Here is a 48,756-nt window from a genome sequence, read left to right on the forward strand (position 1 = left end):
CGCTCCTGAAGGGGACTTGACGCCACGCTCACGTGAGCTAGATCAAATTCTTCGTTTAGCCGCCTAGACCACCAGTTGCAACTTTTTGATACTTAGCTCAGGAATTTAATTTCTGGGTCAATTTCTGCAAAAGTATAGGAACTTACCAAAGTTTCCCTTACTTTCAGCGCCTCAAACCCAGTGCCGATAAACTTTCCCAAAAATGGCAAGCACCTTTTTTCTTGTCTCAATTACCATATCCCTTACCGTGTAAACCTTCCCGCCATTCTTTAATCCTAAACTCCCTTTCCCATAAGAGATACTTGTCAAATTGGAGATTGAATCATCGTCCACGCCAAATCAGGAGGTGTTGAGCTTGGCATTTTCTCAATCCGATACCTCAAAAATCGGGTATTTCTTGACCCCACATGGTCAACCCAATAGGGTAAGGTTAACCTGCCTCGATTATCTCTAATCGCCCACTGTCTCACTCCCTCTAGATAATCTTCCGAGACAAGTTTGATCGTTTTAATCAACTGGTCACTTTCTCCCAAAAATAAACAACCAAACCGTCTTACTAGCTCAGGATGGTCAAACGCTAACTGTATCCTCTCCCTTAAACTTGGTTGTATCTTTTCCTCGTCAGAACGAACCCAAATCAAGCACTTCAGATTAGACAAAATTTCTTGATAACAGGGAATAAGATTCTCTGGATGGCTAAAATCAGGATTTTTAAACCGTCTCATTTGACGCAAAATTTGTGACTTTTTGGGGCTAGATAACATTGCGATCGCCAATTCTACCCCACAGTGGCGATAGACATTCGTTTCCCCTACCAAAGACAACAACATTCCATACACTGTCGCTGGAGGAGGGACAGGATAGGTTTTTCCCATTTCCCTTGCGTGGGACTCCCGAAAAGTCGTAAATGGAACATCCAAATAGAGAATTAATGGTGCAATCATTTTGATTCTTCTAAGCCCAAATCTCTTTTAATGACTGTTTTCAAGGCTTCAATCAGTTCATTTCGATTACGATAAAGATGCGCCTTCTTAAAAGGGGAATTATCAAAATTATCTAATTGCTGTAACTCCTTAACAATTGTTCCCCCAATCCACAATTGACTAGGGTCAATCTGTCCGCATTCCACTTCATCTATAAACTCTGTTGTAAATTTCGCTTCCTTACTTTGAATATCGCAATATTCAAAGCAATAGGAAATATATGAAGCAAAATGATTTGTCCATTGTAATACCAAACTATCGGGACAGAAAGAATAATTAAAAATATTACTACTTCCTCCTACCTTTGGCAAATTCATAATCCCATCTATCAGAGGTAAAATCCGCGAAAAGTCTTTGAGATGAGTGGCATTAATTCCAAAATAATATTGATATCGAGTTGCATGATATTCTGTAAAATGAAGCGATGTGCTATCCTTTTCTCTGCCACTTTTTGCCCCTAACTTGACTGCACCATCATAAGGCGTTAGCGAAACAGCCATATTCATCCCTAAAGCACCCATTCGCTGATTAGGAGTACTGACTTTTGTTTGTTTCTTTTTTCTCTTTGTTGTTGAAGTCTCCTCCTCTGTTTCAGCAGACTCTAATAAAGCAAATCCAAAAATATCATCATCATAAAATTGTTCGGGATCGAAATTTTCACTTGTTAACCGATTAATATGTTCGTCTTCATCCCAAACTCGATTAACTAAATAACCTTGCTTTTGAAGATAAAAACGTAACGCCCAACGAATTGCACTTGAACCTACAAAAGAATGAATTTTACCATTCCAATAGCCTTTTTGCAAAATAGTCTTATTTCCTCGTCTAATGTCATGATTTAAGGACGCTAAACCATAACGAGTGAGGACTGTTCCGTATAGATAATAATTTGGGATATTATTGTCATTCTTCTTCTGACTCATCATTCACTTCTTCTAGGTTTTGATTGTTTGGGAATGGACTATCATCCCTGTTGGTGGGTTTATCTTTGGGTTTATAACTGGCGATCGCTAACAATGACCAAATTCTTAGTTCTTGCCAAGGTGTTTTTTTAATTAGTAGTGAAATTTCTTCTTGATGCTCATTAAAATACTTATTTAATCCCCCTCTTACTAAAAAGTCGGACAAATATTCCTGAAATGATAATTCATCATAACAATAGTTTAGCTCTGCCCTTAATCGTTCAACTTTCTTCTTAATTGGAGGATCTTTTCCTTCCTCTGCTTTGGCATACATTTTAGCAAAGTTGCCCTTCATAGCTTGTTGAAATACCTTAATAAAAATAAGATACTGCTTGTCTTCTTCACTATTCTCTGCCATTATTATGAATCCTTTTCGATTGGGAAATAACTGGTTAAATAAATATTCTTTTGAATCCTCTATCACCAATTTTTCCCAAAAATTAGACCACCAATGGATTCCTTTCACTAAATTATCAGCAATCAGGGAGCGAATCGGATTGACCTTAATAAAAATTTGCTTATATTTAATTATCTGATAATTAGTTTTAAAGTATTTTTGCACCTGTTGATAAGTGATTAAAATATTCTTGTCAATTTTAATTTCTTCTATACTCATCAATGTCCGTTGACGAGAGGCTTTATTTGTTTTTTCATATAACCAAACTTGACAAGCTTGATAGTAGCCCACTTCCGGCTGAATATCGTCTAAGCTGTAATAAAGTAATCCTGCTTCCCCAAGGCTACTAACATGAAACTGTTTAGTTTCTAATTGCTGTAATCCCCATCTCCTTTGAGAAGCGTCTTCAAAATCCTTTATTTCTGGAATCACCACCAAGTAGCGATGGGGTTTCCTTTCTTTTAAGTCTTCTGATGGTATATGAAGTAAGCAATAATGACAAACTACTGGTACAAATAATAATGCTAAGGCGTATTCAGGTTTTTCTTCTATTTTTGTAGCGCTCTGCGTCCGAGCATGACGAACAATTCCCCCTAAATACAACCAACTGGTTATTTGAATATAATCCTGTCTGAGTTCTTGGGTATCTGCCTCGCATAACTTTTCTGCAAAGGTTTGATGTGCGTACCAAGTTAGAGATTTATATTGATACTCGACTTTTGTTTCTTCAACAGTTAGTTCAGTGTTAATTATCTCTCCTGCTTGATAAAATTGATTATGACGCAAAAAAACAGCACACATTCCCTCATGAATATAAATTTTCTGACTTAAATCTATTGCATCATTGTCTAATCCTGCTAAATGAATTAAACCCATATTATCTAATTTAAAAGACTCATTAATTAGCCAAGATAGGGCAACGAAATCACTTCCTTCCCAAAATAATTCAATAGTATCAGCAGTCAGAACCCATGATATATGTCCTCCCCGTTGACGAGATGAGGGATATTGCTTTTCTAATCGCTTTAACGTCATGTAAAGTCCGGTCATTCCGGCGCGATGCATTATTGTCGTATCCGCAGCATCGAGAGATAGGGAAATTTTGGGTTGGGTAGCAACCATGATCAGGTTTCCTCTTCTTCCTTGCTGCGAGTCGCTGGGACAAATATTCCACACATCATCTTTCGTTTCCCGCCAATCCCCTGTTCTTGCAGGATTAAGGAATCTTCTGGGTTGAGTTCGCTGATTTTTACCCCAAATCCTCTAACTTTAAACTGTTTCCCTTCTTTATTGATGGTTAATTGTCTTCGTTGAGGTGTTCCATCTTGTCGGGTAAGAAGTTCAATTTTTCCTTGTATTCCTAAATTATCCAGTTGCCGTTGAACAGCTTCAATAAAATTATTAGAGTCTTGGAACCCTTTAATTATCACTAATCTGGAATAGACACTTTCTGAAGAAATTAACGGTTTGTAGTCGGGAATATCTAGTTGATAAAAATTTTGACCTATATGAAAGGCTTGACCCGCTAAATAAGGATAAATTAAAGGGATTTGCTCATGATAAATCCGAATTTTTAGACGAGATTGAGCAGTGAGTTCAAGCAAATTGTTCCTGGTCGGTATTCCAGCAATCGGATGAATCCCAATAGACTTTAGTTCGTGAAGGCTAGGACAAATACTGGACAAAGCACTATAGATGACATAACCATTATCAAGAGGAATCGATGCGCCTCTCAGCTTAAACGTTAAGTCTACATATTCCTCACTTTGAATTAATATGGCTGTCATAGATGGATAGCCGAAAGTTTCTATCCCATACCAGCATAAACCGCTTCTGCTCCATTCTAAAAAAATTCGGTGCTTTCCTGCTTTCTATGCTTGATTGGACTCACGGCAAGCTTATCCTTCTAATTTGAACTAACGGCAAAGTTATGGTTCCAAACTATCAACTTCATCCAAAATTAGCTGACGCAAGAATGAGGGTTATAGTGTTATTGACGGCAAAGTTATGGTTTCAGTCGCGGCAAAGTTATGGGTAAAGTCACACAGGGCAAAAACCTTTTCTTGTACTTGATTTCTAATCACAGAAACCAATTTGTCAAGGTTGAATGGTTTAAGTAAATATTCTTCAAACTCTACATCTGGAACTTGGTCATTAGTACCTGTGGTAGATGTTGAAGTTACAATAATTGGAATATGCTTGCCGTTGTCTGCCTCCATAGCATTCAAAGTATTTAGCAACGTATAAATACTTTCACCTAAGAATCTAATTTCACAGACCAGTATATTGGGTATGAACCAACTCAAGGTTTCTAAAGCTTCTTTTACGGAACTAGCTGTCACCACATCTGCGCCCAGGTCTTTAAGTAAAAATGCGTACAAATCTCTACTATCGCGATCGTTGTCTACAACCAGTACTCGTACACCTTTGAGTATGCCAACTGTCAAACAAAAGCTATTGATTAAATTCATAACAAGACTGCAATTAGGACTTCAAGTGCAAAGTGGGCTGAAAAATCCGTAGTAGAGATGAGAAATTCTGCATCTCTACTGTATTAGGTCAAAAGGCGCATTCATTAGAAACGTTTCGGACTACTCACAGCAAGCTACGCGCAGCGTCTGGCTTAGAAGAAAAAAGAATAGTTATAAAGAAGAGTACCGAAAGAAGAATTTTTGCTATAAGTTAAATCAAAGATTTTCTTTCTATAATCTGGCAAAGCGTTGTTTGATTTCCTGAATTACTTGATTGATTACAACACAAAACGTAATAAAGGCTAATTTAACATAAGTTCGACGAACTTCTCCCTGCCTTGAACTAAGGTTTAAATCTGTGCCTCTGCAAGAAGTGGGCGAGGGATGGTTTTGCCTAGTATAAACCTCTTAGAGGATGTTTTAAAAGTCATCTTATCGCTAGCAAAACGTTCTAGAGCCAACTACTTATCGCCATTCCCTGTCTTCAAGTTCCTTCTGAGGCAACAATAAAGTGGCTTCAATTTCCTTTCGGATAGCAGGTGTCACTTCAGAATTGCTACGCAGGCAATCGAGTAGTAGCTGATTGGCATCGTAGTAGCGTTGCAGCACTTGCTCTTGTTCAGGGCTAAACTGCCACTGGTGGTTAATATTGCGATAATTACCAATCGTCGTCTTTAACTGCTGATCCCAAGCTGAATAGTTCGTCTGCCACCATAGCTGAAACCGTTCTTCACTTTGACCAAAATTCGGAAATTGGTCAGAAAGTTGTTGCAGTGATTTATGAAGTCCAACATCCAGAACAATGCCCAGAATGTTGCTTAGAGCTTCTCCACAGATGTGCATGTGGGCAAAGTCCTGGTTCCCCTCAATTGCACATTCCAGCAGTAGGTTATCTAATAGCGCATCCAGAAACATTCCCTGGTCAAGGCTGCTGGTTAAGGCAAACTGAGAAGCTAGGCGAGGGTCACGACTCAAGGCAAGGTAAAATGCTCGAACTGTCGCATCTTTTGATTTAGTTGGAATAGTGCGAGATTTTTGACTAGCCCAGGTCAAAAATTCTTGTAAATAAGCGTCTTCGGCAACCAGTGCATCAATTTGTTGCTTCATCAACTGTACAAGAGAGTCTGCGCTTCGGAGCATGGTAGCTGTCAACAAGAAGATTTCGCGCCAGTGCGGGTCAGTGATGTGACTCACCAAACCTCCCAGGGCTTGCTCTAATGCCTGTAGGTTATGGCTAGCAACGATTTTTTTCGCCGTGAAGTATTCTTGAAACGCTAGATAGGAGAAGGAGAAAATTCCCCGTGCCCGTTCTGCGAGTATCCCATGTTGGGCTTCCATTGCCTTCAGCGCTGCTTCACTTTCTATTTGCACTTCTTCTGCATCCATCGGCTCGTTGGTCAGATTCTGAATATAGTCACCAATGTATTGCTCAACGACACGTTGCTCAAAAAAGTACTGACCCTTCTCAAATGTCGCCGCTGCAATTTGACTCAATAATTTGAGCTTTTGTGGTAATAAAAACCCTCGGTAAATGTCGTCTCGTTCAATGCCTTTAGCTTCATCCCATTTGCCCAACAGCAGGTCTAAACCCTGCTTATAAAAGTCAGTCCGCTTAATCGGAAATTTTTCTTGTCCGTGGAACACCCAGCAGGCAATATGCAGAAACAGGGGTTTGACGACGAGTTGGCGAAATTGCCAGTTTTCATCTAACTCCAACTTCTGAATAAACTGAACGTACTGCGCCTCACCATCTTGAGCGTTGGTCTTGGTAAACGTCACAAACCATTTTTGAGCGAAGGCTCGGATTTGTTCTGAGGTAAATGGGGCAATCTCAACATCGGTAAAGCCTCGGATGCTGAGTTTTTGAGACGCTGACCGACAAGTTGCTACCAAAAGATTTTTGTGATACTTCTCTGAAAATCTGCGAATTTCACTTAAGACAGCATTGATTTGTGGGTTAAGAATTTCATCCATACCATCAAGCAATAGTAATACTCTGCCTGCACTAAGCAAGGTTTCGATGACTGAAGGATCTAAAATTCTAGATGTGAGAAACTCTTGGCGGATGTAGTTTAATAAGCTGAACTCGTTGGTAATCTTAGACTCTTGGGCAAAATTTCTCAGTGTGATGAAGATCGGAATCTGATTCGCCGCAAATGCGCCTTTGTTACACTGAATGGCGAGATATTGCAAAAAGGTAGTTTTACCCACCCCCGGTTTGCCCAGTACCCGGAGTTTGGAATATGTTTCAACTGCTCGCATACCGGGTATTTGTTTCTGGTCAACCTCACCTAAGCCAAAACGGTCAAATTCTTTTGGATCAAGCTTTTGCAGTTCAGCAATCTCAAAGTATTGTTGACTGGCAATTTGCTCCAAAATATTCACATCTATATATATATCATCGATCGCAACGGGATGACCGATATCCAATAACTGCAAAATACCACACTGGTCTTGAATTTTATCGAAGCGATGCGATCGCACTTTCTGCACCAATGTATCAATATCCGAAACAGAACACTGAGAGGATTCTTTTAATTCCAAGGATTCTGCTGGAGGATTGGTAGCAATCTCCCGCCAATTCAGTGACAACACGTTACAAATTTCAATAAAGGTATGACGTTCAACCGGACGACCACTGAAAAACCGCCAAATCGGTTGTCTAGTCTTGAGATTAACTTCCTCTGCCAGATAGTCTTGTGTCCACCCCTTGCGAGCAAATTCTCTTTTAGCCTCTTGAATCCCAGTGAGTGTTAACTGTAGCGACCTCTTGACCATAGGATAAAAACTTTGCTCTTCTAAATCAGGAACTTAAACTTTTATTAATATTTGCAATTTTCTAGCTTTTTCTGTGATCCTACGATTCTACTCGATTAATCTTATACAAAATCCCAGATAATACCTCAATTTTTTAACTATTGTCACAAACTTAAACATCAGACGTTTATCTTATACATCTCAAACGTTGACAAGATTTGAACTCAAACATTGAACTGTAATACTTAAGTATACTGAGCAGTTCGGCAAGCTCACCGTAACACTTGCCGAAGTATTGATTCTGATTCCTGAATTCTGATTTCTTTTTCAAGAGTCAAGGGAATCTGGCAGAACAAACCAGAAACATTTATAGATAATTAAATTCCCGACTTCTTGAAGAAATCGGGAATCTTATTGTTCACGAATGATTTAGTATTGCTATATTATCGAAAAAGCCCTTTTAGCAAAATATCTGCGAGACTTACTTCAAAAACTAAATATTTGGACTTTTGCTTCTGCTTCCTCCTGAAAAATCGTTAGGACATCAGGCTGACATTGTTTGATTAGTGCAACGATGTCTCTGGCTCCTTCCTAATATAAGTCTTCGACGTAGCCACTTGTAGAAAGCTGTGCTTCTTTTTCACTATCAAAAGGGCCAAAGTAATAAGTACAGCGCGGAACAGCCGTGTTAATTTCTACCCACCAGAAAAACTCTGACTGATTAGATTGAAATAAATTCATGAGTGATATCAATGATTAATTAAACTTGATTTAAGATAGCTTTGGTTTCTAGGTGACTCTCCAATCTCAACCTTGCTAATGTAATTGATTTAGCAAACAAGAATTAAATTAGCACAATCAGCAGATGGCAAATCCAGCATTTGATTGGAGCGCAGATTTAAAGAATAGTCCGATATAGAGCAATACGGTTCAGTTAAGGAAAATTGTAGGTTGGGTTGAGGCTTTGCGAAACCCAACAAACCTGCCCAAATGTTGGGTTTCGTTCCTCAAACGCCATATGCTTCTCCTTACCGGAGACGCTGCGCGTAGCTTGCTTCCCCGGAGGGGTACAAGTCGGGAAACCGCAAGGGCGCAGTGGCTCTCCAACCTACGCAGCTTCAGGTTTTTTGCGCTAACTGAAGCGTATTGCGATATAGAGACATTCTTTATTTTTCTTGGTTTGTTTGCTAAACTGGCATTTCCTGACAGCAGTAGCTACAACGCCAGTAAACTCCTCCCGAACCTATGTGACGGAGTAAAGCATTTGAACAGCAAATACAAGTATGTTTCTCCTCCATATACTGACTAATTTTTGGAGATATATGATATTGGCTGTAACTAATAATCAAATTAGTTTTGTTTGTTAATAAATGTTTCATTTTCTAAGCCTAATTTGTTAAATGAATATGACTGAGGTTGTCTTTATTTGTCAGGTAATTTTGAAGATAAAGTATTTACTAAAATATATCTAGATAGTAATGGGGTAAAAAATATTTATAGTTTTTACCTTACATAACACTCATAAGACATTTATGAAATCTTGCCTTTATTTTCTTTTCTTCTTTACGAGAGGCTCCTATGGGTAGTTTGCTTAGAGCTAATATCACGCTAGTTTATCGCTACTATGCGTTTAGGTTAATTTTCAAAACTCACATAGGATTGCTATAGATGTTATTCGCTATTTATAAATTTGTTGACTGAGGAATCAACAATGATGTAGATGACACCGTTATCATCAACATCGGGTGTTCAGTCTGTGACTTATAATCTACGTTAACACTATTAAACAAACTTGAACCTTCAATCGGTTTTATCGGTATCACTTTCCCAGAAACGATGTGATACGTTAGGAGTTTTTGGAGATGATTAATATTGTTAAGTAATATCTCCATAGTGCTTGCTGGAAGCTTTGCAAAATCTCTATCTGTGGATGCACAGGGGATGAACGAATCAATATTTTCGAGGGTATCTATCAGATTGGCGGCTTTAATTGCAGCAACCAAATTACTAAAAGAATCAGAGCTAACGGCAGTATTCAAAATATTAGCCACTTGTTTCATTTTGGTTTTGTATAGTTTTATAAGATTATTCCTAGTATGACATCATAGTGTTAGATATCATGTTCGAGCAAACGGTTGAATAGCGTATAAGTTCTATGATATGTGCGTAAATTATTTAAATAATTACAATATCTTCCAAAGGTTGTATATCAAAAGGAGGAGAGTCTTAAAAGTTTCCGAAACTCTTTATCATGAAGCTTTTTCGTTAACTACCTCTGAGGATTCCTGAAAAATTATCTGCATTTTTTCACGATCGCAGTTGTATCCTCTAATTTTTTGATAAATGTGTAATTCTTGCACTAATGGAATCAAATGCTACTTTAAGCAATCATACTTTAGCATTTAATCATCAGTAATCTTTAAAAAATTCCGAAAACCTATGTTAAGTATTCCTGTTAACTTAACTTTACCTCGTACACCGCGCTTAATAACGTCCTTACCTGGGCCTCGCGCTCAAGCAATTGTACAACGCGATCGCGCCGTAACTTCCCCTTCTTATACCCGCGATTACCCATTAGTTGTAGCCCGCGGCCAGGGCTGTATGGTAGAAGATGTAGATGGCAATGTGTTTTTAGATATGACCGCAGGTATTGCTGTCACCGCCACCGGACACGCTCACCCGGAAGTCGTCAAAGCAATTCAAGAACAGTCGGCGCGTCTACTACATATGTCAGGAACGGATTTTTATTATGAGCCGATGGTGGAACTAGCGGAACAATTAGCGATTCGCGCTCCCTTTCCCCAACCACATCATGCTGCTTTTCCCGCAAAGGTATTTTTCACCAATTCGGGAGCAGAATCCAACGAAGGAGCGATCAAACTAACTCGATATTACACCAAGCGATCGCTAATCATTGCTTTTTTAGGCGCATTCCACGGACGCACCTATGGAGCAATGTCTCTAACTGGCTCCAAAACAGTGCAACGAGCTAACTTTGGGCCTTTAGTTCCTGGTGTGACTCATATTCCCTACGGCACTCACGCTAGCTTAGATTACCTGGAAAAACAACTATTTGGCACAATTTTACCACCGCAAGAAGTAGCGGCAATTATAGTCGAACCGATTCAGGGAGAAGGTGGGTATATCGTCCCCGAAGATGGTTTCTTGCAGAGGATTCGGGATATTTGCGATCGCTACGGTATTCTGATGGTAGTAGATGAAGTGCAATCGGGGATGGGGCGAACTGGTCGCTTATTTGCGATCGAGCATTGGGATGTGATGCCTGATATTATTACTACAGCCAAAGGTATCGCCAGTGGTTTGCCTTTAGGAGCGATACTTGCTAAACCAGAGTTAATGACTTGGCCTCCTGGTTCTCACGCTACCACATTCGGCGGTAATCCCGTAGCTTGTGCCGCCGGTATTGCTACTCTGCGACTGCTAGAAAGTGATTTGATGACCAACGCTACCCAAATGGGAGAATTATTACAAGCTAGTTTGACTCAGTTGCATCAAAGATTTCCTAGAGTATCCTTGCCACGAGGTAAAGGTTTGATGGTTGCGGTGGACTTATTGGATGAACAGGGCAATCTTGATTATATATTGCGCGATCGCATTATCCAAGAAGCCTTCTTAAACGGTTTATTGTTGCTAGGTTGCGGTAAAGCAGCAATTCGTTTCTGTCCACCTCTAGTTATCGACAGCGACCAAATTCAAATTGCCCTCCAGATTCTCTCAGACATATTGTAACCCCACCCAAAAACACTCCGCGCCTCTGCGCCTCTGCGTGAGAAAAATTAACCCATGAAACCCGAAATACCCCTTCATCTATGGAAACTACTTTGGCAAGAATACAGCACCAGAGTAAGTCATGCCCGCACCTACCAGCAAATGATTACATCTGCGGGTGGAACTCTCGCCAACGACCACATCGCTTTTCGGTCTTTGCGTTTATTAGTGGATACTCCACAGGGTAAAGTTAATTTGGGAATTGACTACCTTGGACAACTTGCAGAAGCTTTAGGTTACGTCGCTGCCGGAGAGTATAATTTTGCTCAAACCCATTTATATGCCCGTTATTATCGTCATCCACAGCAAGAGGAATTTAACTTACCCAAACTGTTTATCAGCGAGTTGATTGTCGATGAATTGCCTACTAATATTGCTCAACTCATCTCTAAAACAATATCTTCAATCCCAGAGGAGCTGACCTTACCCCTGACTCTTCTACAAAAAGACGGGAATATTGAAACCATTGCCAAACAACTCCAGCAAGTTTTTACCCGCCCTTGGCTACCTCCCCAGCGTTCTGTTGTCGAAGAGGTTAATCAAGTTACTCAGTATGGGGCTTGGGTGTTGCTGCATGGATATGCTGTCAACCATTTTACCGGCTATGTCAACGAACAGAATACTCCAGAATATCCAGACATTGAGACTACCGCCGCTGGTTTGACTAACCTGGGTGTACCGATGAAAGCAGAGATAGAGGGAAATGTTGCCTGTGGTTTGCGGCAAACTGCAACTCAAGCAGTAAGGTCAATGGTGACAGTATTAGATGATAACAGTGGCGCAGAAATTCAGATCCCTTGGACTTACGCCTATTATGAAATTGCCCAGCGCTATTTAGTAGAGGTGGAACCTGGAAAGCAAATACTTTTCGATGCTTTTTTAGGAAGTAATGCCCAGCAATTGTTTGAAATGACTCGTTTATCTAAATAACCGAGAGTAAATGATATTAGGTTCGACAATTCTAGAACTTATACCATTTCACTTTAATAATGATACGAATACGTTGGCAGGGGCAATTCATGAATTGCCCCTGCGAGAAATCTATATGTATCGGGGTTTGTGTGAAATGGTATTATGCCTACGGTGTACACACAAACCTTTTAAAGTTACTGCGTAACGTAGGGTAAATTAATTTTTGCAGGTCGATGCAATAAAGGTGCAGGTTGATGCAACAAAGATGCAGGTTGATGCAACAAAGGTGCAGGTTGATTCAACAAAGGTGCAGGTCGATGCAATAAAGATGCAAGTCGATGCAATAAAGATGTAGGTCGATGCAATAAAGATGTAGGTCGATGCAACAAAGGTGCAGGTCAAAAGACTTGTGTCTACACCGTAGCTACTAGGGGAAGCGTTGGAGGAGAGGTCACGCAGTAAGGGATTTCCAATTAAAAAAGTATCCCATTGTCGGGGCGTAGTGCAATACGCCCCGACAAATGTACAAATAATTTTGGATGATTTATTTTTTAGAAGTCCCTGACACAAGTAATTTACTAAACATAATAAAAGCTTCAAGGTTTCCAACTCAATGTTTCGTATTCTAAGCTTGGCCTTCCATGTTTTGAGCAAACTACCCTTGCAACACAAAATCTGATGCGGCGAGAGTGGGCGCACCAGTGAGAGTTGCAAATAAACCGCCACTGCCAAAACCAGCCGCACTGCCGTTAGAGTTGTAGAACAGCTGCCCACTCACAGCATCGTAGATAATCACACCACTGCTAGCTCCCCCTAAAGAAGTTATTTTAAAATCACTGGCGTTACTAAAACCAGTTCCCGCAGTAGAAGCGATCGCATTAAAGGTAGTTTTATCCAGTACAATCTTGTCACCTTGAGAACTGTTAAAGTCGCTAATGGTATCTACACCAACAGCAGCACTAGCAAAGGGAGCATTAGTATCATAAAGGAATTTGTCAGCACCCGCGCCACCGACAAGGGTATCATTACCAGCCCCACCGATAAGAGTATCATTACCAGCACCGCCCCGCAGCAGGTCGTTGCCACTCAAGCCATCGATAATGTCGTTACCTCCTTGACCATTAATTACATCGTTGGATTTATCTAAACCCGCGATGTTATTGTTTAAGTCATTGAAGAAGGTGACAGTGTTTTTGTTGAAAATGCTAGTTTGAGTGGAGTTGGCATTAATCACATCAAAGCTGTCGCTGATGCTGGTTTGCCCATTAAACAAAATATTGCCGAGTGCAGGTCTGAAATAAAATGCTGGCAGGTTATCCAGGTTTTCTAGTTTGAAGTTTTGCAGAGTGACTTTGGTGTTAGCTACATTTTCAAAGGTGACTTCTAAGTTGTTGCCACTTTGAGTTAATTGCAGATTTCGGGCAGTTAAGCCATTACCTGTAAATTGCAGCGTGTCCACTTTAGCAATCACCGTTGCCGATGGGTTTGAGCCTTTACCAACGCCACCAAAATCGGTGATAATGTCATTGCCATCCCCCAAGAGAAACACAAATTTATCTTGACCACCTTTACCTGTAAGGGTATCATTACCAGCTTTGCCGTCGATGATGTTGTCGCTGGCTGTGCCTACAAGGGTATCTGTGCCAGGAGTTCCCGTCAGGTTAATGGTGCTGCCACTGCCTATATTCTTACCGCCAAACACCACATAGCTCTGCCCTGAGTTGTAGGAGCCGTTGGGGTCGACATTGACACCCGGTGCCCCGATAATCAGGTCGTCGATGCCGTCGCCGTTGATGTCTCCCGCACTGCTCACAGGGGTCTTGTTTAGGAAAGGTGCATTAATGCTGCCGTTGATGGCAAAGCCATTAGTGCCGTTGAGGGTAGAGAGGTTGAATTGGGCTTCAATTCCCCCCTTGCTGCCAAACACCACGTAGCTCTGCCCTGAGTTGTAGGTGCCGTTGGGGTCGGCACCTCGTGCCCCGATAATCAGGTCGTCCATGCCGTCGCCGTTGATGTCTCCTGCACTGCTCACAAATGAGCCTGAATTGTCACCTGCATTAATGCCGTTGATGGCAAAGCCATTAGTTCCGTTGAGGGTAGAGAGGTTGAATTGGGCTTCAATTCCCCCCTTGCCGCCAAACACCACGTAGCTCTGCCCTGAATACTTGCCGTTGGGGTCGGCATTTGCTGCCCCAATAATCAGGTCGTCGATGCCGTCACCGTTAATGTCTCCCGCACTGCTAACAGAGAAGCCTGAAATGTCAAGTGCATTGATGCCGTTGATGGCAAAGCCATTAGTGCCGTTGAGGGTAGAAAGGTTGAGTTGGGCTTCAATTCTCCCCTTGCTACCAAACACCACGTAGCTCTGCCCTGAGTCGTAGGAGCCGTTGGGGGAGGCACCTGGTGCCCCGATAATCAGGTCGTCGATGCCGTCGCCGTTGATGTCTCCCGCACTGCTCACAGAGATGGTTAATAGGGTACGTGCATTAATGCCGTTGATGGCAAAGCCATTAGTGCCGTTGAGGGTGGAGAGGTTGAATTGGGCTTCAATTCCCCCCTTGCTGCCAAACACTACGTAGCTCTGCCCGGAGTTGGCGATGCTGTTGGGGGAGGCACCCGATGCCGCGATAATCAGGTCGTCGATGCCGTCGCCGTTGATGTCTCCCGCACTGCTCACAGATGCGCCTGAAAAGTCATCTGTATTGATGCCGTTGATGGCAAAGCCATTAGTGCCGTTGAGGGTGGAGAGGTTGAGTTGGGCTTCAATTCTCCCCTTGCTACCAAACACCACGTAGCTCTGTCCTGAATACTTGCCGTTGGGGGAGGCCAGAAATGCCCCGATAATCAGGTCATCGATACCATCGCCGTTGATGTCTCCCGCACTGCTGACGGAACTGCCTGATTCGTCACCTGCATTGATGCCGTTGATGGCAAAGCCGTTAGTGCCGTTGAGATCGGAAACGTTAAAAGTTGAATTTGCCATCACTTCTCCAGTGTTAGTTTTTATTCACGAATTACAAAGCTGACAATCAATTACGAATTGTATTGATAGCGGTTTTTTGGTGTCAGCTAGTTAACCGATTTTACTTTGTAAACAAAAATTACTTTGATAGCCGTTAAATCACTTAAATACTCTTATGAAGCTCTAAACCTTGTTAATAGGCTGGGCGTTATTTTAGCAAAGACCTCTCCGTAATTTTACCACGCAAAACCTTCCCTCTCTAAATTGGAGAGAGACAGACTTTAACTTTAGTTTAAGGCAGGAAGAGATTTGTCGAACTCACGCTCAACCATAGAGTTAGTAAGAAAAATTGCAACTTTGTCATAAAAAGGGTGATATTTATAATCAAAATTGCAACTTTGCCACAAAAATCGTGATGTTTATTACCAAAATCGTGCTTTTGTCATAAAAATTGCGATGTTTATTACCAAAATCGTGATGTTTATCACAAAATTTAGGTAGATGTTTAGAAAGTGTCGCGTTTTGCCAAATATTGATACATCTGCCAACGTGCATCGACTTCGGCTTGCGCTTGTTCTAACAACTGCTTTGCTAATTCGGGTTTGCTCCTGGTGAGCATCTTGAAGCGATTTTCTTGATACATCGAATGTTTTACAGGTTGCGTAGGCGATCGCATATCCAATTGCAAAGGATTTTTACCCTGTTTAAGCAACTCTGGATTATGCCGATATAGCAACCAACGACCTGATTCTACCAGAGTTTTCTGATGATTCATTCCTGTAGTCATGTTAATGCCGTGGGCGATGCAATGGCTGTAAGCAATAATCAATGATGGGCCATCATAAGCCTCTGCTTCTAGAAATGCTTTGAGGGTATGTTCATCTCTAGCACCAAGGGCTACACTCGCTACATAAACATTTCCGTAGGTCATGGCAATCAAACCTAAGTCTTTTTTAGGCGCAGGCTTGCCACTGGCGGCATATTTAGCAACTGCTGCTCGTGGCGTAGCTTTAGAAGATTGTCCGCCTGTGTTGGAATACACTTCTGTATCCATCACTAGGATATTGACATTTCGACCACTAGCAATCACATGATCGATGCCGCCAAAGTCGATATCATAAGCCCAACCGTCACCGCCAACAATCCAGACGCTTTTTTTCACTAAGTAATCAGCAAGGGATTTTAGATTTTGGATTTTGGATTTGAGATTGGGGTTGAGAGTTAGGATTTCATCTAACTTCTGATGCAATAGTTCTATTCTTTCGCGCTGTTCCCAAATATCAGCCTCAGACTTCTGTTCAGCTTTGAGAATGGAATGAACAAGGTTCTCATCTATTTCACTCCCCAACTTTTGCAATAGTTCCGCCGCAAACTCGGCTTGTTTATCTAAGGAAAGGCGGAAGCCAAAACCAAATTCGGCGTTATCTTCAAATAAATTATTAGACCACGCGGGGCCGCGTCCTTGGGCGTTTGTTGTCCAAGGAGTGGTGGGGAGATTGCCACCATAAATTGAAGAGCAACCTGTAGCATTGGCGATGACGGCGCGATCGCCAAACAATTGTGTTAATAATTTTAAATAAGGTGTTTCACCACAACCTGCACAAGCACCAGAGAATTCAAATAAAGGTTCTTGCAGTTGTTGTTGGCGAATCTGATTTAATTTTAGCGATCGTCTATCAGGATTGGGCAAACTTAAGAAAAAATCCCAGTTTTTCCGTTCATCCTCGCGCAATGGCAACTGTTGTGCCATATTAATCGCTTTAAATAATGGCTCAGATTTATTTTTGGCAGGGCAAATATCTACACAGATGGCGCATCCTGTGCAATCTTCTGGGGCAACTTGAATGGTAAATTTTTGATTAGCAAAGTCTTTATCTTTGGCATTAGTTGACTTGAAAGTTCCTGGTGCATTGACTAACTCATCTAATTGATAAGCTTTTGCACGGATGGCGCTGTGGGGACAAACCATCACGCACTTACCACATTGAACGCAGACATTCGGCTCCCACACAGGTATCTCTTCGGCAACGTTACGTTTTTCCCACTTGGCACTACCTACGGGAAATATGCCGTCAGCTGGTAGTGTGCTAACAGGTAAGTCATCTCCTTCCCACACCATGATTTTGCCCAGAACATCCCGCACAAATTCGGGGGCGGAGTCTAGCAATTTTGGATTTTGGACTTCAACTTCACTCAGTCGAACGATTTTAGATTTTGGATTGTTGATTGTCTGTGGTACAGCTACCTTATGCAAGTTTTCTAAGGTGTTGTCTACAGCTTGCAAGTTCATGCGGACAACTTCTGCGCCTTTTTTCCCGTAAGTCTTGTCAATCGCTTGTTTGATTTTAGCGATGGCTTCTTCTTGTGGCAATACACCCGCTAAAGCAAAGAAACATACCTGCATAATAGTATTAATTCTTCCGCCCATGCCACTTTCACGGGCGACCTGACTAGCATTAATCACATATAACTTCAACTGCTTGTCAATAATTTGCTGCTGCACCTTCAGAGGCAGATTTTCCCAGACGGTATCTGCATCATGAGGACTGTTAAGCAGTAAAGTCGCCCCAAGAATAGCAGCCTTCAAAATATCTATGCGTTCCAAAAATCCCCAGTGATGACAGCCAATAAAGTTGGCTTGGTTAATTAGATAAGTAGAGCGAATTGGCTCTTTACCGAAACGCAGATGAGAAACGGTCATCGAGCCAGATTTCTTAGAATCATAGACAAAGTAACCTTGGGCGTAATTGTCGGTTTCTTCACCAATAATCTTGATAGAGTTTTTGTTAGCCCCAACAGTGCCATCAGCACCCAACCCATAGAACATTGCCCGAAGGACATGATCCGATTCTGTAGAGAAATTGGGGTCAAAGTTTAGAGAAGTGTAAGTAACGTCGTCATTAATCCCAATAGTAAAGTGATTTTTCGGCTTAACTTGAGCAAGGTTGTCAAAAATGCCTTTCACCATCGCCGGAGTAAATTCTTTAGAAGAAAGACCGTAACGACCACCAATAATTTTAGGCAGAGGGGCAGGGGGCAGGGTGAAGAGGGGAAGTTTCGCCCCCTGCTCCCTGCCCCCTGCTCTCTTATCTCCCCACGCTTCATGGATAGCAGCCACGACATCTAAATACAACGGTTCCCCAGCGCTACCTGGTTCTTTGGTGCGGTCAAGAACAGCGATCGCTTGTACACTAGTTGGCAATACTGCAACAAACTTTTGGACATCAAAGGGGCGGTAAAGTCGCACTTTCACCACACCAACTTTTTCACCACGGGCATTAAGATAATCTACCGTTTCATGAACGGTTTCGCAGCCTGAACCCATAAGAACGATAACGCGCGAGGCATCGCTGGCTCCGTAATATTCATAGATTTGGTAATGCCTTCCCGTGCGTTCTCCAAATTGATCCATGATGTGCTGGACAATTTCAGGACAGGCGTTGTAGTAAGGGTTAGCGCCTTCACGTCCTTGAAAGTAGACATCAGGGTTTTGGGCAGTACCGCGCAATACTGGACGATCTGGGGTAAGGGCACGGCTGCGGTGAGCGAGTATTAGGTTATCGTGGATAAGCGATCGCAAATCGTCATCTGAAAGCAGTTTGACCTTCTGCACTTCATGAGAAGTACGGAAGCCATCAAAGAAGTGCATAAACGAGACTCGCGCCTCTAGGGTAGCAGCATGGGCGATGAGAGCAAAATCTTGACTTTCTTGCACCGAGGCGGAACACAGTAGAGCAAAACCAGTAGCACGAGCTGCCATCACATCGCTATGGTCGCCAAAAATTGATAGTGCGTGAGTCGCCAGAGAGCGGGCTGCAACGTGAACCACGGCGCTAGTCAGTTCACCGGCAATTTTGTAGAAGTTGGGGATCATTAACAATAATCCCTGAGATGCCGTAAAGGTGGTACTCAAGGAACCTGTTTGTAATGCCCCATGCATAGCACCGGCGGCTCCCCCCTCACTCTGCATCTGCATGACGCTGGGAACAGTTCCCCAAAGGTTGGGATGACCTTCTGCTGACCAAGCATCTGCCCATTCACCCATTGCTGAAGAGGGGGTGATAGGATAAATGGCAATTACTTCATTTAATTTGTAAGCAACACGGGCAACAGCCTCATTCCCGTCGATAGTTGCAAAGGTTTTGTTCATAATTTGTTTTTTGTCCCAGTCTCTAAACTGTATTATTCAGAACGTGTGACTAGAAGAATTAGAAATAGCCAGAGCTAGGAAATCAGTGAACACGAATAGCTGTTATGAGGGGGATTACCTAAAAATAGCTTTGGTGCATGAACCGAAAACCTCCAATGCAAAATTAACTTTAGAGGATGAATGAACAAGTCATGATTGACGTATCAAATGTTGTTACCCCACCCTAACCCTCCCCTTTATAAGGGGAGGGAACCGAATTTTTTTATTGTTTCCCCCCTTTATAAGGGGGGTAATAATTCGATTAAAAGCACAACAAACCACTTTTCAAACAACCTCTTACAGCTATTTTCAGGTAAATAGACCACGCGGTAGGGGTTTAAATACATGAAAACTGCTGTAAATAAATACTGCATCTATTAATATCTCATCCGAAATCCTGCATCTATTAATATGTATTAATAAAGTACTCAATAACCAAAGTATTTATTTGATAAGACTTTAAGATAATTTATTCTTTTTTGTGGGGTATGGGGTCGGGAATCTCTGCAACACCAGAAAAAGAACTTTTCACAAATGATTTAGGACTGCTATATCCGTAACATAAGTTTTATCAAGACAGAAGTCTGGAGCGCTCACTATCATCAAAAAGTGGGCGCTTGGATAATTTGATTATGGCTTTATTACCGATTCTTGCGCCAACTTGGTTTCACAACCTGACGGCTACGAGCAATCACCAAAGAATTATCAGGGACATCTTCTGTCACAGTGGAACCAGCAGCCACGTAAACATCATCTCCCAAGGTGAGTGGAGCAACTAAAACGCTATTGGCACCAGTTTTAGTCCGATCGCCTATTTTGGTACAGTGTTTTTTTACGCCGTCATAATTGGCGGTAATTGTCCCTGCACCGATATTCACCTGATTGCCGACAACGGTATCACCTATATATGATAAATGTGCTGCATTCGTGCGATCGCCTAATTGCGTATTTTTTAATTCCACAAAATTCCCCACACGGCAACCAGCACCCACTTCTACCTGACTACGCAAATGAGCATAGGGGCCAATGCGGCTTCCGGCTTGCACAATGCTATCTGTGACCACAGAATACTGCACCGTGACATTTTCAGCCAACTGACTATTTTCAATTAAACTCCCCGGACCAATGTGACTTCCTGTTTGAATCACCGTATTTCCCCGCAGGTGAGTTTGAGGTTCAATAATTACATCCGGCTGTAATTCTACCGTATCATCAATGGTGATACTTGTGGGATCGATGAGGGTGACACCCGCCAGCATCCATTTTTCCTTGACTCGCCTTTGCAAAATCTCGGCTGCTGTTGCCAGTTGCAGGCGATCGTTAATACCGAGAATTTCTTGATAATCCCCAACATCCACTGCCATCACTCGTCCCACCTGAGTCACGGCATCGGTGAGATAGTATTCTTTTTGGGCATTGTTTGCCTGTAGGTGGGGTAACACCTTGGCCAAATCTGGCCAGCGAAAGCAGTAAACCCCAGCATTAATCCGCTGATTTTGTCTTTGGGCAGTAGTACAATCCTTGTGTTCGACCATTTGCTGCACAATATTTTCATCGTTACAAAAGACGCGCCCGTAGCCTGTGGGATCAGGTAAATGCGAGGTGAGAATGGTAGCGGCATTCTGATTTTGGGCGTGAGTTTGTAACATCTGCTCAAGGGTTTCGCTCCGTATCAACGGTAAATCGCCGTTAAGTATCAGTAAATCCCCAGTGTAATCTTCCAAGTGAGGAAGTAATTGCTGGATGGCATGACCTGTACCCAGTTGCACAGTCTGTTCGACAAACTCCAAACTGGGAATTGAATGCATGGCGGCTTTGACTTCCTCGGACTGATACCCCACAATCACGATTCGCCGTGAGGGTGAAAGTGGTTCTACACTTGCAAGAACTCTCTCTACTAGCGATCGCCCACCCAAAGAATGTAAAACTTTGGGTAAGTGTGATTTCATCCGTGTGCCGCGTCCCGCAGCTAGAATTGCTACAACTACCATAATTAGCTATCGGCTATCTCTAAAATTGTGATTAATGCCATTGGTACTTTGAGATGTCGGCTCAAATCATACCAGCTAATCATAAAAGACAGAAATATCAATTACTTAAAACTCTTTGTTCTGGTGAGAGCGAATAAACTCGGTAAACTGCTGCATTAATTGAGGATTGCGCCAACCCGAATTAGTTTCTTCTAGCATCAGTGAAAGTGCTTCCTCTGTGGTAAAAGCTCTTTTGTAAGGTCGTTCACTGGTGAGGGCATCGTAGATATCAATTAACTGAAATACTTGCGCTAGGTAAGGAATATTATCCCCTTTCAGTCTATCAGGATAGCCTGAGCCATCCCAGCGTTCATGGTGATGACGAATAATTGGAATTACACCCTGCATACTGCGTAGTGGCTGGCAGATTTTTTCGCCAATCAAAACGTGCTGCTGCATGATTTGCCAATCTTCGGGGGTGAGTTTGCCTGTTTTCAGCAGCACCGCATCGGGAATACCCACTTTACCAATATCGTGAAGATAACCACCCCACCTTAAATCTCGAATTTGGTAGCGTGAGAGGTTAAGGTATTCACCAAAAATTTGCCCCCATTTTACCAGCCGTTCACAATGATTACCTGTATTGGGATCACGACTTTCAATCGACATGGCAATGGAAAATAGGACTTGTTCGGCATGATCTAAGTCTTCGTTTAGACGCTTCTGCCGTACCAAAGACTTCACACGCGCCGCCAGTTCCACACGATCAAAGGGTTTGGTGAGAAAATCATCTCCTCCAACTTCAATTCCCCGAATGCGCGATCGCCTGTCATTTAAGGCCGTCAGAAAAATCACTGGGATTAGCCTGGTTTGCTCATCCTGTTTGAGCAATTGGCAGACTTCAAATCCATCCATTCCTGGCATCATCACATCCAGCAAAATCAAATCTGGTTGTTTTTGCGTTACTAATCCTATAACAATGGAACCACTATCCGCCTCAATCACTTCGTATCCTTCCCTTCCCAGGAGGGCAACAGCAGTCATCCGACTGGCAGCATGATCGTCAACTACTAAAACCTTCGGCGGCTCTAAATCAAACCCATTCACTTTATAATTTTTGGCTTGTAGTGTCCTAGAAACCAATGACTCATCACCACAATTAATATCAGCTTCCATCCAAGAAGGCACTCCTTGCTTAATTTTCAAGCATAAGGTCTTCTTGAGATAACCCTCAGTATTTTGCGAGCCTACGGCATGATTTGAAGCGATGTTGTTCACTTTGCTAAACGGGTTTGACCCATTAACAATTTGTTCTATAAAGTCTATACAGTTGGATTTCCATTGAATCACAAAGGCACTCCAAGTTTTTGCACAAGTTAACAGTGTCAGATTTCAAAAATAAATTTAGTATTCAACTGTATCTGAGCTAGAGTTGCCATAGGGATTAAGCATTATCTCATGTCAACCTGTCTATCTGAGTTTTGCAGCATACATTTTTTATATTACGAGCAAGGGTATATTATTGTCATTTTTTTGCACATAACTCCAGTATGATAACTTAGCATAAATCTTAAATCAGGGTTTTTACGGAGCTTTTTAAATTTAAAGACACTAGAAAACAGTATCAATGCTTGCATTCATTCAGGTATAGGGTTTTGAGTTTCAAATCTTTCTGATAATCACTAAATATATATGTTCTTACTTACTCAAATACACCTAGCAATACTGAATTAAGTCTAAGTGGTATGTAATGTTAAATACTATCATAAAAATAAGCTATTTGACTCGTAAAGACTCCTTGCCTAAGTATCTGGAAATCAGAATTTTAAGCTAGCTGGGAGAATAGTTTCAGTTGTTTGACAAGAGAAAATAATCGATTTACTGGTAAAAGTAAAATATCAAGAAAAAGAAACTTACTTTTTAATCCATATTGAGGCTCAATCTTATACACAGCAAGATTTTGCTAAACGGATGTTTAAATACTTTGCCAGACTTTATGAAAAATCCGATTTACCAATTTACCCTGTCGTCATCTTCTCCTTTGATGAACCGCTACGACCAGAACCAAAAACACATAGCATTATATTTCCCAATTTAGACGTACTCAAGTTTCAATTTGCAGCAATTCAATTAAATAGAATTAGTTGGCGAGATTATTTAATCCAACAAAACCCTATTGCCGCAGCACTTATGGCAAAAATGAATATTTCACCAGAAGAACGTCCGCAAGTCAAGGCGGAATGTTTGGCTATTAACTACTTTCAGATTATACCCCGCAAGGATGCAACTGATTTCTGGTTTTATTGACACTTATTTGAACTTAAATGAAACAGAAGAACAAACCTTTAAAGCAGCAATAAGTACAATGGGATTAGACCAAGAGGAGGAATATATGCAAATTATCACGAGTTGGGAAAAAAAAGGTGCCGTATATCAGTGGAAATCGTAGCAATAATTACAGGCTTAACAGTAGAGCGAGTGCAGCAATTACAAGCTGGAAAATTAGATTAGTTCCACACCAAAAACAATTTACTTTCGGGAATGCTAGGCGATCGCATTTCTAAATTACGTATACTCAAAGTTGCCATAGTTACTTAGTATTCGTTCCTCAACCTAACCTACGAGCGATCATGTCAGATTATTCTTCAGCTATTATCACTTCGGATACTTCCATATTGGTAACGTCATCCTACTCGACAAAAACCTGATTAGCGCGATCGCAACTGATGATACCGCCACCACTAACTAGCCACAAACGTAGTAATAAATCGTATTTGTGCCAGTTGTATAAATCCTCTAAATAATTCCCAATGCCCAATTCCAAATTTGTTGTTTCGTCAGCTTGGCTGTTTGAACATCTAGAAGATTCGCAAGTCGTTATTGTGGATTGTCGCTTTTCTCTAGCCGATGCCCAACTAGGACACCAACAGTACCAAACAAGTCATATAGAGGGATCGTATTATCTAGATTTGAATCAGGATCTTTCCAGTCCAGTAGGTAAGCATGGCGGCAGACATCCTTTACCTAACCCCAATGATATCGCTAACAAATTTGCAGCGATTGGAGTAAATTATCAAAAAACTCTAGTTGTTGCTTATGATGATTCACGCTTCGCTTTTGCGGCTCGTCTATGGTGGCTGTTGCGCTATCTAGGACATGAGCAAGTAGCGGTACTGGATGGAGGCTTTGCTGGATGGCAAAAAGCTGGGTATCCGGTTACGGATGTCATTCCTCACCCCCGGATGGGTAAGTTTATACCTCAATTACAAACAGAAAAGGTGGTGGATATTACAGAAGTGAAAAGTCGGAAAGATCAACCAGAAGTAGTATTGCTAGATTCACGAGAAAGCGATCGCTACCGAGGTGAACGAGAGCCAATTGATAAAATAGCTGGACATATCCCTGGTGCCGTTAACTATCCTTGGCAAGAAGTTACAGACTCTTCCGGCTATCTACTTCCACAACCAGAACAACGCCGTCGGTGGGAGAAGTTAGAAACAGCCGAGGAAATCTTGGTTTATTGCGGTTCTGGCGTTACTGCTTGTGTAAATTTACTTTCTTTAGAATTAGCCGGCATTAGCAAGGGTAAACTTTATGCTGGTAGCTGGAGTGAGTGGATTAGTTATTAGTCATTGGTCATTGGTCATTGGTTTTTGACAAAGGACAAAGGACAAATGACAAATGACTAATTTCAAAACTGACCTAATTGCAAATTGTAATTAATACTGAAGAACCAGCCATCAAAATCAATATTTTCTACGGTTGAACTACCTAAACTTACTCCAGCCTGCACATTCAGATTACTGGTATCGGATATTCGGTAATTTAAGTGACCAAAAAGCCGATGAAATTGGTCTTCTCGATCGCGCTGTGTAAAGTCCGAAAAGTTTACCTGGTAGTTAATACCAACCTGGAGAGGCTTTTGCCAGAAATAGTTTAGAGAAACCCAGAAGGAATTGATTATCCGACTACGACTTTGGGGATCAGCAAAATCTACATTTAATTCGTAGAAGCTATCTAGCGTTAACTTTGGAGTTAGGGGATCGCGCCGTCTCAAAGACAGTTGCAGGGAATTTTCGCTGAAAAAGCGATCGCCTGCTTTAAAACTATCAGGGCGATCGCTGTTGTTGGCAAAAAATAACTGTTGATTCCTCCAACTGATTTCTCCATACATTCGCCGTGATAGCTGCTGGTAGATACTGAGATTAAATCTTACTTGGTTGTAATGGTATTGTGACTGATTTAGATAACGAATTAGGTTGCCATCAATTGAGCCATTTAAATAAGTCTTAGATCCTAAAGGTAAATATGCAGAGGCTAACGTCAATCCAGAAATAATTAAACCATCTTCTATTGGACTATCATTTGAGGAAAAAATGTTACTTGTTTGGAAGTAGCCTACACGGGCTTGTAGATAGCCTATAGGTTTAAACTTAATTACAGGTTTTTCTATTAGTGGAAAAACAGGCTGTTCTAGGGGTTTTAACCGCACACGCAACCCCAATTCGCGATCGCTATCAGATTCAGGTGGCTGTTTTGGCGATCGCAGTAGTTGCATTAGTCTCTCTAGCCTTTGGGAATAATTTATCTCAGGTGCATTCAACAGTTCCTCTCTTGAGTCTAGAGAAGATGTAGGCAAATCAGTTGGCTGCACTTCTAGATGTGGCAAGTTATTTTGCTTTTCAGTATCCTCAACTTCTTCGGTTGGGTTTGGAGTTTGAGTAGTTTCTGGTGTTTGCTGTGCCATATTTAACGGCATCTGAGAGTCTAAATTCTGCGACTCACTGGACTGCTTGCACAAAGAGTTAATTGCCTTTTGTGCCACCTTCTGACATGGCTTATGAGTTACCTGTGTATTTACTAAATTCTTAAAACGCCAAATATTTGTATTTGCAGATTCTGCCGCATCTACTCCAATGCAACACCAGCTTCCCCCACTGGACGCTAACAAAGTACAAAAAAACAAACTTTTCCAGTTTTTGAGTCGCATCTGGTTAGATTGCGTTGATCGCATTTGGCAAATGTAGACCCACAAGTTATATCGGAAGTTCCCACTTAGAAGATACAATTGAGTGCATCTATCTTAGCTTTGTAAGTATATACTGAAACTACAAACTGAAATTCTTGCTTTTCAGATTTTTTTGCAAAACTGAGATGCTCTGATCAAATTTATGCTCAACTTTAGTGAAATACAGCCAATGAGTCACTATACAAGAGATCCCTAACAATTTCTGATCACGCATACCTCATAACCCTGTGGCTGCTCTGATTAAAAAGGAATTTAATTGTTGATATCAACTAACTTGATATCTGCCCCAGAATTTATTACATACAATTTCATAATCAAAATTTAGACAAACTATGTATCTAGCTTATTATCTATTTTATGTATTAAATGTAAACTATTAAGATGTAGATAAATTTACCTGAATAAACTCGCTGTAACAATTAGCAGCAGCTTTAAATTTTAACTTTTTTGGTACTAGTTGAAGTTCGCAAATTCTCAAATTATGTTTTATAAATCATTTCCACTATTAGTGATTAGTTTATGGGGAGTTATAGTACTGCCTTTGCCAAATCGGGTAATTGCTATAACTCCTCTGACGCGAGCGGAGATTCAAAACCTTCACAACCGAGTGCAGCTCATACCCAGAGATAATACGAAGAGCCGTCCTGCACGCAAATCAGATGCAATGACTCCTGGGGATGGGTTGTCAACTGGTCGAGCTTCCCTAGCAGACTTGCGTTTCAATGATGGCTCTTTAGCACGGGTTGGAGAACAGGCGTTATTTCAATTTTTGCCGAAGACTCGTGAGTTTAAACTGCTAAATGGAACTGTGCTACTGCTCATCCCACCAGGACAGGGGCAAACACGCATACGAACACCAAATGCAGCAGCAGCAATTCGTGGTTCAGCATTATTTGTGCGCTACGACCAACAAACAGACACTACAATTGTGGGTGCACTGACAAATAGCGGCATTGAAGTTTCTAACAAAGAAGCTTCTGAAACTCAGGTGCTAGAAGCAGGGCAAATGGTGATTATAGTTAAAGGGAAATTTCAGAATTTATATGATTTTGATCTGAGAAATTTTTATGAAACGAGCGAGATGGTTCGGGAACTTGATTTGGACAGGCAAAGTCCTGAGCCTACACCTGAGCCTGCAATCACCAGTGTTCAAGCCGAAACTGCTGCGGCTTTGGAAGCCCAGCAACCGATAGAAGGCGAGGGAGTAATTGAAAACCCCTCTTTTGTGCAGCTAACTCCTAGTCCTTCAAGTTCGCCTAGTAATAATACTGAAACTCCACCCGTTACCCCAACTCAAACCCCACCCGTTACCCCAACTCCGACCACACCCGTTACTTCAACTCCAACCACACCCGTAACTCCACCTGTCACTTCAACTGAGACCCCAACTCAAACCCCACCCGTCACTCCACCCGTCATTCCACCCGTCACTCCACCCGTCATTCCACCCGTCACTCCACCGGAGACTACACCCGTCACTCCACCGGAGACCCCACCCGTCACTCCACCCGTCATTCCACCCGTCACTCCACCGGAGACCACACCCGTCACTCCACCGGAGACCACACCCGTCACTCCACCTGAAACCACACCTGTCACTCCAACTGAGATTACACCTGTGATCCCAACTGAGATTACACCTGTGATCCCACCTGAGATTACACCCGTCACCCCAACTAACTCTCCAAGCACATAAAACTGCTAATGGGGGTAAGGATGCTCTGCGATCGCCAAACGCGGTTCATTTTGTGATAATTTTGCGTAAGTCCTGTGGGACTTAGTTGCTCCAACGCAGTAGCATAGACTTATGCCCGACATCAAAGGCAGAACCATGACACATAATTTTAGTTCCTGCCTCTCCATTCACCAAAGCAAAAAGTGATATTCCCTACGACCAGAGAACATCTGCTAACGCTAGATTAAATCAAGGACAGGACTTACACAGGGTTCACCGGATATCCTTATATAGTTCAATCACGTTTTCTGTGTAAGTTCCCAGGAAATAACTTGTTGCTAAAGAGAACATAAATTTATGACTTTTGATTACGACCTGTTTGTAATTGGTGCGGGTTCTGGGGGTTTGGCGGCTTCCAAACGAGCGGCTAGCTACGGCGCAAAAGTAGCGATCGCTGAATATGATTTAGTCGGCGGTACTTGTGTGATTCGTGGTTGTGTTCCTAAGAAACTAATGGTCTATGGCTCTCACTTTCCCGCACTGTTCAGTGATGCCGCAGGCTATGGCTGGAAAGTGGGTAATGTGGAGTTTGACTGGGAACATTTCATTACATCTATAGATAAGGAAGTTCGGCGACTCTCGCAACTACACATCAACTCTTTAGAAAAAGCCGGAGTCGCACTAATTCCTAGTCGTGCCACATTGGTAGACTCCCACACCGTAGAAGTTAATGGACGTAAAGTTACAGCCGATAAAATTTTAATTGCTGTTGGTGGGTATGCCGTCAAGCCAGATTTACCAGGAATGGAATATGGCATTACCTCTAACGAAATGTTTCATCTAAAAGAACAACCGAAACACATCGTCATTCTTGGCGCTGGTTATATTGGCACGGAATTTGCCTGTATTATGCGCGGTTTGGGTTCTGAGGTTACGCAAATTACCAGAGGTGAAAAAATTTTGAAGGGGTTTGATGATGACGTTCGCACAGAAATTGAAGAGGGAATGACGAACCACGGAATTCGGCTGATTAAAAATAATGTAGTAAAAGCAGTTGAAAGCGTGCCAGAAGGGTTTAAACTGACTTTATCAGGCGAAGACCAAGAACCAGTAATTGCTGACGTATTTTTAGTAGCGACTGGTCGAACTCCCAATGTAGATGGGCTGGGTTTGGAAAACGCTGGGGTTGATCTCGTTCCCAGTTCTATAGAAGGGCCAGGATACATTAGCACAAATGCGATCGCAGTCAATGAATATAGTCAGACTAGTCAACCGAATATTTTTGCTGTTGGCGATGTCACTGACCGAATTAATTTAACTCCTGTAGCAATTGGCGAAGGTCGCGCCTTTGCCGATAGCGAATTCGGGAACAACCGCCGCGAATTCAATCATGAGACTGTAGCCACAGCTATATTTTCCACCCCAGAAGCCGCAACAGTCGGCTGGACAGAAGTCGAAGCACGAAAAAAACTCGGTGATGCCGTAACAATTTATCACACTCGCTTCCGCGCCATGTACCATAGTTTAACTGGTAAGCAAGAGAAGACAATGATGAAGTTGGTGGTTGATAGCCACACTGATAAAGTTCTGGGCGCTCACATGGTTGGTGCAAACGCAGCTGAGATCATCCAAGGTGTAGCGATCGCCGTGAAGATGGGCGCAACTAAAAAAGACTTTGATGCCACCGTTGGTATCCATCCCTCTACAGCCGAAGAATTTGTCACAATGCGGTAATAAGAGTTAGGAGTGGAGAGTTGTAAGTGAGTCATAACAAATGTTGAAGAAGAATTCAGAAGCCAGAATGGGCTAATGGCCCCGCTATCGCTAACAGGAGTCAGAATCAATGAGTGGGGGATTTAGACCCGCCACTCATACAGAATTCATTCTGTTAGTGGATAGCTAAGGTTTAGCCCATTCTGACTCCTGACTCCTGAATTCTGTTTGATAAATAAAGATTTATCAACACTCAATAATTCTTAACTCCTCACTCCTAACTATTTATACCTTTGCAATACATATATCTTCACGGCTTTGCTTCTAGTCCTAAATCTGCCAAAGCGAGGGATGTAAGCGATCGCTTTACTCAAATTCAGACAAAACTGAAAATTCCCGATTTGAATGCTGGCGATTTTTCCCAGTTGACAATCACTCGTCAAATTACTCAAGTTGCCGCCGAATTCAGTAATGATTCTACGCCGGTAACGCTCATTGGCTCTAGTTTGGGCGGTTTGACAGCTGCCCACTTGGGTCAGCTACATTTACAAGTACAACGTCTCGTGCTGTTAGCACCAGCTTTTGGGTTTTTATCCCATTGGTTGCCTAAGCTAGGGGATGAAGAGGTACAGCGTTGGCAGCAAGAAAAATATATCATGATTTACCACTATGGAGAAAGGCGATCAATTCCTTTAAGTTACGATTTCGTTATAAATGCTGCCCAATACCAAGAAAAGCTTTTGCAACGTCCCATTTCCACCCTGATTTTGCATGGAAAAAAGGATGAAGTCATCCCCATCGAAGCCAGTCGTGACTTTGCGCGTTCGCGTCCTTGGGTGGAGTTAGTCGAACTCGACAGTGATCACGCCTTGGGTAATGTTATGGAAGAAATTTGGCAGGCAATTCGCCTCTTTTGCCAATTACCTTGAAGCTGTAAAATATTAAACTCATACATAACCAATGTCTTTAGTAATTTATTACTTGTTATTTGTTGACTAACCCTGTGATTAATGACCAATGACCAATGACTAATGACCAATGACCAAAATTATGCTTCCCTTCATCCGGTCAGATTTAGCCCAATTCACCGCTTATAAACCTCACCCCAGTAGCGATACAGCCGATTTTGTTACCACACAGTTTGATCGGCTGGATACAAATGAAAGCCCCTACGATTTACCACCTGAGTTAAAACAGAAGTTAGCTTGGACGTATCAGCAAGTAATTGAAACAAATCGTTATCCCGATGGCGGACATGAAACACTTAAGGATGCGATCGCACAGTACGTCAATGAATCAACCGCCCTCTCGCTCTCTAATACTGCTGCCAATATTTCTGTTGGCAATGGTTCAGATGAACTAATCCGCTCATTATTAATCGCCACCTGTCTAGGAGGAGAAGGTTCAATTCTAGTTGCCAATCCCACTTTTTCTATGTACAAAATTTTGGCACAAACTTTGGGCATTCCTGTAGTGGCGGTGGGTAGAAATGAAACAAATTTTGAAATTGACTTAAGCGCGGCACAGTCTGCGATCGAACAAACTCAAAATCCCCCTATTCGCGTAGTTTTCGTCGTGCATCCCAATTCGCCGACTGCCAATAGCTTAACTGCGGCAGAGTTGGTATGGTTAAAAAGTTTACCAGAGCATATTTTGGTAGTCATTGATGAAGCTTATTTTGAATTCAGCCAAACTACCCTAGTAGGCGAATTAGCACAGCGCCCTAATTGGGTGATATTACGCACTTTTTCTAAAGCTTTCCGCTTGGCATCTCTCCGCGTTGGCTATTGCGTCGCTCATCCCGAAGCGATCGCCATTTTAGAAAAAGTTCGCTTACCTTACAATCTCCCCAGCTTTTCCATAGCAGCAGCATTAATTGCTTTACAAAACCGTACACTCTTGCTGGAGTCAATTCCCCAAACCCTGAGTGAACGAGCCAAACTCATCGAAATTTTGTCCCAGCAACCAGAACTACAAATTACCGCAAGTGCTGCTAACTTTATTTACCTGCGTCTTCAACAAAACGCCTTTAATTCCCAAGATGCTGCTTTAAAAACCTTCCACCAGAAACTTAGAAAACTGGGTACTCTTGTACGACACATTAGCGGAGGATTGCGAATCACTGTAGGGACTCCTGATGAAAACGCCCGCACTGTAAATCGAGTCCAAGCTACTTTGGCAAATTTGGAATCTTAGAAATTCACTCAGTAATTAAATCGGCTGTCTACCTCGCTGCCTAAACGGCGTACTATTGCGACTGTTTGTGGCAGCACACCCACTAAAAGAGCAAAGGCAACATCCGGCAGAAGAGCCACTATTTCCGGTGGAAAATATTGTTCAAATTGATCGAGAATCTTCTGAACTCGTTGCCCAGACACCGGGTTTTCTGTAATTTGTTTAATCAATCGAATCCACTGTCGCCTAATCAAGTAAGCCTTCTGGCGCTCTTCATTAGATTCGGGAGTTAATAAAGACAGATTGCCTATGGGCAGTGCCCTTTGGCAATCACAATCATAATCACCACCCACGGCAGCCCCTGGCCCAGCAAACTCTGCATGGTAGCGTTTAAAGAGTATTAATCCATTTCGCCTACGACTATTGACAATGAAAACTTCTCCACTATGCAAACGTGTCAGAATATCCGAGCCTTCCGATTGCTCAGTTTCATCTGGCATTACAACATACTCAAGGAAACTAGTTTCAGGGTAATAAGTTGATACCATAGAGGTCTGATAGCGTCGATGCTTTTCGCTATCCATGTTTTTTAAACTTTTAACGAATTTGGTAGTACTATGCACTTCAAAAGGGAACTAGTTGTTATGTCAAATCAGGTTTTTAAATTCTTTTATTATCAACAGTCTTAGGTTAATTTAACCAAGACTAGGCATAAATAGGCATCGTTCAGTAATTGAGTAATTATATTTTATGAGATATAACTACATTTGTCTCCAGACTACAGGAGTGTTTTGTTAAAGTTTTTATAAAGATGAATATCTTAATTACAAAGTTGTTATGAGGAGTTGATTATTTTTTAATCGTAATTTAAAAGCATTTCCATCATAATGCATTTATTTATCTATATCAAACACTTTAAATTATTTGTTAATAATAAATTAAAGAATCCAAACAAAATTACATTTTTATTAATATAACTAATATAGCGCTTATCGTTTGTATGCAATACACTCTCACCTTTATTTTAAAAGCAAAGAGGCTTACTCCGCTTACCTTGTAGGGAAGGAACTGGGGTTAGGTCTGTATTGAGTTCAACTGAGAAGCGCTATAAGTATCCTTAAAAAGGATAAATAAATATCCTCAAAAAGAATTATCAAAAACTATATACTTAATTAATAAAGTTGCTTTTAAATTCACATTTTTTAGTTTTTACCCAGTTATTTAGTTATACTTAGTTAAGATGAGCTAGATTTTTAATTAGGTTAGTTTGACTTAATTGCCGATATTGGTGACAGATTTTATTCAAAGCAATGCCTACGGCGGTAAACTACGCAACATCAAAATTTACAATTGCTAAAAAAATCAGATAGGGGAGTCATAAGTTAGGTGCTTGTGCAATAACATCTGGCTTGAGCGTTTGAGGAAAAATGTATTCCAATTCGATTCCACTTTATGTACCCGATATCCTAGCTTGAAATAAAGCTGCCTTGCTTGATGGTTATTTTCCAAAACATGGAGATATAAGTCTTGAAATCCCCACTCGTGAGAAACTTTTTCACAGCTAGTCAGTAACCCTGAAGCCACACCATACCTACGATATTTGGGGTGAACCGCTAAATTAGATAAGTAAGGAAAACCTATATCAACCTGACTCCACGAATTACTGTAACGTACACCCAGTTCTACAGTTCCTACTAAGTTATTAGCCACACCAGTAGCTTCAAGGGCTACTAAACAAACATGACGAGGCGCAGGTGATGCCATGCGATGCCTTAAGTCTTCGTAAATACCCAGACGTAACAATGGGAAAGCCCATCCCCACATCCCATTTTGGGAGTGAAAGCTTTCGGCAATAATTTGGGCAACACCAGTCAAATCAGCAGGTGTGGCGGTACGAATTTGGAATTGGCAGGAAGCTGGGTCGATTGGCTGTTGGTGGTATGGGTGAAAAAACCGATATTTCAAGGTTAGTTTAGTATTGATTTTATTCAACGAAAATTTTCTTAAATATTTTCAGACACCATTTAAATTGAATGAAAACTGAAGAGGTGTCCAGGAGATGGAACTGACCTACAGTTTCATAAATCTCTAACCTTAAGTTTAGTAGGTTCAAGTATATCTCTTGTTTGAGATAGAGAGGAGATTAGTACGTTTACCACAAAAATATCTTTAAAGTAGTACAGGTTTAGGTAAGTGGGCAGAAAATATAGCATAACCTGTCTGTGAGCAGCACTCACAAAATTGTTAGGTAAGTACACTAATGGCAAACTCTGGTTGAAAACCACCTTTGGTTGCAGTACTGAACTTGTTTTTGCATTTACCGTTACACTAACCTTACTGGGTTACTAGGTCATAAGAACAGGCTGTACAGTTACTGGGGCAACAATCTGTAAGATTATTTAATTCCCAATTGCCAACTTTTTAACCACTAACACTTGTGTTAATGATAGTTCTGATTGCTAAATTGGAAAGAGGCATTTGTCTAATTCTATACTTTAGGGTTTAAATCCTATTGTTTTAATATTTTTGACTCTACCATGACTACTATAAATAAAATTTACCTGCAAATGTTAGTAAAACTGCTGTGGAGGGAAAACTTAATATGCAGCTTCATCTGGATTTTTCAGCTAGCTATGAGCGCTGTATGTAGTATGAGACATTGCTCACTGGAGGTAAAAGGAGATTTGGCAAGCAATCATCGACTCTGTAACCCTAAAACTGATTATGAAAGCAATTACACTGCATTAAAGTAAACGGTAATCGGCACAAGCCATTGAGACAAATTACTGTGAGGAAACGCTCCTACACTCAGCAGTCATTTAGCCAAATAGCATTATTGGTCGAAATGCTCTGCTCTTACCTGACTTATAAAAATCTTTACCTGATCAGATTATTCTTTATCCGACTGCCGTTGCAGCAGGAACGCGGTGCATGAAATCCCAAGCAAACAGTAAGCCTAAAATTTTGGTTGTCGATGACGAACCAGACAACCTTGACTTGCTTTATCGCACTTTCTATCGCGACTATAAAGTGCTGAGGGCAATCTCTGGCCCTGCGGCACTGGATCTGCTGGATCAAGAGGGAGAGGTGGCAGTGATCATCTCCGATCAACGGATGCCAATGATGAGCGGTACAGAATTTTTGAGCCTGACAGCAACTAAATATCCAGATATTATTCGGATTATTTTAACTGGCTACACCGATGTCGAAGACCTGGTGGAAGCAATCAACGCTGGTAAGGTATTCAAATATGTCACTAAACCGTGGGAAGCAGAGGAACTCAAAGCAGTGGTGCGCCAAGCTTTGGATACCCACAATGTCCTCAAAGCTCGCACCCGCGAACTTACCCGCACACTCCGGCAAGAATCGCTGCTAAATACCGTCACAAATACGATTCGCAGTGCCTTAGACTATCGGCAAATTTTGCAGGCAATTGTAGATACAGTGGGTCATATGTTGGAGGTGGATGTTTGCCTGTTACGTCCTTTCCAAGATGAGCAGTTGGCGGATAAAGGATTTATTTATCAGAAGGCTCTTTCTGAAAAAGCAGAGGAGCAGAGGAGCAGAGAGGAAGTTGTAGTAAGTCTTTCCCCTCTGTCTCCCATCCCTTCTCTCTCCCCTATCTCTAAAGGAGTTTCTGAGTCGCCCGATCTTCTTGTTTCCCCTCAGCCTCTTTTGGTTCAGACGGTATGGGAAACCCGCGAAGTCCAGGTGATTAATGATGTGATAGATGACGATCGCATTCAGGGTAATACTCCCGAACTGCGTCAACGTGGGGAAGCTTTTGCTGCCGCTAACATTTGTTCTAGTTTAGTTGTGCCATTGATCTGCCAACAAGAACTGATGGCAGTGCTGGCACTGCACCAGTGTTCTCTGCCCCGCTTCTGGGGGGATGATGAGGTGCAGCTAGTGTTGATGGTAGCGGATCAGGCAGCCTTGGCTTTGTCTCAAGCTTATGCTTACGAACAAGTACGTGCCCTTGCCAAGCGAGAAGCCCTAATTAATACGATTACTAGCGCGATTCGTTCTAGTTTAGACCCCCAAGATATCTTTGCGGCGATCACCCAACAACTTGGGCAAGCCTTACAAGTCGATGGCTGCGTTCTGTCTCTGTGGACGGAGGAAGATGAGTTTGTTCAGTGTGTAGGCTTGTATGACAGTTTTCAACATCCAGAAAATTTGCGTAGGCACAGCCCAAACCAGGCATCGTTATCTCTAGACAAAAATTTAAGTACCAATAATAACTTATTTACCCAGAGAATACCATACTCTCAAGCATCTATACAGGAGAATCCAATCCTTCAACAAATGCTACAGACACGTGAACCTGTGGTAATTGGTAATGTGAGCCATTCTCCCTCAGATGTGCAGGGTTTTAATTTGTCTTTAAAAATGCCAGGGCGATCGCTAATGTTTGTGCCATTATTAGCTGATGGTAAATGTATCGGTAGTATTACCCTACATGAAGGTAATAAAGTCCGCCGATGGCTGTCGTCTGATATCGATTTGGCTAAAGCTGTAGCCGCTCAAGCCGCGATCGCTGTGCAGCAATCACACCTGTATCAAAAGACTCGTGAACAAGCTGAACGCTTACTGGAATTAGATAAACAAAAAACCGAATTTTTCCAAAATATCTCTCATGAGTTTCGCACACCCATCACCTTGATTCAAGGGCCTCTAGAGTCGGCGGTGGCGGCTGGTGAGGGATTATCTTACTCTCAAAGTGCGATCGCCCTGCGTAACTCCCGCCGCCTGCTGCGACTGGTAAATCAACTCCTGGATCTACAACGTCTGGATGCGGGGAGAATGCAGCCTAGCTTCCGCCCCTGCGATTTAGTCGAATTTGTCAGCCAAATTGTTGAGTCTTTTCGCCCCTACTGTGAGAAAAAGGGATTACATCTCGCCACCCAGTTAGATGAATGTTCTACGGTATACTTGGATATGGAAAAATTTGACAAGGTGATTTACAACCTTCTGTCAAATGCCATGAAGTTTACTCCTGAAGGTGGGACGATCAATGTCAGACTAAAATCTGAGGGCGATCGTTGCATATTGCAAGTACAAGATACTGGAATTGGCATTGTTAAAGAACAAATTCCCTATCTATTTGAGCGCTTCCGCCAAGCTGAAGGTTCAGCAAACCGCTCTTATGAAGGCAGTGGTTTGGGTTTAGCTTTAGTTAAAGAATTGGTAGAATTACATGGCGGTCAAGTCACTGTAGAATCAGTTTACGGTGAAGGCACTAGCTTTAGTTTATGGCTTGTGACTGGAAATGCTCATTTACCCGCACAGCAAGTACTAGAAACGCCTATCGAACTGAATAAAAGCCGCGCTAGCGTAGAATTGGCTGATTTAGAACTGGTAGAATCAACAACAGACAATATTGAAGATATTACAAGAAACTTTTCCCCCAGTATTGATACTGAAGACTCAGCCCTTAAAACTCAGCAACGCCAGATCGCTCAACAGGGGGAACCCCCGCACACGGCTGGCTCCTCAATTTTAGTTGTAGATGACAACCCGGATTTGCGAAACTATGTATCAGAAATTTTCCGCCGTAATGGGTATCATGTGCAGACAGCTCGTAACGGTTCTGAAGGGTATGCGATCGCTAAGGAAATTATACCAAACTTGATTGTGACTGATTTAATGATGCCCTTGGTGAGCGGACTTGAGATGATTCAGATGATCCGTAATGAAGAAAAATTGAAAGGAACACCAATCATTCTGCTAACAGCAAAAGTTGACGAAGAAACCCGCATCGAAGGTACAGAACATGGGGCGGATGCTTATTTAGCAAAACCATTCAATGACCGAGAACTTTTGGCGGAAGTTCGGAATCTTTTAGCATTAAAAGAAAATGAACGACGCATCTTAGAGTTAAATACTTATCTAACAGAATCGGTGTTAAAGCGCTTTTTGCCAGCTGTGTTGGTGCAAAAAGCCGCAACCGGAGATTTAACGTTAGATTTGCGCCCAGAACCACGCTTAATTACAGTTTTATTTAGTGACATTGTGGGTTTTACACAACTAGCAAATACTCTCAGATCACGGCGAGTAGCAGAGTTGCTGAATGAATATTTAGAAGTTATGACCAAAGTTGTATTTGGCAATGGCGGCACTGTAGATAAATTTATGGGAGATGCTATTTTAGCTTTATACGGAGCGCCGGAAGAACTAACCCCCAATGAACAGGTGCGTCGTGCCATCAATACAGCAAGAGCAATGCACCACTCATTGGCTGACTTGAACCAGCGCTGGCGAGACCAAGGTGTATTCGCTGGCGACAAACTTACTAGCGTACAGTTCCGGTGCGGTATCCACCAAGGTACAGCTGTTGTGGGAATGTTTGGTAGCGCTCTACGTGCTGATTATACTGCCATTGGCCCAAGTGTGAATATTGCTGCAAGGTTGCAAGCTGCCGCTGTTCCCGGTACGATCTTGGTTTCTGCCGCTGTGGCAGATTATTTGCAGGAAGAAGAAATTACTAAAGGTAGTCCGTTAGAACTTAAAGGAGTAGATGAAACAGTTTTGACCTTTGCTGTTACACCAGATGTAATGGTTAATCGCTAAAATTTAAATTGGTATTTCAAAGCATTAGCAATGAGTAAAAGTGCTTAATCATATCCAGTTTATATAATATGACACCATCGGTTGCAGACAAAACTCCAATTCCAGCCAAAATCTGGAGGCGACACACAGATCCACCAGGTTTGTGGATTTCTATCGTTATTGGTTCAGTCTCTCTGCACTTGCTGGCGTTCTGGCTGATGCGCTCATCTAATGCATTTAGTCTGTGGTTTCCCCAGCAAAGTCAATCTGCTGTTCCCATTGAATTGATAGACATTGCTCCCAAAACAAAATCAACAGCTAAAACAGTTTCACCAAAGCAACTATCCACAGTTCAAAAGTCTGTACCAGCACGTTCACCACAAACAGCACGAACTACGTCAATAAATCAAAATTTTGGCGCAATAAATTCTGCTGATAATCTCCAGCAAAAGAGCCGAACTTACGCCTCTCAACCTAATAGCCAACCTTTTAGACAACAAACAGTTCCGAAACCGGAACCGAAACTTACAGCTATAGCTACACCGACACCGAAACCTACAGTTGCAGTCGGTAATCTCCCTTGGAACCAACGTCAAGAAATCAAATTGGGAAAGGGAACGCTACTACCAACAGGTGTTCCATCAAATCCACCAGTTTCGGAACCTGAAAACAGGGAAACTCCACGTACTCTCCCAGAGCAAACTTCACCAACTCGACCTACTCCCACGCCAGAAACTTCACCAACTCCAACTAGGGAAACTCAACCTACTCCCACGCCAGAAACTTCACCAACTTCGACTCAGGGAGCATCGGTAGCAGTAGTACTTCGTTTACCTAGAGACGAAATGGTTAACTTGATAAAAACAAAACGAGTTGTACAAGATCCTCCACCCGACTTGATTGCTGAATACAACGGTAGGAACACAAAACAATTAGACTCAAGTTTTCTCCCCCGCGATTCCGAACTTAAACCTGCACAGATCCTTGCTAGCTTAGAAATTGATCAAAATGGCAACTTTAAAGGGGCTGTAGTTATAGAAATAGAACCAGCAACACTGCAAAGTGAAAAAAGTACATACGAGCGAGTTCTCAACGAGGTTTTCAAAACAGAAAACTTTTCTGCCGGTAAAAACAACGATGGAACAAAACCACCTTCAAGCAATTTGTTTGTACAAATCGACATCCAACCTGCCAATTCCAACTAAATGGTTGAATTTTTTCAAAAGCTATGTTAAATTTATAGGGTTGGATTTTGCGGGTGTAGTTTAGTGGCAAAACTATAGCCTTCCAAGCTATTAATGCGGGTTCGATTCCCGCCACCCGCTTAGAAAGAAAAAGCCCTAAAAAGTCTAATTTTCAGTGGCTTAAACTGAGTAAGATTTTTTGAACACTTAGACAATTTTGACAGAAACCGATATTGCCCTATAAATTTGGGCGTTGCTGATTACAGGTATGAATTTAGTCTCACGCAAAGGCAAGGCAGCGCAGGGCTATTTCATTCTCATCTAGCCCGCCTCAGAATGAATTCTGAGTCTAATAGCACTCATTCGTCTAAAGACGACTGAGACTCATGTTATAGTCCGTTAAAACGGACTTTAGCTATAAGAAAAGGAACTTTAGTTTTGAGCGGTTTATGCCTAGAATGAAATAGCCCTGTAAGACAGCGCGTTGCAAATAGAAGCAACTTCGGGGGGTTCCCACGGCAGTCACTCATGGGAAAAAACCCCAGACGCTCTCTACGAGACGCTAAAAGCGTAGCTTGCTTCTCTGTAAGAGTACGCGGACTCGCTAACGCTTTTAGCGTCTCCCCTTCTCGGAAAGGGAGAAAACCGCGCTGCCTCGTTGTTGTAGCGGCTGCCGCGCAAAGACGCAAAGTAAGAGTTTTAAACTCGATTTTGAAATTTTATACTTCAATTCAGCAACGCCGAAATTTGATTTTTGAAAGCTAGAGTGTTGGTCGTTTACCTTCGAGAATTTCTGTTGCTTTCTGGGCAGAAAGTGGTCGGTAGAATAGAAAGCCCTGGACATCTTCGCAGTTGATAGATTTCAAAAACTCCAGTTCCTCTTTCTTTTCTACCCCTTCGGCTATCAGCTTCAACCCCAAGCTATGCCCCAAGCTAACTATGGCCTTAATAATATGAGCTACTTTGATATCATGCGTCAAATCTTGGACAAAAGACTTGTCGATTTTAAGATTGTGGAGTGGCAAAAGCTGTATGCGGGAGAGGGAAGAATGGCCAATACCAAAGTCATCGATGGAGATGTGAACGCCCATTTGCTGTAGTTCATGTAACACCATTATGGTGAAGTTTAGATCCTCAATGACCGTGCTTTCGGTAATTTCTAACTCCAAAAAGTGTGGCTCTAGCCCCGTTTGTTCTAAAATTTGGGCTATAGTCTCCAGCAAATTGGGTTGACGGAACTGCTTAAGAGAAAAATTAACAGCGATCATCAGGGGTGGTAATCCTGCATCTTGCCATATCTTATTTTGGCTACAAGCTGTCCGCAGCACCCATTCGCCTATGGGAATAATTAATCCACTTTCTTCAGCGAGGGGAATGAAAACATTGGGCGCGACCAATCCCATCTCTGGGTGCTGCCAACGCAACAGAGCTTCCATACCAGTAATTTGTTCTGTGGCAATGTTCACACGAGGTTGATAATACACCGAAAATTCTTTGCGTTCTAAGGCATAGCGCAAGCTCTTCTCTAAAGTCAGGAGTTCAGGATTCTTAGCGTTTAGGGAAACACTGTAAAATTGGTAGTTATTCCGCCCTTGGTCTTTAGCATGGTACAAAGCAGCATCAGCGTGCTGGATTAGTATTTCGGCGTCAGGACTATTGTGATCAAGTAACGCAATACCAAGGCTAGCACTTACATAAAGTTCATGCCCTTGAAGATGGAACGCATCCTCTAACATTTGTAAGATTCTTTGTGCCACCTGGGTTATCTCCTCGATATTACTGACTCTGGGAAGTAAAATAATGAATTCATCGCCTCCCCAACGAGCTACGGTATCTCCCTTTCTAAGTGAGTCTTTTAATCTTTGAGCAACGCTTTGTAATAACTGGTCTCCCAGTGTATGCCCCAAAGTGTCATTGATCACCTTAAAGCGATCCAAGTCGAGGAAGATCACAGCTAAACTTTCCCCATTGCGAATTGCGTTGGACAAGGTTTTGCCAAGCATCTCGTTAAATAGTAGGCGATTGGGCAACCCTGTCAGCACGTCATGGAGGGCTTGATAGCGAATCTTTTCTTCTGCCTGTTGACGCTGCCGCGCACCAGTGATACTGGCAGCCAGCGTCAAAAGGGTAGATTCTTCGTGCTTTGACCAATGACGCTCAAAGGTGCAGTCTGCCAAGCCAAGATAACCCCAGAATTCATTTTCCAACCGGAGAGGCACCAGGAGAAGGGATTGAATGCCATCTCGAATCAGGAATTCTTGTTCGGCGACAGGAAAATTTTGGGTGAGTCCGCTAATCGCCTGACCGCTAGAGAGAACAGTGTACCAACGAGCTAATTCAGAAGCTTGATAAGGCTGATTCTGCCAATGGTGCTGGGTAGGTTCAATAAAGGATTGTGTCCATTCAAACCGTAGACTCACTGCTATTTCCCCTGTATCAGGATGGAGATGATTCTGAAAAAGATAGGTACGATCTGCCTTGGCAGCTTCACCCAATACAGCTAGAGCTAGATCAATACCAGTTTCGTAATTCATTTCGCCTAGCAAATAATTGGCGGCTTCTGCAACTGCCTGTAATAAGCGATCGCGCTGGTGGAGTTCGGCTGTGACTTGCTTTTGCTCTGTAATATCCCTAATAATAAAAGTTCTAATTAAATCACTTTCAGGAAGGTAGAGAACGGATTGTTCAAAAACTTCTGTGCCTACTTCTACCTCCCGCACAAAAGAATTTTTTTCTAGATTTTTAACTGCACTTAAAAGTCCTGTTAAGATGGGGTGTTTGGTTCCAATTTCCCTAAGTTTGGGAAACTTGAGAGTTGCGGCTGGATTGAGATAAGTCACTTTTCCCTCGAAATCCATCTCAATAATTGGATTGGGGATAAGTTCAGGGAAAGATGCTAGGCGAGCTAGGGCAGATTCACTAGCTGCTTCAAAGGTGGGATCAATAGCTAAGGTTTGAAAAGGATTAGCATAACTGGCTTGCTCTGACAGGAAATCAGATAAGTCTTCAACATCACAAAATTCCGAAAATGCTTGTTCGGAGAGGTTGGAAATAGCATAATATTTAGCTTGAGCTTGATTATTACCAAAGGCAATGATATCGCAATGCCTGAGGTTGTGAGAGAAGCATTTAGTGCCATTCACGAATAAGCCATTAGTACTTCCTTTTCCTTTGTAGTTGCCATCAATAATCTGGAAGCCATATTGGTCAGTCTCTGGAACAGTTACTCGCAATAAAATTGCATGTTGCATTGATACTGACCGGGAAGTTAGGACAATAGTGTTTGCGGAATGCCGCCCCAGAGAATAAGTAGTCTCTTGCAGGGGGATAGTCCGCCGCCCTTTCTGGTCTTGAATAACTAACAGATGGCGTATTTTTTCCCGCTCATTTCCTAGCATGGCTGTTCCTCAAAGTCTCATATCTTTATGTCTTAGTCTGAAAAATACTGCTTTCATAACTTTCGAGTTTTAGGCTCCACAGATGGCAAAATTTTGCTCAATTAAATTTTTGCCATCTATGATCTCAAAATTGCTATGAGGCTGTATTCCAGCCCTTTTGCTCAGGATTGATTTTTTGGAATGAGATGGCTAATTGTTTAATCAGTTTTTGCGGTATAAGTTCTAGCTGTTTTCTCAACTCATACATAAGTTGTCAACTTTTTTTCTTGGAATCTATCATCTAACCTTTCCTTTCTTAGGATACCCAGAATAAGATCAAACACCGAATAGAATATATGGTATATTTGCGGATTTTTATTCTGAGTGGTGGGGAAATTTCAAATTATATAAATAACCGTCTTATTTTTATTTTTTAATTAGTCCAATAGTAGCGCTTCACGAAATTTTGCGAAATAGATAGTAGCAAGGCAAGAATAAAATTAACTTGGTGCATCCCACTGGGAAAAATATCTGGCCATTGGAAATTGCACGCTAGTTGCTTCAATGGCGGGAACCGTTGGCGTGATCACTGAGCAGCGCCGTACCCTTCTCCTGTGGTCGCCGCTACGCGAACGGGAAACAAGCTACGCGCAGTGTCTCGTAGAGATGGGAAGGAGAATCAATCCCTAAATTTTAAAAAGGATTATAGAGTAAACTAAAATATAGCCCTTTTTCTTGCAATGTTCTCTCATTGGAGTTAACAGATACTAAAGGAATGCCCCAATCAAGACGAATGGTGAAGCGATCGCCCTGTGACCAACGCAACCCCAAACCAACGGCAGCTAGGGTATTAGGGTCGGGATTCTCTCTACCAGAACTGTTCCAGCCAACACCAAAATCAACAAAGGGAACGACCTGCAAGGTGCTATCTATCTGAGATAAGCGCAGAATCGGTATTTGAACTTCAGCAGAAACAAAAGTGGCATTATCCGTCAAGAGGTAATCTTGGCGATAGCCTCGAATACTATCCTGCCCACCTAAACCAAATTGCTCAATAGGCAAAAGTGTTCTGGATGCTAGTTGAGTATTTAAACGTAATAACAATAAAGTTTCAGGAGCTAAAAGGCGTGCCCACTGCGCCTGCCCTTGCCAAGCCAAAAAACGGCTATCGGGAGGATTTTGATTAATCGTGGCATTCAACGCATCTATGCCCAAACTAAATTGAGATCGTAGGGCGATGACTTCACGGCTGTTACGACTCGTCCATTCTTGAAAAAATTGCAACGCAGATACCCTGGTGCGTCCCTGATCATCAGCACCAGGCGAAAGTATAAAGCCGGGAAACCCTTCTCTTTGTAATAGAGATGAGATATCACTTTCCCGTCGGGAAGCTGTTAACCCAAGAGCGAATTCTTGTGTAGGAGTTTGAACTATGGGCTGCCGGAATGTCAGTTCGTAGTAGCGAGATGCCGATTCGATGTCTAGAAAAGCGAAATCAGGTTCGATGACATTACTTGATGTGACGCTATAGTTGAAGGTAAGTGTGCCGTTGCGGGGATTCAGAGGCAATGTGTAACTAGCGTCAAAGGAGTTGCTACCATCAGTGTTGGTGTATCCTAAACTCAGACCATCTCCCAATCCGAGTAAGTTGGCTTCATTCAATTGTAATCGGCGTCGGAAACTGCCAACACTAGGCGATCGCCCATTATCAAGAACTATTTGACTACTAAAGGTTTTTGCCTCGCTGATCTTGACTTCTAAGAGACTTGCACCAGTCCGTGATCCTGCTGAGAGTTCAGCAGACAGGTTTTGAATCAAAGGATTAAGTTGCAGAAGTTGCAGTGCCTCTAGTAAACGCTGCCGATTGAGAGGCGGTGATGTAGCTATTGCTAGTCGGCTACGGACATAATTGGGATTCAATCGCCGAGTACCAGTTACCTGGATGTCTTCCAACTTACCTTCAATTACTTGAATTTTGACGACACCGGATTGAATTGTTTGAGGTGGAATGTAGGCACCAGAAGTAATGTAACCATTTTTGATGTATAAGTCAGTAATTTTAGAGCGTGCCTGATACACTTCAGTCAGTGATATTGGTCGTTTGGTAAATTCAGCAGTGGCTTGGGCTAATTCTTCCAGAGTGAAAACTGTGCTACCAATAACTTCAAACCGTTCAACAATAATAGTTTGAGGAAAATTGCTAGGTTGTGGTTCCTCAGGTGTAGGAATTGGGGTAGAGGGGGGAAATAGTTCGGCTGGTGGGGGGAGTGGCTGTGGCAGTTCGGGTGAGGGAAGTGGGGAAGGTGCAGGTGGCTGGATATCCTGTGGCAATGGGAGTTGTTGTGACAGGATGAAATTACTAGTTAGTAATTGTGTAGTATCAATAGTCTGAGCTTTTAGTGTACTAGAAGATATACAGCTGAACAATACAAGCATACTCAGAGGTAAGCAGGACAATATAAAATTTTGAGGATATTTATCGATCATCGCACTGGACTATTTTTTGTCAGGAACTATGGGATTATACGAAGACTGCCTCAGATGTGAATCTTACTTCATCTTTTGTCGCTAAAGTTGATATCTTCGGCAAACCTCAATATAAAAGTTGGCGTTGCATAAATGTGGGTAACTATATCCCTGAAGAGAACAAGCGGTAATTCAGGTTAGAATGGGGAGGCTAGAAAGCCCTTCCGTATGAGTGAAACCGTCTACATCGAAACCAGTTAAACTACTCTCTTTCTGGCGCTTCTGCACTAACGCTATAGTTACCTGAGATACCGGGAATTGTTAAAAGCGCGTCTGTGTTGCGGCGATCGCATCTTCACCCTCAATCGCCACCGAATTTATGCCATAGCATTGCTCTGCAAGTAACTCTAGGCTAATTTTTAATCATACCAGACAGCGATCGCGTTTATAAATCGTTAATTATTCATTTTAGTCGTGTAAAATCACTCCATCTCCTTCATCTTGTTAATTCTCCTTGGCGTTCACACTTAAAACCTCGATGCTGCCAAGCTTGCATATCCACCTCGGCAAGTCTGGTGACATTTAAGCATTGCGGTTGAATAATTTGACTTAAAATCGCCCAAAATAAGCTGCGCCCTAAATCTAGTCCAGTCTTCAGCCTAGATTCACGATTACCAGGAATACCCGACTCCTGAACAATCTCTGGCTCTACCCAAATACCGTGAGCGCCCAAAAGAATCTGTGCCATCCATTTAGCTCTGGGTAAATGACTCTGGGAAGTAATCAACATGACTTTATGCACTCCCCAACGCCGCAGAATCAGAATACTATAATAAAAATTTTCAAAGGTAGAATTAGCGCATTTTTCTAACCAAACGTTTTGTAAGTCTGCTAATTCACGCTGAAAAATTAACCATATACAAGGGTCAGGAGAACCATGAGAAATCAAGATTGGAATTTGCGGGTATTGTTTTGCTTGTTGGACGACATAAATTTCTCGACGAATGCTGCCACCAAGTACAAAGAAGGCATCTACTGGCCTAAAAGAAGCGAAAACTAAGGTTATAGTAGTAAAAACTAGCCAAGTCCCTATGACAAAATACAATCCAAAAGTTAGTTTTTGTAACAAGTGCCACAGATTATTAAAGTTTTCTGTAATGGAAATTAGTGATTTGATAGTAAATTTGCGTTTCATGACTTAAGTAAGAAAAGCTGATTTGATAACTGTGCAACAGTAATGCAATTCAGTGCTGAAAGTGCTATCTTTATGAAAGTAATCTAAAGTGCAAACATGACGCTAATCAAAGTGTCACACGGTTAGTATAGCCTTCCAAAGAAGGCTTACAAACTGAGAAATGATTGTTAATAACAAATGCAGTATTTTCGGCATCATTAAACGAGAAAAATGATGAGGATATCATAGCTAATTTTGGAGTATAAAAACTTAAAAATTTCTGGAAAGCCTGATTGCTAGACTGTCAACAACACTATTATTTCATCTGATATACATGAAACAATCTGCGAAAAGTTACTCGCTGCTCCAAGTAGCCTTGATTGGTGGAGCGATCGCCACGACTACTACTATGTCTGTGTTCGGCTCTGCTTGGACTCGCGGTGTCCGTGCTGCCCTAACCCTACAAGACAGCCCAAAAGCAATAGTTGACCAAGTTTGGCAACTGGTGAATCGTGAATATGTCGATGGCAAATTTAATCAACAAAATTGGCAAGCAACCAGGCAAAGCCTGTTGAGTAAAGACTATTCTTCTCGGGAAGAAGCTTATGTTGCCATCCGCGAAGCTTTACAAAAGTTGGGAGATCCTTACACCCGGTTTTTAGATCCCAAACAGTTTGAAGCTCTGACTAGCCAAACATCTGGAGAAGTCTCCGGCATTGGTATTCGGATGGAAGTGAATGAAAAAACTAAGCGGCTCACTGTTGTCGAAGCCATAGAGAATTCCCCAGCCCTGAAAGCTGGGATTAAAGCAGGCGATGAAATTTTGGCAATTGACGGCAAACCCACTCTCAAGATGAAAGTGGATGATGCCTCCAAGCTAATTCGCGGCAAAGCGGGTACTTCCATCAAGCTACGGCTGGGACGGATGAGGCAAAGTGCCTTTGATGTGAAGTTGACAAGGGCAAATATTGAAGTGCCAACGGTACGTTATACCCTTAAACAAGAAGGGAATCGGCGCATTGGCTATATTCGCTTGCGAGAATTTAGCTCTCACGCCGCAGAGCAAATGCAACGAGCCATCCGCGATTTGAACGGTAAGAAAGTTGATTCTTATGTACTGGATTTGCGAGGAAATCCTGGCGGTTTGTTGCAGTCGAGCATTGAAATTGCTCGGATGTGGTACGATAACGGCGCAATTGTCAAGACAGTAGACCGTGTGGGCAGCACTGAGGAAACTAAAGCCAATCGCACTGCTCTAACAAATCGTCCCTTAGCGGTATTAGTTGATGGTAATTCAGCTAGTGCGAGCGAAATCCTCACAGGCGCACTTAAAGATAATAAACGCGCAGTAGTTGTCGGCGGTCAAACCTTTGGTAAAGCTTTGGTTCAGTCAGTTCATGAACTCGCAGATGGTTCTGGCTTGGCTGTCACCATTGCCCGTTACTACACACCTGCGGGAACTGATATAAACCATAAAGGGATTACGCCAGATATTAAGGTAGACTTGACAGAGCCACAAGAGCGGCAGTTGGCTTCTAATCCAGATTTAATCGGAACTAAGAGTGATCCGCAATATGCCCGGGCGATCGCAATTCTATCCGCTAATAACTTCGCCCAACCCCCGGCAAATCAACCCACTCGACCCATGAGCCGCGCTGGTGACTTGAAATTTTAAGTGAGTGATTTGTTACTAAATGTTGATATATTCCCAAATCCAGGTTTTTGGAGTTATGAAAGCAGAATTCAGGAGTCAGGAGCGATGCCCTGAGCCTGCCGTAAAGCCTGCGGCATAGCTTCGCTTAAGGCGTAGCCTCTCGCAGAAAAGGGTCAGAATGGGCTAAACCTTAGCTATCCGCTAACAGAATGAATTTGAGTCCGAGCGGTACCAAGGTAGAACATACTTTTTGTACTTGTACCCCTTCCCTACGGGACGCTGCGCGAACGGGGAAGCAAGCTACAAACTGTGCGCCAGGGCATGACGTGCAGTATAAGCAAAGCTCAGTTAATGTCCGACGGGAT

At 42.2% G+C, this 48,756-nt stretch carries 32 protein-coding genes and 1 tRNA gene; 12 read left to right on the forward strand and 21 right to left on the reverse strand.

Annotated elements, in window-relative coordinates:
* Positions 1–92: 92 nt before the first annotated feature.
* The 9 genes from ACEW80_RS27820 to ACEW80_RS27860 form a co-directional block, all read right to left on the reverse strand.
* Positions 93–230, reverse strand: a complete 138-nt coding sequence (locus ACEW80_RS27820) for a hypothetical protein (protein ID WP_373529702.1) — start codon at positions 228–230, stop codon at positions 93–95.
* A gap of 75 nt (positions 231–305) precedes the next feature.
* Positions 306–944 (reverse strand): type I-MYXAN CRISPR-associated protein Cas5/Cmx5/DevS, encoded by a 639-nt coding sequence (cas5, locus tag ACEW80_RS27825; protein WP_373529703.1) that lies wholly within the window; start codon positions 942–944, stop codon positions 306–308.
* Positions 941–1,909, reverse strand: a complete 969-nt coding sequence (locus tag ACEW80_RS27830) for a CRISPR-associated protein (protein ID WP_373529704.1) — start codon at positions 1,907–1,909, stop codon at positions 941–943. The genes cas5 and ACEW80_RS27830 overlap by 4 nt, the downstream gene beginning before the upstream one ends.
* Entirely contained in the window at positions 1,887–3,464 is a 1,578-nt protein-coding gene (cas8a1, locus tag ACEW80_RS27835; protein ID WP_373529705.1) for a type I-MYXAN CRISPR-associated Cas8a1/Cmx1, read from the reverse strand. The genes ACEW80_RS27830 and cas8a1 overlap by 23 nt, the downstream gene beginning before the upstream one ends.
* Before the next feature lie 2 nt (positions 3,465–3,466).
* Complete coding sequence (gene cas6, locus ACEW80_RS27840) at positions 3,467–4,129, reverse strand: type I-MYXAN CRISPR-associated protein Cas6/Cmx6 (RefSeq protein WP_373529706.1); 663 nt, start codon at positions 4,127–4,129, stop codon at positions 3,467–3,469.
* Between the two features lie 195 nt (positions 4,130–4,324).
* Positions 4,325–4,813, reverse strand: coding sequence for a two-component system response regulator (locus tag ACEW80_RS27845; protein WP_373529707.1), 489 nt, complete (start codon positions 4,811–4,813; stop codon positions 4,325–4,327).
* Between the two features lie 465 nt (positions 4,814–5,278).
* Positions 5,279–7,591 carry an NACHT domain-containing NTPase gene (locus ACEW80_RS27850; protein WP_373529708.1) on the reverse strand — a complete coding sequence of 771 codons (2,313 nt, stop codon included), beginning with the start codon at positions 7,589–7,591 and terminating at the stop codon, positions 5,279–5,281.
* A gap of 570 nt (positions 7,592–8,161) precedes the next feature.
* A complete protein-coding gene (locus ACEW80_RS27855; RefSeq protein ID WP_373529709.1) occupies positions 8,162–8,311 on the reverse strand; it encodes a DUF1816 domain-containing protein in 150 nt (49 codons plus the stop codon).
* 941 nt (positions 8,312–9,252) lie between these two features.
* The gene (locus ACEW80_RS27860; protein WP_373529710.1) at positions 9,253–9,630 is read right to left on the reverse strand and encodes a fasciclin domain-containing protein; all 378 of its coding nucleotides are present in this window, start codon (positions 9,628–9,630) and stop codon (positions 9,253–9,255) included.
* A 379-nt stretch (positions 9,631–10,009) separates the two neighbouring features.
* Between ACEW80_RS27860 and ACEW80_RS27865 the strand changes: the two genes are divergently transcribed.
* Both ACEW80_RS27865 and ACEW80_RS27870 read left to right on the forward strand, forming a co-directional pair.
* A complete protein-coding gene (locus tag ACEW80_RS27865; protein WP_373529711.1) occupies positions 10,010–11,320 on the forward strand; it encodes an acetyl ornithine aminotransferase family protein in 1,311 nt (436 codons plus the stop codon).
* 54 nt (positions 11,321–11,374) lie between these two features.
* Positions 11,375–12,289 carry a DUF1338 domain-containing protein gene (locus ACEW80_RS27870; protein ID WP_373529712.1) on the forward strand — a complete coding sequence of 305 codons (915 nt, stop codon included), beginning with the start codon at positions 11,375–11,377 and terminating at the stop codon, positions 12,287–12,289.
* A gap of 176 nt (positions 12,290–12,465) precedes the next feature.
* Here the strand turns inward: ACEW80_RS27870 and ACEW80_RS27875 are convergent, their stop codons facing one another.
* From ACEW80_RS27875 to ACEW80_RS27895, 5 genes are all read right to left on the reverse strand, one after another.
* Positions 12,466–12,660, reverse strand: a complete 195-nt coding sequence (locus ACEW80_RS27875) for a hypothetical protein (protein WP_373529713.1) — start codon at positions 12,658–12,660, stop codon at positions 12,466–12,468.
* A gap of 266 nt (positions 12,661–12,926) precedes the next feature.
* A complete protein-coding gene (locus tag ACEW80_RS27880) occupies positions 12,927–15,254 on the reverse strand; it encodes a beta strand repeat-containing protein (RefSeq protein WP_373529714.1) in 2,328 nt (775 codons plus the stop codon).
* A gap of 484 nt (positions 15,255–15,738) precedes the next feature.
* The gene (gene nifJ, locus ACEW80_RS27885; protein ID WP_373529715.1) at positions 15,739–19,383 is read right to left on the reverse strand and encodes a pyruvate:ferredoxin (flavodoxin) oxidoreductase; all 3,645 of its coding nucleotides are present in this window, start codon (positions 19,381–19,383) and stop codon (positions 15,739–15,741) included.
* Between the two features lie 680 nt (positions 19,384–20,063).
* Positions 20,064–21,413 (reverse strand): bifunctional UDP-N-acetylglucosamine diphosphorylase/glucosamine-1-phosphate N-acetyltransferase GlmU, encoded by a 1,350-nt coding sequence (gene glmU, locus ACEW80_RS27890; RefSeq protein ID WP_373529716.1) that lies wholly within the window; start codon positions 21,411–21,413, stop codon positions 20,064–20,066.
* Between the two features lie 105 nt (positions 21,414–21,518).
* Positions 21,519–22,568, reverse strand: a complete 1,050-nt coding sequence (locus ACEW80_RS27895; RefSeq protein WP_373529730.1) for a two-component system response regulator — start codon at positions 22,566–22,568, stop codon at positions 21,519–21,521.
* Between the two features lie 795 nt (positions 22,569–23,363).
* On the opposite strand from ACEW80_RS27895, the gene ACEW80_RS27900 reads away from it, so the two are divergent.
* A complete protein-coding gene (locus tag ACEW80_RS27900; RefSeq protein ID WP_373529717.1) occupies positions 23,364–23,699 on the forward strand; it encodes a hypothetical protein in 336 nt (111 codons plus the stop codon).
* Positions 23,700–24,081: 382 nt separating this feature from the next.
* On the opposite strand, the gene ACEW80_RS27905 is transcribed toward ACEW80_RS27900, so the two are convergent.
* Complete coding sequence (locus tag ACEW80_RS27905; protein WP_373529718.1) at positions 24,082–24,216, reverse strand: hypothetical protein; 135 nt, start codon at positions 24,214–24,216, stop codon at positions 24,082–24,084.
* Between ACEW80_RS27905 and ACEW80_RS27910 the strand changes: the two genes are divergently transcribed.
* A complete protein-coding gene (locus ACEW80_RS27910) occupies positions 24,203–25,021 on the forward strand; it encodes a sulfurtransferase (RefSeq protein WP_373529719.1) in 819 nt (272 codons plus the stop codon). The two genes, ACEW80_RS27905 and ACEW80_RS27910, sit on opposite strands and share 14 nt — an antisense overlap.
* A 62-nt stretch (positions 25,022–25,083) precedes the next feature.
* Here ACEW80_RS27910 and ACEW80_RS27915 read toward each other — a convergent pair whose 3' ends face one another.
* Positions 25,084–26,382, reverse strand: coding sequence for a hypothetical protein (locus ACEW80_RS27915; RefSeq protein WP_373529731.1), 1,299 nt, complete (start codon positions 26,380–26,382; stop codon positions 25,084–25,086).
* Positions 26,383–26,902: 520 nt separating this feature from the next.
* Here ACEW80_RS27915 and ACEW80_RS27920 point away from each other — a divergent pair.
* The 4 genes from ACEW80_RS27920 (at position 26,903) to ACEW80_RS27935 (ending at position 32,005) form a co-directional block, all read left to right on the forward strand.
* Complete coding sequence (locus ACEW80_RS27920; protein ID WP_373529720.1) at positions 26,903–28,117, forward strand: FecR domain-containing protein; 1,215 nt, start codon at positions 26,903–26,905, stop codon at positions 28,115–28,117.
* Positions 28,118–28,453: 336 nt separating this feature from the next.
* On the forward strand, positions 28,454–29,830 hold the full coding sequence (gor, locus tag ACEW80_RS27925; RefSeq protein WP_373529721.1) for a glutathione-disulfide reductase: 1,377 nt from the start codon (positions 28,454–28,456) through the stop codon (positions 29,828–29,830).
* Between the two features lie 266 nt (positions 29,831–30,096).
* Positions 30,097–30,738, forward strand: coding sequence for a YqiA/YcfP family alpha/beta fold hydrolase (locus ACEW80_RS27930; RefSeq protein WP_373529732.1), 642 nt, complete (start codon positions 30,097–30,099; stop codon positions 30,736–30,738).
* Between the two features lie 121 nt (positions 30,739–30,859).
* A complete protein-coding gene (locus tag ACEW80_RS27935) occupies positions 30,860–32,005 on the forward strand; it encodes a histidinol-phosphate transaminase (protein WP_373529733.1) in 1,146 nt (381 codons plus the stop codon).
* An 8-nt stretch (positions 32,006–32,013) separates the two neighbouring features.
* Here the strand turns inward: ACEW80_RS27935 and ACEW80_RS27940 are convergent, their stop codons facing one another.
* Entirely contained in the window at positions 32,014–32,568 is a 555-nt protein-coding gene (locus ACEW80_RS27940; RefSeq protein ID WP_373529722.1) for a hypothetical protein, read from the reverse strand.
* 778 nt (positions 32,569–33,346) lie between these two features.
* Positions 33,347–33,976 carry an N-acetyltransferase family protein gene (locus ACEW80_RS27945; protein ID WP_373529723.1) on the reverse strand — a complete coding sequence of 210 codons (630 nt, stop codon included), beginning with the start codon at positions 33,974–33,976 and terminating at the stop codon, positions 33,347–33,349.
* Positions 33,977–34,915: 939 nt separating this feature from the next.
* Between ACEW80_RS27945 and ACEW80_RS27950 the strand changes: the two genes are divergently transcribed.
* From ACEW80_RS27950 to ACEW80_RS27960, 3 genes are all read left to right on the forward strand, one after another.
* The gene (locus tag ACEW80_RS27950; protein ID WP_373529724.1) at positions 34,916–38,557 is read left to right on the forward strand and encodes a response regulator; all 3,642 of its coding nucleotides are present in this window, start codon (positions 34,916–34,918) and stop codon (positions 38,555–38,557) included.
* A 68-nt stretch (positions 38,558–38,625) separates the two neighbouring features.
* Positions 38,626–39,741 carry a hypothetical protein gene (locus ACEW80_RS27955; protein ID WP_373529725.1) on the forward strand — a complete coding sequence of 372 codons (1,116 nt, stop codon included), beginning with the start codon at positions 38,626–38,628 and terminating at the stop codon, positions 39,739–39,741.
* A gap of 49 nt (positions 39,742–39,790) precedes the next feature.
* A tRNA-Gly gene (locus ACEW80_RS27960) sits at positions 39,791–39,861 on the forward strand.
* A 620-nt stretch (positions 39,862–40,481) separates the two neighbouring features.
* Here the strand turns inward: ACEW80_RS27960 and ACEW80_RS27965 are convergent.
* From ACEW80_RS27965 to ACEW80_RS27975, 3 genes are all read right to left on the reverse strand, one after another.
* Positions 40,482–43,118, reverse strand: a complete 2,637-nt coding sequence (locus ACEW80_RS27965) for an EAL domain-containing protein (RefSeq protein WP_373529726.1) — start codon at positions 43,116–43,118, stop codon at positions 40,482–40,484.
* A 672-nt stretch (positions 43,119–43,790) separates the two neighbouring features.
* On the reverse strand, positions 43,791–45,584 hold the full coding sequence (locus ACEW80_RS27970) for a ShlB/FhaC/HecB family hemolysin secretion/activation protein (RefSeq protein WP_373529727.1): 1,794 nt from the start codon (positions 45,582–45,584) through the stop codon (positions 43,791–43,793).
* A 475-nt stretch (positions 45,585–46,059) separates the two neighbouring features.
* On the reverse strand, positions 46,060–46,758 hold the full coding sequence (locus tag ACEW80_RS27975; protein WP_373529728.1) for a YdcF family protein: 699 nt from the start codon (positions 46,756–46,758) through the stop codon (positions 46,060–46,062).
* Between the two features lie 313 nt (positions 46,759–47,071).
* On the opposite strand from ACEW80_RS27975, the gene ctpB reads away from it, so the two are divergent.
* Complete coding sequence (ctpB, locus tag ACEW80_RS27980; RefSeq protein WP_373529729.1) at positions 47,072–48,412, forward strand: carboxyl-terminal processing protease CtpB; 1,341 nt, start codon at positions 47,072–47,074, stop codon at positions 48,410–48,412.
* Positions 48,413–48,756 lie beyond the last annotated feature (344 nt).

The organism is Nostoc sp. (genome assembly GCF_041747015.1).
Lineage (GTDB): Bacteria > Cyanobacteriota > Cyanobacteriia > Cyanobacteriales > Nostocaceae > Nostoc.

Bases quoted from the DNA above. Each gene is read 5' to 3' on its own strand.
- cas5 (WP_373529703.1), bottom strand. From the start codon at position 944: ATGATTGCACCATTAATTCTCTATTTGGATGTTCCATTTACGACTTTT.
- ACEW80_RS27830 (WP_373529704.1), bottom strand. From the start codon at position 1,909: ATGATGAGTCAGAAGAAGAATGACAATAATATCCCAAATTATTATCTA.
- cas8a1 (WP_373529705.1), bottom strand. From the start codon at position 3,464: ATGGTTGCTACCCAACCCAAAATTTCCCTATCTCTCGATGCTGCGGAT.
- cas6 (WP_373529706.1), bottom strand. From the start codon at position 4,129: ATGACAGCCATATTAATTCAAAGTGAGGAATATGTAGACTTAACGTTT.
- ACEW80_RS27845 (WP_373529707.1), bottom strand. From the start codon at position 4,813: ATGAATTTAATCAATAGCTTTTGTTTGACAGTTGGCATACTCAAAGGT.
- ACEW80_RS27850 (WP_373529708.1), bottom strand. From the start codon at position 7,591: ATGGTCAAGAGGTCGCTACAGTTAACACTCACTGGGATTCAAGAGGCT.
- ACEW80_RS27855 (WP_373529709.1), bottom strand. From the start codon at position 8,311: ATGAATTTATTTCAATCTAATCAGTCAGAGTTTTTCTGGTGGGTAGAA.
- ACEW80_RS27860 (WP_373529710.1), bottom strand. From the start codon at position 9,630: ATGAAACAAGTGGCTAATATTTTGAATACTGCCGTTAGCTCTGATTCT.
- ACEW80_RS27865 (WP_373529711.1), top strand. From the start codon at position 10,010: ATGTTAAGTATTCCTGTTAACTTAACTTTACCTCGTACACCGCGCTTA.
- ACEW80_RS27870 (WP_373529712.1), top strand. From the start codon at position 11,375: ATGAAACCCGAAATACCCCTTCATCTATGGAAACTACTTTGGCAAGAA.
- ACEW80_RS27880 (WP_373529714.1), bottom strand. From the start codon at position 15,254: ATGGCAAATTCAACTTTTAACGTTTCCGATCTCAACGGCACTAACGGC.
- nifJ (WP_373529715.1), bottom strand. From the start codon at position 19,383: ATGAACAAAACCTTTGCAACTATCGACGGGAATGAGGCTGTTGCCCGT.
- glmU (WP_373529716.1), bottom strand. From the start codon at position 21,413: ATGGTAGTTGTAGCAATTCTAGCTGCGGGACGCGGCACACGGATGAAA.
- ACEW80_RS27895 (WP_373529730.1), bottom strand. From the start codon at position 22,568: ATGGAAGCTGATATTAATTGTGGTGATGAGTCATTGGTTTCTAGGACA.
- ACEW80_RS27900 (WP_373529717.1), top strand. From the start codon at position 23,364: ATGTTTAAATACTTTGCCAGACTTTATGAAAAATCCGATTTACCAATT.
- ACEW80_RS27910 (WP_373529719.1), top strand. From the start codon at position 24,203: ATGCCCAATTCCAAATTTGTTGTTTCGTCAGCTTGGCTGTTTGAACAT.
- ACEW80_RS27915 (WP_373529731.1), bottom strand. From the start codon at position 26,382: ATGCGACTCAAAAACTGGAAAAGTTTGTTTTTTTGTACTTTGTTAGCG.
- ACEW80_RS27920 (WP_373529720.1), top strand. From the start codon at position 26,903: ATGTTTTATAAATCATTTCCACTATTAGTGATTAGTTTATGGGGAGTT.
- gor (WP_373529721.1), top strand. From the start codon at position 28,454: ATGACTTTTGATTACGACCTGTTTGTAATTGGTGCGGGTTCTGGGGGT.
- ACEW80_RS27935 (WP_373529733.1), top strand. From the start codon at position 30,860: ATGCTTCCCTTCATCCGGTCAGATTTAGCCCAATTCACCGCTTATAAA.
- ACEW80_RS27940 (WP_373529722.1), bottom strand. From the start codon at position 32,568: ATGGATAGCGAAAAGCATCGACGCTATCAGACCTCTATGGTATCAACT.
- ACEW80_RS27950 (WP_373529724.1), top strand. From the start codon at position 34,916: ATGAAATCCCAAGCAAACAGTAAGCCTAAAATTTTGGTTGTCGATGAC.
- ACEW80_RS27955 (WP_373529725.1), top strand. From the start codon at position 38,626: ATGACACCATCGGTTGCAGACAAAACTCCAATTCCAGCCAAAATCTGG.
- ACEW80_RS27965 (WP_373529726.1), bottom strand. From the start codon at position 43,118: ATGCTAGGAAATGAGCGGGAAAAAATACGCCATCTGTTAGTTATTCAA.
- ACEW80_RS27970 (WP_373529727.1), bottom strand. From the start codon at position 45,584: ATGATCGATAAATATCCTCAAAATTTTATATTGTCCTGCTTACCTCTG.
- ACEW80_RS27975 (WP_373529728.1), bottom strand. From the start codon at position 46,758: ATGAAACGCAAATTTACTATCAAATCACTAATTTCCATTACAGAAAAC.
- ctpB (WP_373529729.1), top strand. From the start codon at position 47,072: ATGAAACAATCTGCGAAAAGTTACTCGCTGCTCCAAGTAGCCTTGATT.